The organism is Streptomyces sp. TRM68416 (assembly GCF_014596915.1).
Taxonomy (GTDB): domain Bacteria; phylum Actinomycetota; class Actinomycetes; order Streptomycetales; family Streptomycetaceae; genus Streptomyces.
Genome location: NZ_JACVWU010000010.1, coordinates 165708 through 223378 on the forward strand (window position 1 = coordinate 165708; position 57671 = coordinate 223378).

General features: G+C 73.3%; 44 protein-coding genes and 1 pseudogene (2 of these 45 cut by a window edge). 18 read left to right on the plus strand and 27 right to left on the minus strand.

The genetic code is table 11. The annotated features are described in order from the left end of the window. The 17 genes from ICC28_RS18205 to ICC28_RS18285 all read right to left on the minus strand — a co-directional run. On the minus strand, window positions 1–130 hold the start of the coding sequence (locus tag ICC28_RS18205; RefSeq protein WP_188289646.1) for a putative baseplate assembly protein. 2960 nt of this gene lie to the left of the window's left edge; 130 of the gene's 3090 nt are visible here — the first part of the coding sequence; it begins with the start codon at window positions 128–130; its stop codon lies off the left edge, out of view. After that, entirely contained in the window at window positions 127–501 is a 375-nt protein-coding gene (locus ICC28_RS18210; RefSeq protein WP_188289647.1) for a GPW/gp25 family protein, read from the minus strand. The genes ICC28_RS18205 and ICC28_RS18210 overlap by 4 nt, the downstream gene beginning before the upstream one ends. Further along, window positions 498–833, minus strand: coding sequence for a hypothetical protein (locus ICC28_RS18215; RefSeq protein ID WP_188289648.1), 336 nt, complete (start codon window positions 831–833; stop codon window positions 498–500). The genes ICC28_RS18210 and ICC28_RS18215 overlap by 4 nt, the downstream gene beginning before the upstream one ends. An 84-nt stretch (window positions 834–917) precedes the next feature. Then, the gene (locus ICC28_RS18220) at window positions 918–1454 is read right to left on the minus strand and encodes a phage baseplate assembly protein V (protein WP_188289649.1); all 537 of its coding nucleotides are present in this window, start codon (window positions 1452–1454) and stop codon (window positions 918–920) included. A gap of 34 nt (window positions 1455–1488) precedes the next feature. Beyond that, window positions 1489–2628: a hypothetical protein gene (locus ICC28_RS18225; protein WP_188289650.1), complete on the minus strand. Its 1140-nt coding sequence runs from the start codon at window positions 2626–2628 to the stop codon at window positions 1489–1491. Continuing rightward, the gene (locus tag ICC28_RS18230) at window positions 2621–2986 is read right to left on the minus strand and encodes a hypothetical protein (RefSeq protein WP_188289651.1); all 366 of its coding nucleotides are present in this window, start codon (window positions 2984–2986) and stop codon (window positions 2621–2623) included. Before ICC28_RS18230 ends, ICC28_RS18225 begins: the two co-directional genes overlap by 8 nt. A gap of 9 nt (window positions 2987–2995) precedes the next feature. Next, entirely contained in the window at window positions 2996–3682 is a 687-nt protein-coding gene (locus ICC28_RS18235; RefSeq protein WP_188289652.1) for a hypothetical protein, read from the minus strand. Beyond that, window positions 3679–4374: a hypothetical protein gene (locus ICC28_RS18240; RefSeq protein WP_188289653.1), complete on the minus strand. Its 696-nt coding sequence runs from the start codon at window positions 4372–4374 to the stop codon at window positions 3679–3681. Before ICC28_RS18240 ends, ICC28_RS18235 begins: the two co-directional genes overlap by 4 nt. Window positions 4375–4387: 13 nt before the next feature. Beyond that, entirely contained in the window at window positions 4388–11077 is a 6690-nt protein-coding gene (locus ICC28_RS18245; protein ID WP_188289654.1) for a DUF4157 domain-containing protein, read from the minus strand. Next, window positions 11074–11364 carry a hypothetical protein gene (locus ICC28_RS18250; RefSeq protein WP_188289655.1) on the minus strand — a complete coding sequence of 97 codons (291 nt, stop codon included), beginning with the start codon at window positions 11362–11364 and terminating at the stop codon, window positions 11074–11076. The genes ICC28_RS18245 and ICC28_RS18250 overlap by 4 nt, the downstream gene beginning before the upstream one ends. Then, window positions 11355–13301, minus strand: coding sequence for an ATP-binding protein (locus ICC28_RS18255; protein WP_188289656.1), 1947 nt, complete (start codon window positions 13299–13301; stop codon window positions 11355–11357). The genes ICC28_RS18250 and ICC28_RS18255 overlap by 10 nt, the downstream gene beginning before the upstream one ends. 34 nt (window positions 13302–13335) lie before the next feature. After that, window positions 13336–14166 (minus strand): DUF4255 domain-containing protein, encoded by an 831-nt coding sequence (locus ICC28_RS18260; protein WP_188289657.1) that lies wholly within the window; start codon window positions 14164–14166, stop codon window positions 13336–13338. 42 nt (window positions 14167–14208) lie between these two features. Next, on the minus strand, window positions 14209–14943 hold the full coding sequence (locus ICC28_RS18265) for a hypothetical protein (protein WP_188289658.1): 735 nt from the start codon (window positions 14941–14943) through the stop codon (window positions 14209–14211). Beyond that, the gene (locus ICC28_RS18270) at window positions 14936–15661 is read right to left on the minus strand and encodes a hypothetical protein (protein ID WP_188289659.1); all 726 of its coding nucleotides are present in this window, start codon (window positions 15659–15661) and stop codon (window positions 14936–14938) included. Before ICC28_RS18270 ends, ICC28_RS18265 begins: the two co-directional genes overlap by 8 nt. A gap of 20 nt (window positions 15662–15681) precedes the next feature. Continuing rightward, on the minus strand, window positions 15682–16206 hold the full coding sequence (locus ICC28_RS18275) for a phage tail protein (RefSeq protein WP_188289660.1): 525 nt from the start codon (window positions 16204–16206) through the stop codon (window positions 15682–15684). A 20-nt stretch (window positions 16207–16226) separates the two neighbouring features. Continuing rightward, complete coding sequence (locus ICC28_RS18280; RefSeq protein ID WP_188289661.1) at window positions 16227–18092, minus strand: phage tail sheath subtilisin-like domain-containing protein; 1866 nt, start codon at window positions 18090–18092, stop codon at window positions 16227–16229. A gap of 495 nt (window positions 18093–18587) precedes the next feature. Further along, window positions 18588–19043: an RpiB/LacA/LacB family sugar-phosphate isomerase gene (locus ICC28_RS18285; RefSeq protein WP_188289662.1), complete on the minus strand. Its 456-nt coding sequence runs from the start codon at window positions 19041–19043 to the stop codon at window positions 18588–18590. 80 nt (window positions 19044–19123) lie between these two features. Here ICC28_RS18285 and ICC28_RS18290 point away from each other — a divergent pair, with 80 nt between their 5' ends. Next, window positions 19124–20173 (plus strand): NAD-dependent epimerase/dehydratase family protein, encoded by a 1050-nt coding sequence (locus ICC28_RS18290; protein ID WP_188289663.1) that lies wholly within the window; start codon window positions 19124–19126, stop codon window positions 20171–20173. A 187-nt stretch (window positions 20174–20360) separates the two neighbouring features. On the opposite strand, the gene ICC28_RS18295 is transcribed toward ICC28_RS18290, so the two are convergent. The 4 genes from ICC28_RS18295 to ICC28_RS18310 form a co-directional block, all read right to left on the minus strand. Next, window positions 20361–20756 (minus strand): DUF6343 family protein, encoded by a 396-nt coding sequence (locus ICC28_RS18295; protein WP_411158605.1) that lies wholly within the window; start codon window positions 20754–20756, stop codon window positions 20361–20363. Window positions 20757–20769: 13 nt separating this feature from the next. Further along, window positions 20770–21195, minus strand: coding sequence for a CBS domain-containing protein (locus tag ICC28_RS18300; RefSeq protein WP_188289664.1), 426 nt, complete (start codon window positions 21193–21195; stop codon window positions 20770–20772). A 70-nt stretch (window positions 21196–21265) separates the two neighbouring features. Next, window positions 21266–21691 (minus strand): TIGR03668 family PPOX class F420-dependent oxidoreductase, encoded by a 426-nt coding sequence (locus tag ICC28_RS18305; RefSeq protein WP_188289665.1) that lies wholly within the window; start codon window positions 21689–21691, stop codon window positions 21266–21268. A 6-nt stretch (window positions 21692–21697) separates the two neighbouring features. After that, a complete protein-coding gene (locus ICC28_RS18310; RefSeq protein WP_188289666.1) occupies window positions 21698–22552 on the minus strand; it encodes a universal stress protein in 855 nt (284 codons plus the stop codon). Between the two features lie 234 nt (window positions 22553–22786). On the opposite strand from ICC28_RS18310, the gene ICC28_RS18315 reads away from it, so the two are divergent. The 6 genes from ICC28_RS18315 to ICC28_RS18340 all read left to right on the plus strand — a co-directional run bounded on the left by ICC28_RS18315 (window position 22787) and on the right by ICC28_RS18340 (window position 36345). Continuing rightward, window positions 22787–23239: a YbhB/YbcL family Raf kinase inhibitor-like protein gene (locus tag ICC28_RS18315; protein ID WP_188289667.1), complete on the plus strand. Its 453-nt coding sequence runs from the start codon at window positions 22787–22789 to the stop codon at window positions 23237–23239. A gap of 81 nt (window positions 23240–23320) precedes the next feature. Then, window positions 23321–24175 (plus strand): DUF4132 domain-containing protein, encoded by an 855-nt coding sequence (locus ICC28_RS18320; protein WP_188289668.1) that lies wholly within the window; start codon window positions 23321–23323, stop codon window positions 24173–24175. Beyond that, a complete protein-coding gene (locus ICC28_RS18325; protein WP_188289669.1) occupies window positions 24172–29199 on the plus strand; it encodes a hypothetical protein in 5028 nt (1675 codons plus the stop codon). The genes ICC28_RS18320 and ICC28_RS18325 overlap by 4 nt, the downstream gene beginning before the upstream one ends. A gap of 307 nt (window positions 29200–29506) precedes the next feature. Beyond that, window positions 29507–30676, plus strand: a complete 1170-nt coding sequence (locus tag ICC28_RS18330) for an ATP-binding protein (RefSeq protein ID WP_188289735.1) — start codon at window positions 29507–29509, stop codon at window positions 30674–30676. A gap of 6 nt (window positions 30677–30682) precedes the next feature. Continuing rightward, on the plus strand, window positions 30683–34297 hold the full coding sequence (locus tag ICC28_RS18335; protein ID WP_188289670.1) for a vWA domain-containing protein: 3615 nt from the start codon (window positions 30683–30685) through the stop codon (window positions 34295–34297). Beyond that, window positions 34294–36345 carry a hypothetical protein gene (locus tag ICC28_RS18340; RefSeq protein WP_188289671.1) on the plus strand — a complete coding sequence of 684 codons (2052 nt, stop codon included), beginning with the start codon at window positions 34294–34296 and terminating at the stop codon, window positions 36343–36345. The genes ICC28_RS18335 and ICC28_RS18340 overlap by 4 nt, the downstream gene beginning before the upstream one ends. A gap of 42 nt (window positions 36346–36387) precedes the next feature. Here ICC28_RS18340 and ICC28_RS18345 read toward each other — a convergent pair whose 3' ends face one another. Next, entirely contained in the window at window positions 36388–37938 is a 1551-nt protein-coding gene (locus ICC28_RS18345; RefSeq protein WP_188289672.1) for an MFS transporter, read from the minus strand. 372 nt (window positions 37939–38310) lie between these two features. On the opposite strand from ICC28_RS18345, the gene ICC28_RS18350 reads away from it, so the two are divergent. Continuing rightward, window positions 38311–39462, plus strand: coding sequence for a hypothetical protein (locus ICC28_RS18350; RefSeq protein WP_188289673.1), 1152 nt, complete (start codon window positions 38311–38313; stop codon window positions 39460–39462). A gap of 65 nt (window positions 39463–39527) precedes the next feature. Here the strand turns inward: ICC28_RS18350 and ICC28_RS18355 are convergent, their stop codons facing one another. The 4 genes from ICC28_RS18355 to ICC28_RS18370 all read right to left on the minus strand — a co-directional run bounded on the left by ICC28_RS18355 (window position 39528) and on the right by ICC28_RS18370 (window position 42995). After that, on the minus strand, window positions 39528–39818 hold the full coding sequence (locus tag ICC28_RS18355) for a DUF6355 family natural product biosynthesis protein (protein WP_223189033.1): 291 nt from the start codon (window positions 39816–39818) through the stop codon (window positions 39528–39530). Window positions 39819–39967: 149 nt separating this feature from the next. Further along, window positions 39968–40864: a methylenetetrahydrofolate reductase gene (locus ICC28_RS18360; RefSeq protein WP_188289674.1), complete on the minus strand. Its 897-nt coding sequence runs from the start codon at window positions 40862–40864 to the stop codon at window positions 39968–39970. A 154-nt stretch (window positions 40865–41018) separates the two neighbouring features. After that, on the minus strand, window positions 41019–42005 hold the full coding sequence (locus tag ICC28_RS18365) for an alpha/beta fold hydrolase (RefSeq protein ID WP_188289675.1): 987 nt from the start codon (window positions 42003–42005) through the stop codon (window positions 41019–41021). A 117-nt stretch (window positions 42006–42122) separates the two neighbouring features. Then, on the minus strand, window positions 42123–42995 hold the full coding sequence (locus tag ICC28_RS18370; protein ID WP_188289676.1) for a DUF3152 domain-containing protein: 873 nt from the start codon (window positions 42993–42995) through the stop codon (window positions 42123–42125). Window positions 42996–43134: 139 nt separating this feature from the next. Between ICC28_RS18370 and ICC28_RS18375 the strand changes: the two genes are divergently transcribed. The 10 genes and pseudogenes from ICC28_RS18375 (at window position 43135) to ICC28_RS18420 (ending at window position 57109) form a co-directional block, all read left to right on the plus strand. After that, window positions 43135–43824 carry a response regulator transcription factor gene (locus tag ICC28_RS18375; protein ID WP_188289677.1) on the plus strand — a complete coding sequence of 230 codons (690 nt, stop codon included), beginning with the start codon at window positions 43135–43137 and terminating at the stop codon, window positions 43822–43824. Further along, complete coding sequence (locus tag ICC28_RS18380; protein WP_317454042.1) at window positions 43821–45287, plus strand: HAMP domain-containing sensor histidine kinase; 1467 nt, start codon at window positions 43821–43823, stop codon at window positions 45285–45287. The genes ICC28_RS18375 and ICC28_RS18380 overlap by 4 nt, the downstream gene beginning before the upstream one ends. Further along, window positions 45284–45883, plus strand: coding sequence for a hypothetical protein (locus tag ICC28_RS18385; RefSeq protein ID WP_188289678.1), 600 nt, complete (start codon window positions 45284–45286; stop codon window positions 45881–45883). The genes ICC28_RS18380 and ICC28_RS18385 overlap by 4 nt, the downstream gene beginning before the upstream one ends. A 276-nt stretch (window positions 45884–46159) precedes the next feature. Continuing rightward, window positions 46160–46826: pseudogene (locus ICC28_RS18390) on the plus strand (sigma factor). A gap of 58 nt (window positions 46827–46884) precedes the next feature. Continuing rightward, window positions 46885–49482 carry a rifamycin-inactivating phosphotransferase gene (gene rph, locus ICC28_RS18395; protein ID WP_188289679.1) on the plus strand — a complete coding sequence of 866 codons (2598 nt, stop codon included), beginning with the start codon at window positions 46885–46887 and terminating at the stop codon, window positions 49480–49482. Window positions 49483–49803: 321 nt separating this feature from the next. Next, window positions 49804–51480, plus strand: a complete 1677-nt coding sequence (locus ICC28_RS18400) for a hypothetical protein (RefSeq protein ID WP_188289680.1) — start codon at window positions 49804–49806, stop codon at window positions 51478–51480. A 9-nt stretch (window positions 51481–51489) separates the two neighbouring features. Beyond that, entirely contained in the window at window positions 51490–54498 is a 3009-nt protein-coding gene (locus tag ICC28_RS18405) for a DEAD/DEAH box helicase (protein WP_188289681.1), read from the plus strand. Next, window positions 54495–55709 carry a hypothetical protein gene (locus tag ICC28_RS18410; RefSeq protein WP_188289682.1) on the plus strand — a complete coding sequence of 405 codons (1215 nt, stop codon included), beginning with the start codon at window positions 54495–54497 and terminating at the stop codon, window positions 55707–55709. Before ICC28_RS18405 ends, ICC28_RS18410 begins: the two co-directional genes overlap by 4 nt. A gap of 25 nt (window positions 55710–55734) precedes the next feature. Continuing rightward, the gene (locus tag ICC28_RS18415) at window positions 55735–55992 is read left to right on the plus strand and encodes a hypothetical protein (RefSeq protein WP_188289746.1); all 258 of its coding nucleotides are present in this window, start codon (window positions 55735–55737) and stop codon (window positions 55990–55992) included. A gap of 238 nt (window positions 55993–56230) precedes the next feature. Next, window positions 56231–57109: a MurR/RpiR family transcriptional regulator gene (locus tag ICC28_RS18420; RefSeq protein WP_188289683.1), complete on the plus strand. Its 879-nt coding sequence runs from the start codon at window positions 56231–56233 to the stop codon at window positions 57107–57109. 79 nt (window positions 57110–57188) lie between these two features. Here ICC28_RS18420 and ICC28_RS18425 read toward each other — a convergent pair whose 3' ends face one another. Continuing rightward, window positions 57189–57671, minus strand: the end of a protein-coding gene (locus ICC28_RS18425) for a cyanophycinase (protein ID WP_188289684.1). 807 nt of this gene lie beyond the right edge of the window; the window shows 483 of its 1290 coding nt (coding positions 808–1290); the start codon falls outside the window, past its right edge; its stop codon occupies window positions 57189–57191.

Sequence of the window (57671 nt, forward strand, 5' to 3'; positions counted from 1 at the left end):
CGGGGCCGAGGCCGTGCGGGGCCTTGCCGAGGAAGGTGACGGTGAGCAGCAGCCCGTCGTCGCCGACCTCGACGGCGTCGACGCCGTTGAGCTGGGCGGCGCGCACCTTGGTGCGCCGGGTGGTGGTCATGCCGTGGTCCTCCCTTCGAAGACGTCGTCGCGGCGGGCGCCGGTGGCGCGCAGCACGTAGGACAGGTGCACGCGGACGGTGTTGTCGTCGCCGACCACGTCGAGGGCCTCGACCTCGATGAGGTCGCCGAGCCAGCGCTGCAGGGAGGCCTGCACCGACAGTTCGAGGGTGCTGACGAGTTCGGGGCCGGCCGGGGCGAAGACCAGGTCGAGCAGTCCGCAGCCGAAGTCGGGGCGCATCACGCGCTCGCCGGGGCTGGTGAACAGCAGTTGCTCGATCAGGTCGTGGACGTGCTCGCCGTGCGTGGCGTGCGCGGTGCGTCCGCGGCGGTCCGCCCGGAAGGGGAAGGCGATGTCGGTGCGTGGGCTCATCGGACGGTGACCTTTCGCTGCGCGTCCTGGACGACGGGCGGCCCCTGCGGGACGAAGGCCGCGCTCAGGCACTGGGCCGCGGAGGTGTCGAGCAGCACGGGTGCGCCGTCGACGGTGACGCCGGTGCCGTCGGCGCTCCAGCGGACCGCGACGCACGGCGAGGGCACGCCGTCGACGGTGTGCGGGCAGCCGGTGACGACGTAACTGTGGGCGGCCGTGGCGGCGGCCCGGCCGTCGACGAGCACGGCCGCGGCGGGTGTGGTGGCGGTGCTGGCGCGACCGCCGTGCGGGCAGCCGATCAGGGCTCCCGCGTCGAGCAGACTCCCGGACAACTGGTTCGTCCCCCGTCTTCTTCTCTCGTCTTGCGTCTTGCGTCTTGCGTCTTCTGTCTTCTGTCTTGCGTCTTCTGTCGGCTTCTACCGCTTGGAGAGCACGGTCAACTGGCCCTCGTTGATGGTCACTTCACGGCCGCGCAGGATGATCTCGGCGCCAGCGCCGGTCGCGATGACCACCGCTTCCCGAGTGATGCGGAGGTAGGCGCCGCCCTGGGCCTGGAGCAGGATTCCCTGCTCGGCGCCGGGCGTGTCGTTCATGACGAGCTTGTGCGCCTGCGGGGTCTGCACGACGACCGGCTTGTGCGGTGAGCCCGCCGCGAGTTCGCGGCGCGCGTCGGGCGGCAGTTCCTCGGCGGCGCCGTACCAGCAGCCGGTCCACACCGGGAAGCTGGGGTCGCCCTGCTCGAACTCCACCCACACGCCGGTGCCGGGCGGCGGCACCACGAACTGGCCCGCCTCGGGCCCGGCGAACGGCAGACAGGGCAGCGCCCAGGTGGACGGCTCGTCGCCTAGGACGTCCGGGACCTCGACGGTGATCCGTCCGATCCGCAGTGGGTCGTCGTTGTCGACGACCCGGCCGCGGAACTTGCCGAGGTAGCGATTGCCGGTTGCCGCCATGCTGGTGTGCTCCTGGTGGGTGAAGAGGGGGTCGTCACGGCCGTACGTAGTCGCTGCGGGCCTCCAGGCCCTCGCGGGAGAGCGTGAAGTTCTGCTGGTACGAGCCCGGACGCAGGTTGTGGGTGACGGACTTGACGTAGTAGTCGCCGTCGTACGCCCGCCCCGAGCCGCGTACGCCGACGAGCTGGCGTGGCTGGAGGATGTAGCCGTGCCGGTTGACGTCGAGGGAGCCGGAGCCGGAGACGACGTCGGCGGAGACCGCGGCGCGGGCGAGCAGTTCGGCCTCGGCCTGCTCGCGCTGCTGCTTGGCGGTGCCGGAGAGCGTCCTGCGTTTGAGGGCGGGTGTGGGCCGCTTGCCGAGCGGCGGGCGCAGGGGGCTGATCGGCGGCTGGGGCAGCAGGGTGGACTGCCGGGTGCCCGGGTCCTGCCAGCGGGCCTGCGGTTCCTCGCGCGCGGTGCCGTCGTAGGCGAACGTCAGCTGGTCGACGGTGGACTGGGCGTCCATGTTGACGTTGAGGGCGTGCTGGCGGATGCCGAGGCGGACCTCGGGTCCCCAACGGGCGGAGGACTGCCCGGGGTTGGGGCCGGGCTCCAGGTAGAAGGTGTAGCCGTTGGCGCGGGCCAGGTCGGTGACGTATTGCAGGTCGGTGCCGGTCTGGTAATGGACGCGGAGGTCCTGGTGCGGGGGCTGGGCGATCTTCTCGGTGTAGACGTCGGGCCGGATGCCGTAGTCGGAGTAGCGGCGCAGGATGGCCAGGACGCGTTCGGAGGGCGGCAGGTTGGGGTAGCGGGCGGTGCGTTCCTCCAGGTCCATCAGGAGGGTGAGGTCCTCGCCGGTGACGGTGAGCGTGGAGTGGCCGGGGCGGTTGCTGGCGCCGACCTCGTGGCGGACGATCAGCCCGTCGAAGAGCACGTCGGGGGTGCCCCTGACGCTGACGGTGACGACGATCCGGGTCTTGGGGTCGAAGAAGCCCTCGGGCAGCAGCCGTCGGCTGATCAGGCCGTTCTTCGTGAGGTCGAAGGCGATCTGGAAGCCGCTGCGCTCCCCGGCGGTCGCGGTGATCTGGGCGGTGAGCAGGGCCTCGGTGACCTCCGCCGGGACGGGCCGGACGAGCTTGGGTCCCATGAGGAGGGCGATGTGGACGGGGCCCTGCCCCACGGGCAGGTCAAACACGCCGGTCTCCGCGAGGCAGGCCGCCGGCCGACGGGATCTCGATGACGCGCCCGGCCTCGTCCGTCAACTCCGCCGGATCGAGTACGGGGTTGGCGTCGGCGATCCGCCACCACTGGCCGGGGTCGCCGAAGCAGCGCTGCCCGAGCAGGTCGGGCCGCTCCCCGGCGCCGACGGTGTGCGGCTGCGTCCCCTGCTCGTCCAGAGGCGGCAGCAACCGGCGCTTGGTGTAGCGGACTTCGGTCCCGTCGGGCTGCCGGTGGACGCCGATCTCGGCATCGTGGTAGCGGCTGGTGCGCGGATAGGGGTGGGCGCCCGGTATCGCGTCGAGGGCGCTCTCGTACGGCTCTGTCCCGGCCATGATGTGCTGTCAGCCCCTTCCGGTGACGACGTTGGCTCCGGCGAGCCCGAGCCCGCCCGTGCTGCCGCCCCGCGCGGCGGCGGCGAGCCGCTCCTTCTGCGCGAGGTGGGCGAGGTAGAGGTCGGCGCCGCGGTGCCCGGCGGGCAGATCGCTGACGGTCAGGATCTTCATGCCGATGCTGAGCGTGGCCCGGATCGGATTGAGATTGACGTCGAACGCCGACTCGTTGACGGAGAGTTCGGTCAGCCGCACGGGCATCACCCGCTTGCTGCCCCAGGTGAACAGGGTCAGCGGCATCTCGATCGGGCTGATCTCGATGACGCCCTGCTGCGACAACCGGCTCGCCGCGCGCAGTTGAGCCGTGGTGGGCTGCACCAGCATTTCCAGCGCGGCCAGTTGGGGGTGGATGCCGTCGGGGGCGGCCACCTCGAACTGGTCGGTGGCGTCGATCTCGGCGCTGAACTTCCACGTCTCCTGCGCGGGCCCCTTCAGCCGCAGCGCCTCGTTGCGGTCCCCGCTGCCGGTGCCGCCGCCTCCGGCGTCCCCGCTGTCCCCGGCGGACTGCGGCGAGACACTGCGCTCCAGGGTGTCCGGGTTGAACTGCAGCACGATGATCCGCCGCGGGGTACCGGTGTCGGGGTCGACCACGACGATGCCGGAGCGGATGGGCTTGGGGATGTCGGCGTAGCGGGTCACAGGCGGTGCTCCAGTCGGGCCCGGAGGTCGGTGTAGTCGTGGGCGGGGAACAGGTCGGGGAAGACCTGGAGCATCTCGGTGAGATGGCGCGCCTGCCCCGTGAACGGGTCCTCCGCCAGGGAGACGTCCGCGTACAGGTACTGCCAGCCGAAGGTGCCCTTGGTGACCCGCAGCGCGTCCAGGTAGCCGCACAGGTCGAGATCCAGCCGGTGGATGCCGCGGGACCTGTCGCTGAACCAGATCTCCGGGTTGTGGACGATCCCGGGCCGGATGCGCAGCGAGGCGACCTGGCCCGTGCCGGACAAGCTGTGGACGTCGAAGTCCCGGAGCTCGGACAGGAACTGCCGGTCCTCCGGCGAGGGGTCGGGGTAGCGATCGAGGGGTGCGGTGTCACCGATCGCCCGCAGGAGCGGGATCACATCGAACTCCCCGGCGAACAGGGGGTCTTCGTCCTCGTCGCTCATCCCGGCGCCCCAGCTGGCGGCCAAGTCGGAGAAGCGCAGGTAGCACGGCTCCAGGGCTGGGTCGAGGAGGACTCCCTCCCGCTCGGCGAGCAGCGCGAAGGCGGCGTCGGCGTCCGCGGGTTCCCCGTCCTGGAATTCCAGGTTGTCCATGTCCAGTTCGACATCGGGACACTCCCGCAGCTCCTCGAAGACGTCGAGCCACGCGCGCTCGGCAGGTGTGGGTTCCATGGTTCTCCCGGACTCAGAATCTGATCTTGTTGTGTGCGGCACGCAGCTTGGCGAGGTCCTTGCGCAGTTGCTGCGAGGCCGGGCCGGCGAGGCCCGCACCGCCTGCTGCCAGATCCGCGATGAGGTCGTCGACGCTGGTGTACTTGCTGGGCGCGGCCTTGAGCAGGCGGGCGATCTCCGTCGCCCTGTCGTCGGAGACCCGCGTCACCATCCTGATCATCGCGGCCTTCGCCTTCTTGATCTCGAAGCCGGCGGTGATGTTCGGCGCCGGGAAGTTCTCCGCCCAGGTTCTTGTCGCCCCCTGCTCCCGCCACTGGTTCCCGGACGGCCTGTAGCCGCCCCAGCGCACGCCCACACGGCTCGGGAAGCCCGGATACTGACCTCGGTAGTTGATGGAGACCTGGTACCAGATCATCGTCTCCGGGGTGGGCGGAATCGTTCCGTGCTCCACGGCATGGCCGAGGGCGGCCTGCGCGGGATGCTCGATCCGTACCATCGCCCGGGTGTTGATGGCGCCCAGCGCGGGGACCAGGTTGGACGTGGAGGCGTGGCCACCGAGCTTCGCCGGCAGCATGTGCATACGCACCCAGAACCGGCCTCGTTCGATGCGGCCGCCCGGGAGCTGGTCCAGTTCCTTCCAGCCCACGGGCTGGGCGCTGCGCCGGTCCTCGGCCTCCGTGCCCGCGGGTGTCGTCTTCTGGATGAACCGGGCCTTGAAGTTGAACGCCACGGGGCCGTCGAGGAAAGGCGGCAGGACTGTGTCCGGCAAGGGGGGTTCCTTGTCGCCGGAGTTCCGTTGTTCGAGCAGTTCCGCCAGAGACTCCATCTCGTCCCTCAGCCGCTCGATGCGCCGCTGGAAGGCCACGTCGCCCGGCGTGCCGCGGCTGATTCCGTACCGGTTGCGCGGCTTGGGCAGGGACCTCTGCCGGGTCTCGACCTTCTGGTACTGCCGCCGTGCCGCGGCAAGGACGTCCGTCATGGCGTTCGCCAGATCCGTCTTGCCCTGGCGCTTGAGCTCCTCGATCTCGTTGTCCCAGTCGCCGAAGTAGGCCGTCATGGCCTGCTGCACACTGCGCACCGCGAGGTCGGCGGCCCTGCCCTTCCCGTCGAAGAGCAAGGTGTGGGCCTCGCCGTCCTTCGTACGGAACCGCACCTGGGGCAGGTCGAAGTCCGTGATGCCGTTGTTCTCGCGCTGCCGTTCGTCGTCCCGGCGCCGGTTCGGGCGTCGGTCCGGAGTACGGTCCCTGTCGCGCTCGTCGCGGCGCCGCCACTGGTCGCGTAGGCGGCGCAGCCGGTCGTCGAGCCGGCGGCCGAGCGTACGCCGGGCCTTTCCGTACAGCCGGTTCACCGCACGACGGGCCCTGGACACGGCTGACTTGACAGTCTGGCGCGCCCGTCCGCGACGGCGGCTGCCTTCCGAACGGCGGTCACGGTCCCCGTCGCGGCGCTTGTCGTCCCGGCGCCGGTCGTCGCGCGGACGCTCGTCGCGGCGACGGCCATCAGGGCGACGGGGGTCGGAGCGACGGTCACCGGGGCGGGACTCGGGGTCGCGATCGCGGTCGTTCCTGCGGTCCGCGCCCGGACGGCCGCGGTCGGGGCGGAGCGTGTCACGGGCCGCCCCCCGGCGGGCAGGTGTGCCGGTCCGGTCGTCCCGGTCACGGTCGGCGTCCCGCATCCGCCGCCTGGCCGCGTTCACCTCGCGGCCCTCCTCGCGGCGTTCGTCGTCGTCGCGGCGCTTCTTCGGGCGGGTGGTGTGGGAGGGGCGGGACTTCTTCTCCGGGGAGGAGCGCTTGCCGGGGCGGGGCCTGGACGGAGGCCGGGAGGTCTTGTCCGACGAGGGCTTGCGGGGAGCCGCGGGGGCGGAGTCCTTGTCCTTGGGGTCCTTGGCGTCGTCCTGCTTCGGCTTGTCGTCGTCCTTGGGCTTGTTCGGCGCGTCCGGCTGACCGGGCCCCGGCTTGTCCTTCTTCGTGCGGATCTTCTTCAGCATGTCGCCGAGCCGGTCGGCGACCTTGCCCATGAAGCGGCCGACGCCCTCGATCAGGAACGTGTAGACGAGCTCCAGGAGGGCCACGACGCCCGCGGCCACCGCCTTGGCGAAGGGCAGGGCGCCGTTGCCGCTCTTGACGGACTTCAGGAAGTCCATGAACAGGCCGAAGGCGGCAAGGATCTCGCTGAGCGCACCCCACGCGGTCTGCAGCGCGTCGATGATCGCCATGACCCAGCCGGCGCCGGGGATCAGCTTGGCGACGACCTTCTCCACGACCAGCACGCCGATGATGACGGGGAGTTGGGGCACCGCCTCGTCCCAGGCCATCTGGGCCATCTGATCGACCGTCACCCCGCCGTCGATCAGCGCCTGGAAGTCCTCCGCCGAGATGCCGACTATTTCCTGGACCTTCTGGTCGAACCACGCCTTGACCGCGGTCTTGACCTGGGCGAAGAGGTGTTCCTTGGCGCCGGTCTCGGCCGCCGCGCCCGCCTTGCCGATCCAGTCGCCGGGATCGGAGACGATGTCGTTGAAGATGGCGGCCCATTCGCCGAGGCCCTGGACGACGGCCGCGCCGAACTCCAGCGCGCCGACGGTGACGGTCTCCGCGATGTCGACGGCCGCGAGCAGCCCGGTCTCCAGCAGGTCGAGCCCGGCGAGCAGCGCCCCGCACAGGCCGTCGAGCAGCCGTCCCGCGACCTCCTTCAGCGCGTCCGCGAACTCGTTGACCTTCTGTACGGCCCAGTCGCGCGCGCCGTCGATGGCGCCCCGCCACTTGTCGCGCATCTCCGGGTAGTCGGCGAGGAGTTCGTCACCGAGGGCGATCAACGCGTCGGCGAAGGTATTGATCTGGTCGATCACCCAGTTGCGGGCGTCGTCGATGAGCTTGAAGACCTGCTGCTTGAACTTGTCGATGAGGTCGGTGACGGCCTGGCGGGCCTTCTCGAAGATGCTCTTGATGGCGTTCTTGATGCCCTCGAAGAACTCCTTGAGCTTCTCGATGGCCCCTTCGAGCCAGTTGTCGGCGTCGTCCTTGCCCTCGTCCTGCTTCTTCTCCGCGTCCCGCTCGGCGTTGGTCTGCTCGGTCTCGATCTTCTTGTTGTCGTCCTCGGTGCGCTTGTCGACGTCCTTGTCGGTGTCCTCCTCCTTCTGCTTGATGTCCTTGCGGACCTGGTCGTACTTCTTGCCCTTCTTGTCGTCGATCTCGCCGACCTTGTCGTCCTGCTCCTTGCGCCACCGGTCGCGGGAGTCGGCGATGTCGGTACGGCCCTTGTCGCGGGCGTCGGCCTGCTTCTTGCTGCTGGCGGAGACCTCGCGCCGGAGGTTCTCGTCGTAGTCCTTGCGGTCGTCGGCGGCCTTCTGGTCCTTGGCCTGCCGTTCCTGGCCCATCTTCTGCCGGCTCTCGGCGAAGCCGGCCTGGATCTGCGGGCCGCGGTCGTGCTCGGCGACGGCGGACGCGGACTCGATGGGCACGCCGCCGGACACCGAGCGGGGGCCGCCCGACTTCGCGGCGCCCTTTGCGCCGGGCACCTTGCCCTTCAGGGTCTCCTTGGGCACGTCCGGGTAGATCTGGTCCTCGCCCATGGGGCGGGCCGCGTCCTCACGGCCCGCGCGGTGCAGTTCGTTCTTCCGTTCGTCGAGCCTGTCGCTCTGCTCGTCGGTGCGCTGCGGGTCGGAGTCGTTCTCCAGGGGCAGCCGCGGGGCGTCGCCGACCTTCGCCTTCTGCAGGCCCTCGTCCTTGGTCGGCAGCCCGAGGATGGAGTCGATCAGGTCGTCGAGCGGCAGGATCTCCTTCAGCAGCTTGCCGAACAGCTGGGCGCCGATGGTGACGGCGATGTCCCACCAGCTGGGCTCCGGCACGTTGGCGCCGGGCACCTCGCCCTCCGGCCTCTGCTCGCCGGTGATCTCCGGTGTCCTCCCCGCGGCGGCCTCGGTGCGGGCCACCTTGGCGTTGGTGTAGGTGCCGGGGGCCGCGGCCTGCGGTCCGCCGGGCACCGTGCGCGGCGAGCCGGACGGCCGCTGTGTCCTCGGCGGCGCCTTGCGCAGGGCGGTGCGTTCCTTGGCGACGGAGCTGCCCACGGCGCCGTCCACGCCCTTCAGCGTCTCCAGCATCTGGTGCGGCTTGAGACCCGCCGCCGTCGCCAGGCCGGACTCGGGGGTGGCGTGGGAGACGTCCGGGGCGGGCGCCGCCTTTTTCGCCCTGGACCCGCCGGCCGGGGCGGTACGGCTGCCGCCGCGGCCGCCCGTTCGCACAGGCGTGGGCGCGGACGCCGTACGACCGCTGCCACCGGCGTTCCTGCTCACGGCCTTCGCGGCCTGTCGTGCCGCCTGTCGCTTGGCGCCCGTGGGCCGCGAGCCCTCAGCCGCCGGAGACTCCGCGGTCTTGGGCGCGTTGGTCCTGGCCTCCGCCCCGCCGGACACGGGGGGAGGGCCGTTGCCGGGTGCCAGTTTCGGGGCGTCGGCGGGGCCCGGGGCAGAGACCTTGTCTGGGCCGGTCCGGGGGCCGGGGGTGGTGGCTGGGCCACTGCCCTCGGTCACGTCGCCGCCGGAAGGGGATTCCGTAAGGCCCTCGCCCGGCCCGTCCTCGGCCCGGTCCGCGGCGGTGCCCGTACCGGACCCGGTGTCCTTGCTCGTGTCCGCGCCTTTGTCCACCGCGCGGTCGGCTCCCTGGCCGACCTGCCCGGCCGCTCCCGTCACCTCCTGCCGTTCCGTCCCCTTCTGCGTGCCGGCGGTCTTGGCTCCGGGCTCCGGCTCCGCCTGCTTCGAAGCACCTGCCGCGGACCCGGTGCCCGAGGCTGCCCCCTGGGCCCGCGCGTCCTCACCCGCCTTGTCCAACTGCCCCGCTGCGGCCGTCTCCCCAGCCTCGGGAGCCGCCCCAGTGCCTGCCGCGTCGGCGGCACGGGCCTCCGCGTCGCGTCGCTGCACCTCGGCGTCCTCGGTCAGGTTCTGCGCCAGCCGCGTCTCCGGCGATCCGCCGGGGGCAGCCGTGAGCGTCGGCGCAGCCTCACTGCCCTCCATCCCGTCGGTCACGGCATCCTGTTCGGCGGAAGCGCCGGCCAGCAGGTCCCGCACGGCGGCGGCCTCGGTGTCGTCCTCGGAGGAGGACTCGGACTCCTCGGCCGGTGAGGGACCGGGCTGTTCCTGCTCCGTGTCCGGCGCCGCCTCGCTCGCCGGGTCGGACAGGCTGGGCCTCGGAGCCGATCCCTTCCGCCGCGCCTCGGCGATGCTCGCGTTCCGCGAGGCCGCCGTGGCCCCGGCGAGGTCGGGGTCCGGAACCTGGACGCCGCTGTCCTCGTCCATCTCCGGTGTCTCGTCAGCGGTTTCCTCGGCGAAGTCCGCTTCGAGTCCCAGGGGTTCGTCGTCCGTGTCCTCCGCGTTGCCGGGGTCGCCCAGGGACCGAGTGGGCCGAGCGGCGGCCTCGGTCCGGTGCCGCTCGCCCGGCTCCGTCCCACTGCGGTCGACCGGCGACGGAACGACAGGTTGCTGTGCAGCGGGCTGCTGCGGTTCCCCCTCGGCTGCCTGCTTCTCCGGCTCCGGCGGAGCCTCCTCCTGGACCGTCTCCTCGCCCTCCCCGCGCTCCTCCCCGCCGGTGTCCTCCTGCTGCTCCCCTTCGGCCTCCGCCATGTCCCGGCCCGCTTCGGCGGCGCCCTGCTGGGTCTCCCGGCCGGATGCGTCCCTTGCCTCCTGCCGGACCTGCGCCCGCTCTTGCTGCCGGGCGCCCTGCTCCGCGCGGCGCTGAGCATCCGTCTGCTCGCCCGAGCCGTTCGGCTCCCCGGGCTCCTTGGACTTGTCGGGCTCCTTCGAGCCGTCCTCCTCGCGGTTCTGCTCCTTGTCGGAAACCTCGTCCTGTTCCGTCCGCTCCGCGACGGACTCGCGCTCCTCCTCGATCTCCTCCGCCGCCCCGGGTACGGCCAGGGGCGCCGCCGCTGGCTCCAGCGGCAGCGGCCCCGCCTCCTCCGTCTCCTCCACGGCCTCCAGCAGCCGGTCGAGGGCGGGTGCGGGCAGTCGTATCTCCAGTCGGTCGAGGACGATGTCCTGTACCTGGGGTGCCATCCGGGCGAGTTGCAGCCGGGCCCGGCCCGAGCGGTCCTCCGGGTCGCCGCGCAGGGAGCGCAGGATGCCGTTGGCGAGGCGGTCGACGAGGGTGGCGGGGTCGAGCTGTTCCGTGCGGCGGCGGTCGGCGTCGACGGTGGCGTAGCGCAGCCAGCCGGGGGTGGCCTGGCCCTCCGTGACCTCGGTCGGTGCCTCCGGCTGCCGTACCAGGTTCTGGGCCGCCGACTCCGCTTCGCGCTCGACGGTCTGCTGCGGCAGGCTCACCGCGCCGAGTTCGCGGCCGGCGCGCAGGGTGCCGAGGCCCTGCGGGTTCTGGACGGTGTGCAGGAGTTCGTGGGCGAGCAGGCGCAGGCCCTCGTCGGTGCCCGGCCGATAGGTGCCCTCGCCGAAGAACACGTCCTGGCCCACGGCGACCGCGTCCGCGCCGAGTAGCTCCGTCAGCTGACCGGCGTCGCGGCCGGTGTGCAGCCGTACGCGGCTGAGGTCGTGGCCGAGCCGCTCCTCCAACTCCCGGCGCACGCCGGGGTCGAGGGGCTGTCCGGCGCCACTCACGATGTCCTTGGGCTCGGGGGTACGGGACCTGGCGGCGCGTTCCTTGCGCTTACGGCGGCGCTGTTCGGCCGTCTGCGCGGAACGGGTCTCCTGGGACGGGGAGTTGCTCATCGGGTCACCTCCCCGTGACCGCTGAGGCCTTCGTGCACGGCACGGGCGAGTTCCTGGCCGAGCCGGCGTGCGGAGAGCCCGGCGGGCAGCGACGGCAGGCCGGACAGGGCGTCCAGGGTCAGCGGGCCGCCGGCGGCCAGGGGAACGCCGTGGATGCGGACGAGTCGGGCCAGTTCCCGCTCGAACGCGGCCGAGACCCGCTCCGGGTCCACCCGGAAGCCGTTCAGGGCCAACTCGCCCACCTCGACGCGTATCTCACGCGGTGTGTCACGTGGTGTCACACCCATCCGCGGACCTCCGTCGGCGTCAGGGACCGCTCCAGCTTCAGGTACTCCGTGCGGGCCGCGGCGAGCATGTGCCGCATCTGCAGCCGGTCGCCCTCCTCGGCGGCGAGGAAGGCGCCGGACAGGGCGATGTTGCGGATCGAGCCGCCCGCGACGGTGAGTTGGGCCAGCAGGTCCGGGTCGAGGTCCTTCACGGGTGCCTGCGCGGGGATCACCCGCCGCCAGATCTCGGCGCGTTCGTGTTCGGCGGGGAAGGGGAAGTCCACGACGAAGCGGATGCGGCGCAGGAAGGCCGTGTCGAGGGCCTTCTTCATGTTGGTGGTGAGGACGGCTAGGCCCCGGTACGCCTCCATGCGCATCAGCAGGTAGCTGACTTCGAGGTTGGCGTACCGGTCGTGGCTGTCCTTGACCTCGCTGCGCTTGCCGAACAGGGCGTCTGCCTCGTCGAAGAGCAGCAGCGCGCCGCCGCGTTCGGCGGCGTCGAAGACGCGGCGGAGGTTCTTCTCCGTCTCGCCGATGTACTTGCTGACCACCTGGGAGAGGTCGATGACGAATAGGTCGAGGCCGAGTTCCTTCGCCATCACTTCGGCAGCCAGGGTCTTGCCGGTGCCGGAGCCGCCCGCGAACATCGCGGTGACGCCGAGGCCGCGGCGCAGAGTGGCGGCGAATCCCCACTCCTGGTGGACGGTGGCCCGCTGCCGGACGTGGGCGACGATCTCGCGCAGCACACCGGTCTGGCGGTCGTGGAGGACCAGGTCGTCCCAGCCGGCCTGCGGCTCGATACGGCGGCCCAGCTCGTCCATGCCGATGCGGGCCTCCTCAAGCCCGGCCCGCCAGGCGAGCTGGGCGGCGTCGAGGCGGTCCTCGTGGGGCAGGCGGCGGCGCACGGTGGCGGCCGCGGTCCGTACGACGTGCGGGGGCAGCCGGAACTGGGAGATCAGGGAGCGCAGTTCGGTGTCGTCGAGGTCGGCGACGGGCTGGAACGCGTCGGCCCACAGGGCGAGTTGCTCCTCGTCGTCCAGGCGGGGCACGGACACGCGGGCGGCGTGCGGGCGGTCCGTGCGCAGCGGGTCCTCGCTGGACACCGCGACGGGTACGGCGGCCCCGGCCAGGAACGCCTCGGTGGCGGCCCGCTGGTCGCGGTCCAGGTCGCCCGCCTCCACGAGGAGCGCGGCGGGCAGCAGGATCGCCTCGCGTTGCCAGAGGCGGGCAAGCGCGTCGCGTTGGGCGGGGTCGGCCGGGATGTCCTCGGCGCCCGTGGTGTACATCCCGAGCCCGGCGCGGGCGGCGGCCGCGGCGGCGATGTCGGCCCGGCTGCGCGGGTCCCCGCCGGTCATCTCGACGACCGGCGGGGTGTCGGGTCCCGCCACCTGGGTCCAGCCCTCGGCCACCTGGCCGGCGGCCCGGTCGTAGGCGGGCGGCAGGCGGTCCGGGGCGGGGGTGCGGCGCAGCAGGCCGTGCAGCCGGGCGTCCAGGTAGGGGGAGCCCAGCAGGAAGTGCAGGATGCGTTCGTCGAGCCGTAGCCGGGAGGTGGTCAGGCGGGATTCGTCGTCGAGTTCGACGATCCGCCACCGGCGCAGCGGGGCTACGGGGGTGAGCGCGCTCCAGTGCGGTTCGGCGAGCGCGGCCAGGGCGAGGGAGAAGGTCGGGTACGCCCGCTCGGGGTCACCGCTGGCGGCGGCACACCGGGCGGCGGTCGTGGCCTCCAGCTCGTGGGCGGCGGTGAGCAGGACGAGGTCCCGTTCGAAGGCGGTGAGGCCGAAGCAGGTGACGAGCGCGTCGAGGGGGGCGGTGCCGGGGCCGGAGGCGGGCGCCCCGGCCGTGTCGGACGTACCGGATGCGTCGGCCGCGCCTGTCGCGTGGGCGTCGACGCGGGACAGCACACGTCGGATCTCCGTGGTCAGCGACGCGTGCTGCTGCGCTGCTGCGTCCGTTCCCATGTCCTCACCTGCCCCCGTTGCCATGTCCGTTGCCTCAGCTCTCCGTGCCCTTGCCGCTGTTGCCGCCGCTGCCGCTGTCCGGGCGGGGGGCGGTGGTCTTTCTGCGGCTGCGGGACGGGGTCTTCGCGGCCTTCTTGGCGGCGGGCCTGGACGGCGTGGCAGCGCCACTGCCCGACGGTTTGCCGGCCCCACTGCCCGACCGCGCCCCGGTCCCGGCCTCCGCCTTCGCCCCCGCCCCCGCCCCCGAAGGCACCGCCGCCCCGATCGGCGCCACCCGCACCACCGGCCGCTCCACGGGCTTGCCCGGCACCGGCGCCTCGCGGCCGTCGACGAAGACCAGGGACGCCTGGTAGACGACGGACAGGGAGTAGGGGGTCTGGTGGAGCATCCCCCACAGCTTCGACGCCTCGTCGATGTCCATCACCGTCGGCGTGAACCGCACCCGCTGCACCGCCTCGGCGAGGTCGCTGCCCGCCAAGTAGGGCCGCTCACCGGCCTGTTCGATGACGTCCTTCGGCAGCACGGGTATCTCGTGCAGGGCGCGCACCACGGCGCCGATCAGCCGCTGGCCGACCAGTTCCGTCTCCTCGCCGTAGGCGCTGATGAGGTAATGCAGGTCGAGGGCGGCGGCGGGCCGTCCGACCAGCGTGCCGTCGGCGGCGCGGGTCGGCAGGTCGTTGTTCCGCTGCGAGGTGTTGGGCGTGACCTGGTAGAGGAAGACGGAGACGGTGGGGTCGGCCGGCGGGTCGGCGGGCGGCTTGCGCGGCTCGACCTTGACGGCCGCGCCGAACTCCGGCCCCAGGTTGGACTCGATGAGCAGGGCGAGGGCCTGGGTGACATGCGCGATGACGAGTGCGTTGCTCATGACGTCCGTTCCTCGGTTCCCGTGGGTGTCTCGTGCCGCATGTCACTCCCGCCCGCGTGCCAGGTACTCCGCGAGGCTCAACGTCGCGCCCGCGCGGCTGTGTTCGGGCGTGCGCTGCCGGGTGCCGCCTCCGGGCGGCGGTCCGGCCGTCACCTCCAGCCGCCCGATCTGCACCTGCACGACCTGTTCCGGTGTGCGCCCCGGCCGTCGCGCGGCGGCCTGCCTCGCGGCGTCGCGGGCCGCCGCCGTGTCCGCGGCGCTGGGCCGGAGGGGGGAGGACACGGCGGCGGGGCGAACGGCGTCCGTGCCCGGGGGGACGGGCACGGGCGCCGCGTTCTGGGCGGATCCCCGCTCCGGCCGCCCTCGGCCCGGCTCGCGTCGTCCGGTCTCGGGCACGGTTCGAGGCGCCGCGGCGACCGGCGCGGCGGGCCGCAGCAGCGGCGCCCGGACCGGGGCCGGCGGTACGACCGTAGGCCCCAAGTCCCGCTCCTGCGGCGCGCGTTCGGTACGTACGACGGTCCGCTCGCGTTCCGTGTGCCGCAGCCGTACCTCGGACGGGCGCGGTGCGTCCCGGTGCGGTGCGGCGGGCGGCCACGGCGAGTCCGGGGCGTCGTCGGGCTCCGGTGCGGTGCCCCGTACCGCCTCCACGCGTTCGAAGGGGCCGGGGAGCCGGGGCCGTACCCGCACCACGTCGGGGCGGGGGACGGCGGCCGGGGTGTGCCGGGCGAGCAGCCGGTCGAGGAAGTCGGGGACCGGTGCCCCGTCTGCTTCAGACATCCGCACACAGCTCCAGGTAGTAGCGGCGGCGCAGCGGGCTGAGCGCCAGGATCTCCGGCTCGCTCCAGCCGTACGCGGTGGCCAGGAGGTGGACGTCGAGCAGCGTGTCGCGGGCCCAGGCGTCCAGTTCGGTCCACAGGTAGGAGGCGATGTCGAGTTCGGCCCGGGTGGCCTGCCCGCATTCCGGGCAGGCCACGTTGAGCGTCACGTCGGCGCCTGGGTCGGCGGCCTCGACCGCCTCGGCGATCCGGCGCTGTACGGGGGCGGGCAGGGCGTCGGCGGTGGCCGTCGCCCCGTCGCGCACGGCCGAGACGAGGCACCGTGCGAGCAGGGCCGCGCGCGGGTCCGCCGTCCGGGCGGCCGCCGTGAGGTCGGCGACGCCGGGCAGCCGGAACTCCACCTCCCAGCCGCCCTCCGTCACGCGCACCACGGAGTCGTCGGCTCCGGGCCGGTCGGCGAACGCCCCGGCGTCCAGGTCGAACTCCATGTCCGCGCCGCACTGCGCACAGTCCAGCCGCACCTGCATCCGGTCCCCGAACAGGGCCCGGCGCAGGGCGAACAGGTCCGCCTCGCGCGCGCCCACCGGCAGGGCCGGCAGGACGGCGCCGTCGAGGTCCGGCCGGGCCGTGCGGTGCAGCAGCAGCGCGCGTCCGGCCGGGGCCTGGGCGAGGCCCGTCTCCCACGCGGCCAGCAGCTCGGCCGCCCCCGTGATCGTCATGTCCCCCTGCTCCCCGTGGTTCAGGCCGGGTTGAGGAACGAGGGCTCCTCCGGCTCGGGCACCTCGTAGTCCCGCTCCCAGCCCTCGCACTCCAGCTTCAGCGTCTGGATGGCCACCGCGTTGGCGTTGGCGTCCAGTTCGCCCAGGACCTGGTACTCGCTCGGCCAGGTCCGGTAGAGCTTGTGCGAGACAGCGACCTGGCCGGCCTCGTTGAGGACCTGGATGACGATGTCCTTGCGGAAGTCGGCCAGCGACACCTCGGCGCCGAGGCCCGCGCCGACCTGCCAGACCTTGTTGGCCCAGCGGTCGAACTCGGGGTCGTGGGTGACCCCGCGCTCCAGGGTGATGCCCTCGAACTCGCTGCGCCCCGGCGACTTGCGCGGGGAGCTGGGGTCGCCGCCGTGGCGGTGCTTGACGACCTCGGTGGTCCGCTTCAGCGGAGAGACCTTGCTGATGCCCGCGACCGTCCGACCGTCCCACTGGACCAGGAACTTGAAGTTCTTGTAGGGGTCGAAGCGATGGGCGTTGACCGTGAACTCAGCCATCGAAAATGTCCTCGGGATCCTTAGAGCTCGAACTGCCCGGACGTCTGCTGGATCTTGACGATCACGAACTCGGCGGGCCTGACGGGCGCGATACCGACCAGGACGTTCACGACGCCGTTCGCGATGTCCTCGTCCGTGGTGGTGTCGCTGTCGCACTTGACGAAGTACGCCTCGCGCGGGGTGCCGCCCTTGAAGGCGCCCTGGCGGAAGAGGGTGTGCAGGTACGAGGAGGCGCTGAGGCGGATCTGCTGCCACAGGTTCTCGTCGTTGGGTTCGAACACCACCCATTGCAGGCCGCGTTGGAGGCTCTCCTCGACGTGCAGCGCGAGCCGCCGCACCGGGACGTACTTCCACTCGCTGTCGAGGGCGTCGGAGCCTTCGAGGGTGCGCGCGCCCCACACGATCGGGCCGGTGACCGGGAAGGTGCGCAGGCAGTTGACGCCGAGCGGGTTGAGCAGGCCGGTCTCGCGGTCGGTGAGGTCGACGGTGAGGGAGTGCACGCCGATCAGCCGCGCCTCGGTGCCGGCCGGTGCCTTCCACACGCCGCGCTCGGAGTCGGTGCGGGCGATGACGCCGGCGACCGCGCCGGACGGCGGGAAGGAGCGCAGCCGCCCGGTGAGCGGGTCGGTGAGCTGCAGGTGCGGGAAGTACAGGCCCGCGTGGCTGCCGCGGACGGCGTCGAAGGCGGCGAGTCCGGCGCGGGCGCTGTCCACGCTCACCCAGGTGCCGGGTGCGTCGACGAGGAGGAAGATGCGCCGCTCCGCGCACAGCCGCTGGGCGGCCGATACGACGGTCAGCGCGTCCTCGGTGTTCTCGTAGCCCGCGAGTTCGGGCAGGCACAGCAGGTTGACGTCGGCGACACCGCGCAGCGCCTGGATGCCGGTCTTGCCGGCCTCGCTGCCGATGAGGTCGCGCGGGCCGGGCGCCTCGCCGTCCTCGCCGCCCTCCAGCGGGAACACCGGCGGGTTGACGGACGCCTCCAGGCCCAGGTCGTTGGCGCACTCGCCGAGGAAGCGGACGACGTCCTCGGGGTCGGTGGAGCCCGCGACTACCTGCAACCGGCGCCCGAACGGGGTGACTTCGGCACCGGCGAAGGTGTGCTTGCCGGGCGCGTCGGGCAGCGAGCGGAGCTTGCGCTCCAGCAGCAGCGCCAACTCGGCGACGGAGCACGGGGCTTCGCCGTCGCAGTCGGGGTCGTAGAGCGTGAACTCGCGCTGCACCTCGCCGATCTTGACGGTCAGGTCGACGGCCAGGTCGGGCAGTTCGTGGCCGAAGGGCTTGGAGACCGTGCCGGAGGGGTCGGGCCGGCCCTCGCCGACGACCTCGACGCGGATCAGCCGGGAGGCGGCGTTGATCACGGTCGGTGCGTGGCGGCCGTCCGAGGGGTCCATGGACAGGCCGGTGAAGCTCTCGCGCGCCTCGCCCCGGGCGTCGTACACGCGCAGGTTGAAGGTGTCGTCGGGGCACGGGGTGTCGTGGTCGACGGCGACGCGCAGGCCGTTGCCCCAGACGCCGGGTTCCTTGGCGTGCACCTCCAGGACGGCGGTCTCGCTGTGCCCCTCGGTGGACTTCAGGGTCACGCAGGCGGCCTTGCCGCTGCCGGACTTGGCGACCCGGACGACGACGGCGACGGTGCCGCCGTTGCCGAAGAACTGGTGGACGGCGTAGCCGACGGCGCTGCGGGCGCTCAGCCCGCCGAAGCGGCGCTCGAACTCCGTGAAGCTCGTGACGCGCACGGGCTCGTTCAGCGGCCCCCGCCGGGTGTGGCCCACGAAGGCGGTCACGGACGTGGTCAGGGTCGAGATCGTGCGGGTACTGCTGGGAAGCTCTTCGACGTAGACGCCGGGATACGTCGGCTTGGCGGCGCTCACCGCGCTCATCGGCATTCCCCCTCCTATCCCTTGTCTTCGGGCACTGGGACGAAGACACCAAGAGACGGTGGAGGGAGACGTTCCGTTAACGGTGCGCGAGAGGGCCTCCCCCTGGCCGGGGCGGCCGTGCGCACCGCATCAAGTTCCCCCGTCGACACCCCGGGCGTATCGGTTTCGCCCGGGCCAAGCAGCTCGCTTGTGACTCCTGATGCTCAAGTGCTCAACCCACCCTGGTGCGTGGGAAGTTGACGCAACAAGGCACCTTCAGGCCACCCCGGGAGGGGGTTCGGTGAAGGCCGTCTCGCGGCATCCGCACATCCCGCCTGCGCGCCCCGGCCGGGTGGTTCACAGCTCCTTCACGGTGGGGGGTCGGGGCGGCCCCCGGCAGGCCGGGAAAGCCCTTACTCCGCTCGGGACCGCCGGCCGTACGCGCGTACGGCCTTCGCGAGTCGTACACAATCCGTGGTGGCCGGTTTCACGCGGCTGACGCGAATGCGCCCCTCGGCCGGACTACGACGCGCCCGCGCCGCCGTCCAGGCTCCCGACGTGCGCCACGTTCCGCCGGTCCTCGGCGTCCTGGCTGGTCTCGGCCGCGAACCAGGCGTCGAGGATCTCCTTCAGCAGCGGTGCGGAGGTCAGCCGCAGGCTGAGGGCGAGCACATTGGCGTCGTTCCAGCGTCGCGCGCCGTCCGCCGTGTAAGCGTCCGTGCACAGGGCCGCCCGCACCCCGGGCACCTTGTTGGCGGCGATCGAGGCGCCGGTCCCCGTCCAGCAGCACACCACCGCCTGGTCCGCCGTCCCGGCGGCGACCTCGCGGGCGGCGGCCTCCGAGCAGTACGCCCACTGCGGGTCGTCGCCGGGGCGCAGGGCGCCGTGGGCCACCACGTCGTGGCCGCGCCGCTCCAGCTCGGCGAGGAGGAGGCGGGCCACGGGTTCGTCCATGTCGGAAGAGACGGAGATGCGCATGTTCCGGAGCGTACTCAGCGGCGCTGTGGCGCGCAGGACCGCGCATGCCCGAGGCTGGGACGACGACCGAGGAGGGGGCCATGGACGCTGACATGCTCGTGACCGGCGGCAGCGGTTTCGTCGGGAGTCACCTGGTACGGCGGCTGCTGGAGCGGGACCACCGGGTCCGCGCCACCGTGCGCAGCACCGCGAACGCGGCGAAGGTGCGGCCACTGTGGGAGATGCAGGAGGCGTTCCCCGGCCGACTGGAGCTGTTCGAGGCGGATCTGCTGGCGCCCGGCTCCTTCGACAAGGCGATGAACGGCTGTCGGACGGTGTTCCATGTGGCGTCACCGTTCCTCACCCCGGAGAGGATCAAGGACGGGCAGCGGGACGTGGTCGACCCGGCCCTGCTCGGCACGCGCAACGTCCTGGCGAGCATGGCGCGCACGCCGTCGGTGGAGCGCCTGGTGTTCACCTCGACCGTCGGAGCGATCTTCGGCGACTACGCCGATGTGCACGCGATGGAGGGCCAGGTGCTGTCGGAGAAGTACGTCAACACCACGAGCACCGTGGAGAACAACCCGTACCACTACGCCAAGACGCTCGCCGAACGCACCGCGTGGGAGGCCGAGGCCGCCCAGGACCGCTGGCGCATGGTCTCGGTCAACCCCGGCCTGGTCCTGGGGCCCTCGCTCACCCCCGCCTCGCAGTCCGGCAGCCTCTTCCTCCTCGACGAACTCTTCAAGGGCTACTTCTTCTACGGCGCACCCGACTTCGCCTTCACCACGGCCGACGTCCGCGACGTGGCCGACGCGCACATCGCGGCGGCCCTGAACCCGGTCGCGAAGGGCCGCTACATCGTCGCCGCCGAGACGATGACGTCCTTCGGCGACATCGCCCGGATCGTCCGGACCCGCCACCCTCGCAACCTGCGCCTGCCGCGCACCGCGCTCCCCCACTGGCCGGTGCGGATGCTGGGGCCCGCCTTCGGTCTCACCCAGGACTACATCAGCAGACATCTCGGCATCCGCTTCCGGGTGGACAACAGCAGGAGCGTGCGCGAACTGGGCCTCACCTACCGGCCGATCGAGGAAACGATTCTGGACCACTACGAGGCCTGGCGGCACCGCCGCCGCATCCGACGCTGAGCGCTCCGCCGGGAGTGCCGTGATGTGTCGTCGTTCGGCTGCGGCTTCGTCGTGGTTGGTCGCTCCCCACGCTCGGCTTCGCTCGCGCGGGGGACCCCCATCGCGGCGGAGCCGCATATCGACACAGCCCCGCGCCTCTTCGGGGCGCTGCCGAACCGCAGTCGAATGCGCCAGGTCCGCTCAGCCGTCACCGCCGCTCCCGCCGCAGCCGGCGCCGTACGACCACCAGGTCCAGGGCCGCCAGCAGGACGAGGGCCGCGCAGGCGGCGGCGAGGCCGACCAGCGGGCCGCGCCCGGGGCTGTCGCCGGCGCCGGACCGGGCGGCCCACACGCCGAACAGCACGGCCCCGGCCGCGAAGATCGGCAGGTACACCGCGGAGAGCAGCAGGCGCAGACGCAGGGCGCTGCGGGCGGTGCGGGGTTCGGTGCCGGTACGCGGGAAGCGGCGGCCGATCATGCCGGAGCGGGCGCGGGAGACGGGCTCGTCCGGCTGGGGGGCCCGCGCGCGGGAGGCCGGCTCGTCCGGCCGCATGTTCCGTGACACCGGCGCGTCGTTCGCCCGCCGGTTTCGTTCGTCGCTCACGGCGCGCCCTCGCTCAGTGGTTCGGCGCGGCGCGGCTGATGTCCGCCAGCGCTGTCTGCGGGTCCTCGGTGACGGCCAGGTCGCCGAGGCTGATCACGCCGACCGGGCAGCCGCCGTGCTCCACGACCGGCAGGCGGCGCACGGCGTGCCGGCGCATCAGCTCGATCGCGTGGTCGGTGGTGTCGTCGGGGCTCACGGTGACGACCGGTGGCCGGCTGCACACGGTTCCGACGGCGGTGGTGTGCGGGTCGCGTCCCTCGGCGATCGCCCGGACCACGATGTCCCGGTCGGTGAGGACGCCGAAGAGATCGCAGTCGTAGGCCACGAGCACGTCACCGACGTTGCGCTCGCTCATCATGCGGGCCGCCTTCTCCACCGTGGTCATGGGCTCGATCGCCACCGCACCGGGCGACATCACGTCTCGTATCGAATGGGTCATGGGGCACCTCCCGGCAGCACGGACCGCTTCCCTGGGCGCCGCGTACCCGAACCTGCCGGGTCGAACCCGCTCAGGCGGCGCGCCAGCCCGTCCAGCGCAGCCCGGTGATCACCACGGCGGGCCCCTCCGGCGGCCGGTCCCGGTACTGGGGGTACTTCCGCCGCAGCAGGCCGATCGCCTCGGCGAACTCCTCCTGTGCCTCCGGCGGCACGGTACGGGCGTCGCCGTCGGCCCGCACCCACCACAGCCGGTCCCAGTCCTCGTCGTAGGCGTCGGCCAGCAGGCATACGGCGGGACAGGCGGCGATGTTGCGCAGCCGGCTCAGCCGCCGCGAGCGCTTGGGCTTGTGGTCGACGGCCGTGACGATCCGCTCCTCGTGCAGGGCGAACACCACCGGTACGAGGTGCGGGCGCCCACCGGGGTCGACCGTCGCCAGCCGCGCCACGCGCGCGTGGGCGAAGCGTTGCCGGGCCTCGGCCGGATCCATCCCGGGCACGGCGTTTCAGCCGTCGCCGCCGGTGGGCACCACGGCCACCGGGCACTCGGCATGGTGCAGGACCGCGTGCACCACGGATCCCAGCCGCGTCCCGAAGCGGCCGGCCGGATGGCGGGGCACCACCACCAGGCCCGCCCCGTTCGACGCCGCCACCAGCGCACCGGCGGCCGACCCGACGGCGAGTTCGGTCTCCACGTGCACCCGGGGGAACTCGGCGACCGGACGGGCGGCATGGTTCAGCAGCGCCGCGTGCGCGTCCCGCTCGTCGTCCATCCGGCTCACCTCCGGCACCATCGGACCCGCTCCGCCGGTCGGCCGCCAGGCATGCAGCAGGCGTACGGGGGCGGCGCGGCGTTCCGCCTCGGCGAGGGCGAACCGTACGGCCGGCTCGTCCCGCTCGTCCCGGACGCCGACCACGACGGCGCCGGACACGTCGGGGTCCGGGTGCCCGCGGACGACGATCACCGGGCACGCGGCGTGTGCGGCCACCTTCTGGCTCACCGACCCCAGCAGCAGCCCGGCGAAGCCGCCGCGCCCGCGGGTGCCGACGACCAGCAGGGCGGCGTCCGGTACGGCGGCCAGGAGCGCCTCGGCCGGTTCGTCACGGGCGAGGACGGTGTCGACGCACAGGCCGGGGTGAGCGGCCGTGATCCGGCGCCGGACGTCGTCGAGCACCTGCGCGGCCGCCTCGGTCACCCGCTCCTCGGTCTCCTTGTCGTCCTCCGCCTCGACCGCGTGCACGACCCTCAGTCCCGCCTCCCACCGCTGCGCCTGGGCGGCCGCCCAGGCGGCGGCGAGATGGGTGTGCGAGGTGTCGTCGACCCCGACGAGTACGGTCGCGGCACGGCTGCTCGCCGTCATCGCGTCCACTCCTTTCCTTCCGCTGTGCTGTCCCGGAACGGACCGGAACGGTCCGGTCCGGTCCGGTCCGGTCCGGGACGCAAGGTGCAGCAAGGTGCAGCAAGGTGCAGGGTGGCTACCTCTCCAGGGTAGGCAGGCGGCCCGGGTTCAATCCTCCGCGGCGGCCCCTGATGTCAGCGGCCGGCCCGAGCCCGGTGCCCGCATGCCGGGCCGCGGCGCGGGAACCCGGGGCGCATGGCCGGTATCGAACTCAGCAGCAGCGCATTCAACGACCACTCCTTCCTCACCCGCCGCTACGCGTACGAGGGGGAGAACGTCTCGCCCCCGCTGCAGTGGCGCGGGACACCGCAGGACGCGGCCGAACTGGTCCTGCTGTGCGAGGACCCCGACGCCCCGTCGGGCACCTTCCCGCACTGGATCGTGGTCGGCATCGACCCGCACAGCGAAGGCGTCGCAGCGGGCCACTGCCCGCCGGGCGGCACCGAGCTGGTCAACGGCTTCGGCGAGCGGGGCTGGGGCGGGCCGCATCCCCCGCCGGGCGACGACGCCCACCACTACTTCTTCCGGCTCTACGCCCTCGACGAGCCGTGCGTCCTGCCCGAGGCCCCCAGCTCGGAGCAGGTGCACCGGGCCGTGGAGGGCCATGAACTGGCCGACGCCACCCTCGTGGGGCTGTACCAGCGCTGAGCACGACGGTCCCGTCCGGCGTTGTCAGTGGCTTGCCCTAGAGTTCCCGTCACTTGATCACTGAAGTGCGGGGAGGCACGTGTGGGGTGGGTGACGGCCGGCGACTACGAAGTCGCTCTGGACGCCGGGAAAGTGGTGTGCCGCAATGCGGCGGGGCGGCGGCTGAAGTCCGTGCCGGCCAAACTCGCGGACGAGCCGGCGGTGGTGGAGCTGAAGCAGCTCGCCGAGTGGCTGGAGCGGCACGAACGGCAGTGTCTGGCCGACGTGGAGCGGTGGATGGTGCGCTCGCTGCCGGTACCGCTCGCCGTCCTCGCCCGGGTGTGGCCCGACCCGTCCTGGCAGAGCGCGCTGCGCGACCTCGTCGTCACCGGCCCCGACGGTGAGGTCGCCGGCTTCCTCCGGGACGCCGACCCCGAGCGCGGGCTCGGCCTCGTCGACCTCGACGGCGACACCGTGCGCATCAGCCCCGAACTGGTCCGCCTGCCGCACCCGGTGCTCCTCGACGACCTGGAGGAGCTGCGGGAATTCGCCGTCGAACTCGGCGTCGAGCAGCGCGCCCAGCAGCTCTTCCGCGAGGTGTGGCACCGCCCCGCCGACATCGACACCGAGGCCACGACGGTCGAGGACTACGCGGGCGGCACGTTCAAGGAGCTGCGCTTCCTGCACGGCAGGACCACCCAGCTCGGCTACCGCGTCCGCGGCGGCGACGCCGTCTGCTCCCTGCGCGAGGACGGCCGCGCGATCGAGGCCAGGGTCTGGATCGGTGACTACGACAGCTACATGGACACCGAGACCGGTCCGCTGACCTGGACGGACGGCGCGGGCCGGGTCGTGAGGCTCGGTCAGGTCGGGCCGGTGGCCTGGTCGGAGGGCATGCGCATGGCGGCCGCGCTGTACGCCGGGCGCGACATCGAGGACGAGGAGCGGGCCGCATGAGCCATTACGACGAGACCACCGCGGCCGCTCTGCTGGAGGCCGGCGCCGTCCTGCCGCCGGGCAGCACCACGCGCGAGGACGCCGACACCCTCACCGTCCGCTCCTACACCCACCCCGCCCTGGGAGACCGGCGTGTGGTCCGGCTGGTGCCTGGCACCCTCGGCGAGGCCGAGGACCTGGCCCTGGAGTTCCTCGGCCTGACGCGTGAGCCGGAGGCGCCCGAGGTGGGCCAGGTGCGCCGGGAGACGCTCGGCTTCCCCGCCTGGGCGCTGGTCAACGACCCCGCCAACGGCCATCACGCGCTGGCCCTGGTCAAGGACGTCGAACGGCTCGCCCGCCAGGCCAAGTCCCGTCCGGGCACCGCCAAGGAGGGCTTCGAGGCCCTCGGCGAGCGGCTCGGCCGGGCGGTCCCGCACTTCCTGCCCACGTTCTACGAGCAGGCGGCGCGGATCTTCCTCCAGCACGAGAACACGACGTACGCGGCGGCGTTCTTCGGCAAGGCGCGCGAGGCCGAGCGGGTGCACGCGCTCACCGTGGACGAGGACCGGCAGCGGGCGGTGTTCCTGGAGTTCGCCTTCGCGGGCGCGCTGACCGTCAAGGCGCTCAAGGAGCATGTGAAGGACCTCGCGCGCCGGCTCGACCCGGCCGAGGCGTGGGCGCAGTACCGGCAGCTGACCGTGGAGCGCTGCGCGGCCGGCATGCCGCCGTACGCCTCACTGCCGCAGGACGCCCGGAGCCTGATCAAGGCGGCCGGTCTGGACCGGGTGACCGAGGAGTGCGCGCTGGTCGCCGATCTGATCGCCTCCCCCGCCGCGGTCCGCGCGCCCGCCTCCTTCTGGAACGCCTACCGGGCGACGCTAGCCGTTCTCGCCGAACGGCAGCCGTCCACGCGGGCCCGGCTGCTGGAGATCATGCCGGCCGGCCTCGGCCGGTCCGTCGCGGACGACGCGTTCTGGCTGGCGCTGCTGGCGGAGTGCGGCGCCGACCGGCTGCTGACCGGCGAGGACGGCGCGGCGGACGGGGTGACGGACGAGGTCGCGGACGAGGTGGCGGACGGGGTGGCGGACGGGGTGGACGCGGCCGACTGGCTCGGCCGTTGGGCCACTCACCGCAAGCACGGCGGCACGCTCTGCGACCGCTCCCCCGAAACTCTCGCGCTCGTGGCGCGCATGGCACCGCGTCTGCGCGCCGGGGGCCGGGCGGTCGACCTGTTCACCGGCCGCTGGCACGCGGGTGCCGACCTGGACCTGCTGGACCTGTGCGTGGCGGAGGGCATCCCGCTGTCGCTGCCCGACCCGGGAACCCCCGTCCACCTGGGCCTCGACCGGTGGCAGCGCGACGACCGCCCCGGCCGCCGCGACCTGAAGGCCACCGCCGCCGACCCACGGCTGCGGCACCTGCTGTACGAGGCGATCGCCGGCCTCGGCGGCAACCGGATCACCGGCGAGCTGCTGGAGGGGCTCGCCGCGCACCCGGTGCTCGGCGAGGTGCTGCGCGAGTGGCTCTCCGACACGGCCGGGAAGTTCACCGCGGCGACCGCACTGCCCGGCGCCCGCGCGGCGCTGGACCGGCTGCGGCCGTTCCGTCCGGTCGCCGCCCGGGTCGCCGCCGACGCCGTCGCCCGGGTCGCCGCCCGCGAGATCGCGCCGCTGCTCGGCCGCACCCTGCGCGCGGGCATCATGGACGAGCTGGGCTGGCCCGCCCTGGACGAGGCACTGCGGCTCCTGGACGCCGAGACCCGCCCCAAGGACCCCCACCGCGACCTGTCGGTCACCGAGGCCTGGCCCGCGCTGATCGTCTCCCGGGGGCACAAGGCGTTCGTCGTCGGCCCGGACAAGGTGCTGCTCGAACACGATCTGCGTTTGCCCGCGGAGCTTGACCGCTGGAGCCGCCCGCAGTTCCGCTACACCGACGGCGAACTGCTCGTGATGTGGCGGCACAACGGCAATCAGTCCGGCTACTGGTCCGCCCGGCCCTCGGAGGTCTTCACCCTGGGCGGCGACCAACTCTCCTACTGGTACGGCCATGTCGGCGCCCCCTCCATCCCGCTGCCCGGCGGCGGCCGGGCCACCGGCGGCCGCACTCTGCACGCCGGCGACACCGTCCTGCCCCCCAGCCGCCCGGTGATCGGCGACGGCACCACGCTGTGGCGCCAGGGCAGGCAGGGCCGCGAGCAGGTGTGGCTTGAGTACGACCCGGCGACCGGCACACACGGGCGGGCTTCGCTGCCCGCCCTCCTGCGGGCCGGCGTCCGCGAGGACGCTTCGCTGCACCACGCCGTGTGCGAGGTGCTGCCCGTGCAACCCGGCCTGGAGCACAGCCCGTTCGGCACCGACGGCACGGTCCTCGGGCGCTGGGTGCGCACCGAGAAGGACGGCGACGAGACGGTCAGGACCGCCGGCACGCCGGACGGCCGCACCGCCACCCTGCGCGGCACCCGTGCCGTTCCGCTCGGCACGCTGCGGCTGCCCGGCGGCGCCGATCCCGTCGCCGCGCTCCTCGACAGCCACGTCGTCCTGTTCGCGGCCGACGACACCTCCGAGGACGGCCTGCTCGGCCGGGTGACACTGGGCGACCGGGGCAGCGACTTCGCCGCCGGCACCCGGTACGTGCCGCCCGTCCCCTTCTGGCACGCCCTGCGCCCGCGCGACGAGCGGGGGTCGGCCGTGCTGCGCACGCTGAGCGACGAGCGGGCCGCCGGTCTCCTGGACGCGGCGGCCGGGGCCCTGGCGGAGTACCGGGCGCGGTTCGCCGCGGCAGGGGACGACGCCGACGCCCGCGGCCGGGTGCCCGCCGCCGACGAGTTCGTCCGCCGTGCGGTGGCGTCGGCGCTGCCCGAACTCACCGACGAGCGGCTGCTCGTCGGAGTCTCCGCCGTGGTCCGCACGGCCCTGCGGCTCACCGAGTCGGCCACCGCCCTCGCGGCACCTCCCGTCGAGCGGGCGCGGCCGGACAGGCGGCGCACCGAGGAGATGTTCGCCGACTACAGCCCCGAGCACGGCGACGACCGGACACTGCGCGAGGCCACCGCCGGCCTCGCACACCTGTGGGGCGGCTGGGGCAGCGAGCACCGGTGGACCGTGCTGCGCCAGATCCGCGCGGTCAACCACGTCCTGTCGGGACACCCCGCCCAGGGCAAGCCGCTGCCCGCCGACCGCGGACGCCCGGCCCCGCTCGGTGACGGCTGGAGCAGTGACGAGCTGACGGTGCCGGGCATCGGCACGATCTGGCCGGAGCTGCTGGGCGTGCTGCGGCCGCTCGCCTACCGCGCCGCCCTGCCGACCGTGCCCGACGCCCAACGGGAGGCGCTGCTCCTGCTGTTCGAGGCGCTGGCCGAGGGGCCGCTCGCCGCGCCCGGGTCCGCGCTGCGCGAGATCGTCCTGGCCGAGCCGGCCGAGAACCAGCAGCGGGTGGGCCAGGTGCTGCGCCGGGACGGCCGTACCGTCGTCGTCCTCGGCTGCCAGCGCGTCGACACCGCGCGCGGCCAGGTGTACTGGCTGGCCCTGGACCATGATCCTTCCGGTGTGTTCGGCGCGATCGCCCACTTCACGCTGGAGAAGGAGACCCGCTGCGGGTCGGCGTTCGCCGCCGACGGGCTCGCCGCCGTCGCCCGGCTGATCCGGGACAAGGGAGCGGCGCCCTGGCGGGCCGAGGCGATCGAGGCGCTCGTCACGGCGACGCGCGGAGGGCTCGGACCGCTCCAGGCCACCGTGCTGCTCGCCGCCGGGCCGGGCGACCGCGATGCCGGGGCACTTGCCCCGGTGGGGCTGAAGCCGCGTCAGGTGGAGTTCGCCAACGGCCAGTTGGGCTCGCTGGACGCCGATGACCGCGTCGAGCTGATCGGCGCTCTGCTGCCCGAGGACCCCGCGGACCTGTGGACGACGGGGCCGGACGTCACCGCCGTCGGCCGGGTGTGGGCCGAACGGCTCGGTTCTCTCGTCCGGGTGCCCGAGGACATCGCCCTCGGCCTGACGGGGCTGCCCTGGGGCCACGCCTCCGACGTCCTCAACCCGGACCGCACCCCGTGGATCGCCCGGACCACGGTCCTGCGGCTCGACAAGGACGGCAACCTCGTCCCGGCCGACCCCCACGCGGTCCCCGGCCCCCGCGACCTGCCGGCCGCGGTCGCCGCCCTGGCCTCACTGGCCTACGGCCTCCCCTACGGGCACCCGCTGCGGGCCGCCCTGCCCGGAAGCCTCGCCGCGCTGCGCCGCAGGCTCACCGACCCGGAACTGCTGCTCGCCGCCGACGTCGAGTGGACGGAGAAGGGCAGCTCGACCGCCGTCGAGGTGCGCAAGGCCTACGGGCTCGATGCCACCGGGGGCGCCGACGCGCACGGGCTGACCCGCGTCGGTGAGGCGCTGGTGCTGCGCCCGTGGCACGGCGACGGAGAGGCCACACTGATCCGCCCGGCCGGCCTCACCGGTCCGGACGACACCGTCCTCGGGCTGCTGGAGGGGCTGGTCGGTCCCGCGCGGGGCGCCGGAATGCGGGCGCTGCGGACGATCCTGGCCGACGACCTGGCCCGGGCCCTCGCGGCCGGCACCGACCCGGACGGGCCCGTCGGCCACGCCCAGAACCCCCTGCTCTCCGCACCGGAGCTGGTCACGGAGGTCGCCGCGGCCCACGGCCTGAGCGAGGACGCGGCGGCGCTCTACCTCCAGTTGCTGGCCCTGCCCGACCCCACGGACCGCAACTGCGCCCGCTGGACCGGCTGGAAGCCCGCCCGCCTGAAGAAGGCCCGCACCGAGCTGGCCACGACCGACCTGGTCGTCGAGGCCAAGCGGACGCGCGCCGGGCGCGGTCTCTTCCTGCCCGGCGGCTGGCGCGACCTGAAGGGCGCCGCGCTGCCGGTGGAGACCTGGAAGGAAGGCTTCTACCCCCTCCGCGACCACGTGCGCGCCGTCCCCCTGCTCCCGGTGCCGGAACTGTTCGCCCGCGCCTGGGAACGCGTACGGAACGGCGACGCGCCCGCCTACGAGGAATTCACGACGCGCGCCACCCGCAAGGGACGCCGCCGATGACGACCGCCCCGGCCGACCTCCGGACACGCCCTGACAGGGCCACCGCAGGTGACGACCACCTGCACCTGCCCCCGGACACACCCGGCCCGGCAGGGACGGCATCGATGGCCACCACCCCCGGCTGCCTCCGGGGCACCGCCGATGACCACCGCCCCCGCCTGCCCCCGGACGCACCCGTACCGGAAGGGCAACCGCCGATGGCCACCGCCCTTGCCCGCCCCCGGACACACCCACCCCGGAAGAGCCCTCGCCGATGACCGCCACCTCCGCCCTCCCCCAGCCCGACCGACCGGAAGACCCGCCCGCCATGACCACCGCCCTCTCCTCCGCCCCGGTTCGTCAGATCGTCCCGCCCGAGGAACTGCACGCCACCGAGCTGGCCTTCCTCGCCGCGTACGACGACGGGCCGCGCCCGCCGGCGTGGCGGCTCACGCCGCGTGCCGTCGTCACGTTCGTGATGGGCAGCGGCGGCCAGGCGCTGCGGCTGCCCGACGCGGCCGAGGTGCCGGACGGCGTCCCGCGGCGGCTGGTGGTGTCGGGCAAGTTCGTCGGCGACCGGGCGCTGGTGGAGCGGTGCGTGGTCACTCTCGCCGGTGAACGGGGTCTGCTGCTGGTCGGTGAGCCCGGCACCGCCAAGTCCATGCTGTCCGAGCTGCTGTCGGCCGCGGTGTGCGGCACCAGCGGTCTGGTGGTGCAGGGCACCGCGGGCACCACCGAGGACCAGCTGAAGTACGGCTGGAACTACGCCCTGTTGCTGGCCCAGGGCCCCAGTCGGCAGGCGCTCGTGCCCTCGCCCGTGCTCACGGCCATGGGCCGGGGTGCCATCGCCCGGGTCGAGGAGGTCACCCGCTGTCTGCCCGAGGTACAGGACGCCCTGGTCTCGCTGCTGTCCGAGCGGCGCATCGCGGTGCCGGAACTGGCGGGCGGAGCGGACGCGTTGGCGCACGCCGCGCCCGGATTCAACCTGATCGCCACGGCCAACCTGCGGGACAGGGGCGTGTCGGAGATGTCCGCCGCCCTCAAGCGGCGTTTCAACTTCGAGACGGTGGGCCCCATCGCGGACCTCGACGCCGAGACGGCGCTCGTGCGCAGCCAGGCGCGGGCCTCGGTGGCGCGCGCCGGGGCGCCCTTCCAGGTGGACGACGGTGTGCTGGAGGCCCTGGTGACGGCGTTCCGCGATCTGCGCGAGGGCCGGTCGGCGGAGGGCTGGGAGGTGGAGCGGCCGTCCACCGTGATGAGCACCGCGGAAGCCGTGTCCGTCGCGGGCGCGCTGGGGCTCGCCGCGGCGTACTTCCCGGGCGACCGGGACGTGCTCGGGCTGCTGCCGGGGCACCTGCTCGGCGTGGTCCGCAAGGACGACCCCGCGGACGCGGCCCGGCTGCGCGGTTACTGGGACGGCCCGGTCCGGCGCCGCGCCGAGCAGGGTTCCGCCACCTGGCGCACCCTGTGGGACCTGCGCACGGTTCTGGAGGGCTGAAGCACCGTGTCCCTCTCCCCCGACGCGGCGGTGGCGGCCCTGACCGGCCCGGCGGCGCCCTGTCTGATCGGCGTACGGCACCATGCGCCGTCCCTGGCCGCCGCCGTGCCCGCGCTGCTGGACGAGGCGAAGCCGGACGTCCTGCTCGTCGAACTCCCCGGCGAGATGCAGGAGTGGCTGCCGTGGCTCGGCCACGAGGAGACGCGGGCCCCGGTCGCCCTCGCGGCCGCACCGGGCGACGGGAGCGGTTCGGCCGGCGGACCGGTCTTCTATCCGTTCGCCGACTTCTCGCCAGAGCTCGCCGCCGTGCGCTGGGCGGCACGGCGGGGGGTGCCGGTCGTGGCCTGCGACCTGCCGCTCGCCGACCGGGCGTGGGGCGAGGACCGGCACACCGCGGGTGCGTCCGCACCCGGTCCCGGCCTCGCCGACGCCCTGCGGGCCCGGCTCACCGGCCGCCCCGGCGACGACCTGTGGGACCGCCTCGTGGAAGCCACCGCCCCCGGCTCCCCGCCCGAGGCGCTGCGCCGGGCCGCCCTGCTGACGGGCTGGGCGCTGCGCGAGGACGCGGTGGCGGCCGGCGGAGTCCCCGAGCTGGACCTGCGGCGTGAGCGATGGATGCGGGCATGCCTGGCGGCGGCCACCGCGAACGGGGAGCGGGCCGCCGTGGTCGTCGGCGCCTTCCACGCACCGGCGTTGGTGGCACCGGCTTCGAAGGACGCGGCAGAAAACGGTGAGCCGACCGCCGCGGCCGACGCTCCGGCGCCGGTGTCACCGAAAGCCCGGCCACCCGCGCCGAAGGGCACGGACGCAGCGGACCCGCCCCACGCCCCGACGCCGGCCTCGGGGTCGCTCGACAGACCCCCGAGGCACGGCAGTTGGGCAACGTCACTCATCCCGTACACGTACGCGCTCCTGGACGAGCGGTCCGGCTATCCGGCGGGGATCCGGGACCCGGAGTGGCAGCACATGGTGCTGTGCGCGGCGGGGGATCCGACCGCGCTGGAGGCGGCGCTGACGCGGGCGGCCGTGCGGGTGTGTGCGGAGCTGCGGTCCCTCGGGCATCCGTCGGGGCCCGCCGACGCCCGGGAGATCACCCGGCTGGCCGGGGACCTGGCCCGGTTGCGCGGGCTGCCCGCGGCCGGCCGCGGCGAGTTGGTCGAGGCGGTGCAGACGGTGCTCGCGCAGGGCGAACCGTACGGGCGGGGCCGGGCCGTGGCCCGCGCGATGGAACGCGTGCTCGTCGGTGCGCGCACCGGCCGTCCTGCTCCCGGCGCGCCGCGCAGCGGTCTCGCCCCGGCGGTGGAGACGGAGTTGGCGGCCCTGGGGCTGCCCGGCCCGGACGACGGTGGCACCACCCGCGAGCTGCGGCTGGACCCCCTCCGCTCCGACCTGGACCGCCGCCGTGAACTGCTGCTGCGCCGGCTGACGGTGTGCGCGGTGCCGTACGCGGAGGCCAGGGCGGTCGCCGGCGCGGGCGGGGCGGAGGCGCTCACCTCCCGCTGGGAGGTCCGCTGGACCCCGGCGACGGAGGCCCGGCTCACCGCGGCCGGGGTGCGCGGAGTCACCGCGGCGCAGGCCGCCGAGGGCGTGCTGCGCGAGCGTCGGCGGGCGGAGCTGGACGAGGGCGGGTCCACCGCCGCCCAGGTTCTGCACGGTTTGCGGGAGGCGGCGGAGTGCGGTCTGCCGGTGCTCGTGGACGAGCGGCTCGCCGACCTCGCCGAGGTCCTGCCGCAGGCCGGCACCCTGCCCGAACTCCTCGCCGGACTCGCCCTGTTGGACCGGCTGCGCGCCGGTCACGTCGCCGGGCTCGACGCCGACGAGGACCGTACGGGCCGGGCGGCCGCCGTGGCCGAGCTGCTCACCGGTGCCGCGGTGCGCCAGGTGGACGGCCTCACCGGTTCCGAGGATCCCGCCGACGCGCACGGTCTGCTCGAACTCGCCCAACGTGCTGACGAGTTGGGCGGTATCCGGCTCACCGACGCGCTGGCCCGGCTGGCCGCCGACGGCTCCCCGCTGATGCGCGGCGCCGCCGGTGCCGTACAAGTGCTGCTGGGGCACGAGGATCCCGGGGCGTTCGGTGGGCGGGTCGCCTCCTGGATCGACTCGGCCACCGGTCCCGGGGCCCGTTCCGCGCTCACCGCCCGCCTGTCCGGGGTGCTGACGGCCGCCGGACCGCTCTTGGAGGCGGCGCCCGCCGCGCTGGAACCTCTCCTGGACCGGGTGTCGAGCCTGCCCGACCGGGGCTTCCTCGACCGGCTGCCCGCGCTGCGGGGCGGCTTCGACACCCTCAGCCCGGCGGCCCGCGACCGCCTCCTCACCACCGTGGAGGAGCGCCTGGCGCTCACGCACCTGGCCGACACCGGCGACGTCGACCCCGTCGCCCTCGCCGCCTGGACCCGCGCGGACCTCACGGCCCGCGCCTCGTTGCAGGCACTCGGGCTGCTGCCCCCGGCCACGACGCCCAAGTCCCCGGAGGCTGTGGACTCCCCCGCCGTCGCCGTCCCCGAGGACCGCCGCCTCGCCCCCGCCGACCGTTGGCGGCTGGTGCTGGGCCGGCGTACGGACCGGCTGCCGCCGCACGCCTCCGGGTTGGCCACCGCGCTGGACGAGCTGTACGGCAGCGGGCGCGGCGAGGGAAGCCGGGGCGGTATGCCGGGCGCCGGGGCGGGCGGCGGCCGGGAGGCACCGTATCCGGGGGTGCGGGAGTGGTCCGAGGAGCTGGCGGCCCTGTTCGGGCCCGGTATCCGGGAGGAGGTCCTCGCGGCGGCGGCCGCGGCGGGCCGTACCGATGTGTTCGCCGAACTCGATCCGGACAGCGTACGGCCGTCGGTGGACCTGTTGCGCACGGTGCTGCGGCATGCCGGAGGGCTGCCCGAGGCGCGGCTGGCCGCGCTGCGTCCGCTCGTCCGGCGGCTGGTCGAGGCGCTGACCCGGGAGCTGGCCACCCGCCTGCGTCCGGCCCTGCACGGCACGGCGCTGCCCCGCCCCAGCAGACGGCCGGGCGGCGGCCTCGACCTGCCCCGCACGCTGCGCGCCAACCTCGCGACCGCCCGGCGCGGCCCGGACGGCACGGTCCGGGTGGTTCCGGAGCACCCGGTCTTCCGCACCCGTGCCAAGCGCGCCGCCGAGTGGCGGCTGATCCTGGTCACCGACGTGTCCGGGTCGATGGAGGCGTCCACGGTCTGGGCCGCGCTCACGGCGTCGGTGCTGGCCGGCGTGCCGACGCTGTCGACGCACTTCCTGGCGTTCTCCACGGAGGTCATCGACCTGACCGGCCATGTCGACGATCCGCTGTCGCTGCTGCTGGAGGTCAGCGTGGGCGGCGGCACGCACATCGCCGCGGGGCTGCGGCACGCGCGCGGACTCGTCACCGTGCCGTCGCGCACGCTCGTCGTGGTCGTCAGCGACTTCGAGGAGGGCTACCCGCTCGGCGGGCTGCTCGCCGAGGTGCGCGCCCTGGTCGGGGCCGGCTGCCAGGTGCTGGGGTGCGCCAGTCTCGACGACGCGGGCCGCCCCCGGTACTCCACCGGTGTCGCGGGGCAGCTCGTCGCGGCGGGCATGCCGGTCGCCGCCCTCAGTCCGCTCGAACTCGCCCGCTGGGTAGGAGAGAAGATCGCATGACTCCGGGCCTTCCCCCGGTCGCCCCGTCCGTGACCGCCGCACTCGTCGAGGCCCTGTCGCCGCGGCTGCGCAAGCGGCTGGACGCCGGCATCGCCAAGCTCGCGGACCGCCCCGTGGTCGTGGACGGCGACACCGTACGCCTCGCCGTCGACGACGACACCGACCTCGAACTGCACGCCCCCGACGGGGTCGTCACCACCCCGGCCGCCATCCGCTGCGGCTGCCTGCTCGCCCCGGCCTGCCTGCACCGCGCCGCGGCTGCCTCGGCAGCACCGATCGCGGACCCGGGCGAGGACCCGGGCGAGGACCCGGACCAGGACCCGGGCGAGGACCCGGACCAGGACCCGGGCGGGCGGCCGACGGAGGGGCAGGACGCCAGGGCGGCTACGGCCGAGGAGGCCGCCCCCACGGACCATCCGACGGACGCACCGGCATCCGCCCGCACGCCCGCCCCCGAGGCCGGCACCACCGGAGCGCCCATCGCCGCCGCCCCACTCGCCACGCCCGGAACCACGCCGGACGGCACGTCGGCCGACGCAGCCACGGCAACGCCCACGCCCGCCAACACGTCAACGACCCGCCGCGTCCCCGCCCCGGGGCCCCACCACCCCGTCGGAACGCCCACCGCCACCACCCCGGTCGCCACGCCCGGGACCCCAGCCCCCACGTCAGCCACCCCCGCCCAACTCGCCGCCGCCCAGGCCCTCCGCACCGCCGCGGCAGCCGTCCTCGACGCCGGTACGGACGGCGCGGGTGCCGTGCGCCAGGCGGAGTTGCTGCGGGCGGCACACACCGCGCGGCTCGCCGGGCTGGCCAGGGCCGCCGCCTCGGCGGTCTCGGTGGTCAACGGACTGCGTGCGGCCCGCGGCGCCGATCCGTCGTACCGGTCGGCGGATCTCGTCGCCGCACTGCACGACGTCCTGGCCTGCGCGCACCGCGTTCCGCGCGCGAGCGGCGCGGAGCTGACCGCGCTGCGCGGCAGCGTACGGCAGCCGTACACCCCGGACGGCTCGCTGCGCTTGTACGGCCTCTTCTCCGAGCCCGTCCTGACGGCGACCGGGTACGCGGGCGCGGTGACCTGGACCGCCGATGCCGACGGCCGCCTGTACACGGTCTCCGACGTCGCGCCGGGCGGGCCGGGCCGGGCGGTGGGGGCGGCCGACCGGGCGGTGCGCATCGGGGACACGGCCCTGTCCCACCGGGAGCTGTCGCGCGCGGGGCTCGCCGTGTCCGGGGCGACCGTCTCGCCGACGGGGCGTCTGGGCGCGGGGGCGGGGGTACGGGCGGTGCGGGCGTCCGGGGTCTCCTGGCACGCCGACCCGCTGGACCGGCTGTGGGCGGTTCCGGCCGCCGAGCAGGCCGTACGCGCGCTCGCCGAGGACAGGAGGCACGACCTGCTCTTCCTCGACGTCACGCTCGTCGGCACGGCCCGTGAGGCGGCGGGCGACTGTCTGCTGGCCGACTGCGGTGGTGTGACGGTCCGGCTCGTCGCCGCCCACGACCATCCGGGGCTTCCGCACCGGGACAATCTACGTCTGCTGGCCGCCGCCCGGGGCAGCCGACTGCGGGTCGTCGCGCGCCTCGCCCCGGCCGCCCACCCCCGCGCGCTGCTGCTGGCCGTCAGCCGCCCCACCGACCCCGAGGCCCGGCTCGACCTGGGGCTCGACCGTCTCCAGCAGGCGGACCTGCCGACCGAACAGCCCACAGCTCCCGCCGGTGTGCCGCCCGCCCCCGACGAAGCTCCCCTGCACCTTCTGCGCCGCCGCGTCCACCAGGCTGCCTCCGGCGGCCGTCGGGTGCTGGCCTTCCCCGGCGACGGCGCCGCCGACGGCCGACGCCTGCGCGGTGCCGGGCTCGGCACGGCGGCCGACCTGCTCGACGAGCTGCACTCGGCCGCCGCCGACCGCACCCGTGACGTCTTCGGTCGTCTCGTCCCGGCGGACCTCAGCCGTTTCGCGCGCGCCTGGCTCGCGGCCGCCCACTACACCGCCGAGGTGGACCGGGCCCTGTGCACGGCGGCGTGGGGAGCGGTGCCGGACGGCTCGTGAAGCGACGGTGGCCCACCCGCGATGCGCATCCCGGCCCCAACCTCAGCCCGGCCCCGGAATCCCGCCTCCCTTGAGCCGCTCCAGATCGGACGGCCGTACCTGAATGACCAGCACGGCGATCAGTGCGGCGACGAGGGTGAAGATCGCCGCCGTCACGAACGCGGCCGAGGCCCCGGCCGTGAGCACCTCGTCCGCCCAGCGCGCCGGCAACTCCCCGGTCTGTTCGAAGCGTCGGCGTTCGACGAGGGTCGCCTGGGCCAGGAAGCGGGGGATCTGCTTCTCCGCCTCGTTCGTGCTGGCCGTGCCGAACATCGTGACCAGGATGGACAGGCCGAGCGAACCGCCCACCTGCTGGGTGGCGTTGAGGAGGCCGGAGGCCGCGCCGGTCTCCTCGACCCGCACGTTGGACAGGGCCATCAGCGTGAGCGAGACGAACTCCATGCCCATGCCGAGGCTGAAGACGAGCATCGGGCCGAGGATGCTGCCCGCGTAGGTGGAGTCGACGTCGGTCAGGGTCAGCCACGCCAGCCCGGCCGCCGCCAGCACCGCGCCCACCACCATGAACGGCTTGGGCCCGTACACGGGCAGGAAGCGCGAGGCCAGACCGGCGCCGATCGCGATGACGGCGCTGACCGGCAGGAAGGCGAGGCCGGCCTGGAGCGGGCTGAAGTCCAGCACGTTCTGCACGAAGAGGGTGAGGAAGAAGAACATGCCGAAGATCGCGGCGGAGAGACTCAGCATCATGCCGTAGGTGCCCGCGCGGTTGCGGTCGCCGAACATGTGCAGCGGGGTGATGGGTTGGCGCGAACCCCGTTCGACGAGGACGAAGACCGCGAGGACGACGGCGGCGCCGACGAACGAGGCCAGCGTGAGGGCGTCGCGCCAGCCGTGCTGCGCGGCCCTGATGAAGCCGTACACCAGCAGCACCATGCCGGCGGTGGAGGTCAGCGCGCCGGTGATGTCGAAACGGCCGGGGTGGCGTTCGGACTCCTTGATCCAGCGCGGGGTGGCGAGGACGATGAGCAGTCCGATCGGGACGTTGACGAAGAGCACCCATCGCCAGTTGAGCCACTCGACGAGCATCCCGCCCGCGAGCAGTCCGATCGCACCGCCGCCCGCCGAGACCGCGGCGAACACCCCGAACGCCCGGTTGCGCTCCGGCCCTTCGCGGAACGTGGTGCTGATCAGGGCGAGCGAGGTCGGGGAGGCGATGGCCCCGCCGACACCCTGGAGGGCGCGTGCGGCGAGGAGTTGGCCGGAGTTCTGGGCGAACCCGCCGAGCAGCGAGGCGCATACGAAGAGCAGGACGCCGAAGACGAAGACGCGCCGGCGGCCGAGGATGTCGCCGGCCCGGCCGCCGAGCAGCAGCAGTCCGCCGAAGGTGAGGGTGTACGCGTTGACCACCCAGGCCAGGCTGGTGGTGGAGAACTCCAGGGAGCGCTGGATGTGCGGCAGCGCGATGTTCACGATGGTGATGTCCAGGACCACCATCAGCTGGCAGGAGGCGATGACCAGCAGGGCCATCGCGCTTCCGCCACCGCCGTTGTCCGCGGTGGCGGCCTGTGACGAAGTCGGCTGCGGGCTGCTGCTCATGGTGGTTCCCACTCCCGAGGGCCGCGCCCTCGCGAGAAGTCGGTGAACGATCCCGTCCACCGATGGTTCACCGTTAGAAGGTACGCCCGCGTTCCGGCCGTCACCACTCGATCAACGCCGGGCCGACGGGACCTCTTGACGGCCCGGGAGGCCGTTGGCACACTCACGGGCCGCTGTAGAAAACGCTTGCCGGGCCACCCCCGTACGCTCTGCCGCACCCTTCGGCCACATCACCCCAGGTCACCACCCGAGGGTCCCGTAGTGAATCGATTCAATCCGGATCGGATCAGACAGGGCCGGGCGGGCCAGGACCACACCCGCCCGAACCGGCGCCCCACACCACCCCCCACACCACCCCCCATAGGAGCCGACATGAAGCACAGAAGTAGGGCCGTCGTGACCGCCGCCTGCGCCACCGCGCTGCTCACCGGCGCGGCCCTGCTGTCGAAACCCGCGGACGCGGCGCAGACGGCGGCCTGCGGCGACGGCGCCTACCAGGCCGAGGCGGTGCTCAGCGGCGGCACCTGGACCGCCCGGCGCGGCAGCGGTGTCGTCTACACCGGCACGGACATGCGGGCCGCGATGCAGGCGGCCGTCAACAGCCTGACGGCGGGCCGGACTTCGAAGGAGCGGGTCGTCGTGCGCGGCTCGGGCTCGATCGGCGCCGGGTCCCGCGTCTCCCTGCCGAGCTACACCGTGCTCGACGTCTGCGGCACGATCAACGTCACCGGATCCGGCTCCGGCGACCAGGCCCCCGTCTACGCCCGCGGCGTCCGCGACATCGAGGTCCAGCACCTCAACGTCACCGGCACCCCGCTCTACGGCGTCTTCCTGCGCAACGTCCAGAACGTGGTGCTCGGCCGGCTCGACATGCGCCTGTCGGCCGGGCTCGGCGTGCGCATCGACAACCGCGGCGACACCAGCCAGTGGACGCGGAACGTCAGGATCGACAACGTGTACGTGTCCGGCGCGAGCAGTCACGCGGTGGAGACCTACGGGGTCGACGGCCTCACCGTCGGCACCGTCACCGCCCGCAACGTGGGCCATTCGGGCCTGCTGCTGAATCAGACGATCAACGCGTCGGTCGCCAAGGTCGACGCCGACGGGGCGGGCACCGGCACGGGCTACGCGGCCTTCCGCATGGCCAACCGCAACGGCCGGGTGGGCAGTTCGTACCCGACCAACATCCGGGTGGGCGAGGTGATCGCGCGCGGCGGCGGCCGGGGTGTCTTCTGCGTCTCCGAGAGCGGTGGCGCGGTCATCGACCGGGTGAACCTCTCCCACACCGGCAACAACGCGATCCTGGTGGAGAACTGCTCCAACGTCACCGTCGCCGCCCAGAGCGGCAGCGTCACCGGCGGCGGCGAGATCCGGCTCGCGGCCCGTTCGGAGTTCCCCAACAACTCCGGCATCACGATCCAGAACCTCACGGTGACCAACTCGGCGATCACCGAGCGGCCCTGCGGGACGAACATCACCTTCCGCAACAACACGCTCGTCAACAGCCGGCAGAGCATCTGCTAGCCGGGACACGAGGGACACGAGGGAGGGGACACCGCATCGGTGTCCCCTCCTCTCCTACGGACACATCAGCAGGTGCGTCCGACGTAGTACGCGCCCTGGATCTTGCTCGCGGAGCCCAGCCAGGTCGTGCCCGGCGACACGCACCGCTCGTAGTCGGGCGCCAGGGCCACCTCGACCTTGATGACGACCCGTGAGCCGTCGGAGGTGCAGTGGTTGTAGTAGGCGTCGGAGCTGGTCTCGAAGAAGCCGCACGGGTTGGCGGCGGCCGGGCCGGCGGCCGCGGTGACCGCGCCGAAGGAGGTGAGGACGAGGGCGGCGGCACCGAGGGCGCCGGTCACGGCACGACGAATACGCAAGGGAACTCCTGAGCGGTGGACGGACCGGCCGAACTACGGTTTCCTGCCGGTCCTTTGATCAGTTCCGCCCCAGGATCCGCGGCCGCGCGCGGACGTGACGACCAACCCGCGGCTCGTTCACCCGGCGGATCGATTTGCCGCTCCGCCGATCAGTTGATCTTCGACGGACCGGCGGCGCGTCGCGCGTCCCGCCCGTACCGGGCGGCCCACTCCGCGGTCGCCCCGATCCCGCCGAACGTGTAGAAGTGCAGTTTCAGCTCGCCGTGCCGCTCCGGGTCGTACCGCGCGGCGAGTTCCCGGACGAACCGGTCGGGGCCGGCCGTACCGATGAGGTTGGTCAGGGAGAAGCCGTACTTCCTGGCTATGGAGGCGCTGGTGCCGACGCCGAAGCGGGCCGCGTAGCCCAGCAGGCGGCGCACCCCGGCGGGCCCGGGGACCCCGACGCGGACCGGCAGGTCGATGCCGCGTTCGCGCAGGTCCTGGACCCAGGCGAGGACGGGGTCGACGTCGAAGCCGAACTGGGTGATGACGCCGCCGGTCAGACCGCCGCGCTGCAGGGCGGTGTGCTTGTCCCGGAGCGCCGACCACAGGGTGGCGTCGGGGATGGCCGGGTGCCCTTCCGGGTAGCCGCAGACACCGGCGTGGCGGACCCCGTACCGCTGGAGGAGTCCGGTGTCGATGACGGAGAGGGCGTCCGGGAAGGGGCCCTGCGGGGTGGCGGGGTCGCCGCCGACGACGAACACGTGCTCCGCGGTGCCGTCGGCGTGCAGGGCGTCGAGGAAGCGTTCGAGGTCGGCCCGAGAGGCGAGGCGCCGGGCGGAGAGGTGCGGCACGGGCACGAAGCCGAGCCGCTTCACCGCCCGTGCGGCCTCCCGGCGCATCGCGAGGTCCTCGTTGCCCAGGAAGGTCACGTTGACCCGGGTGCCGGCCGGGATGACGTCACTGGCCTCCTCCAGGTGTGCGACGTCCTTGCCGGTCATTTCGAGGGAGTAGTCCTCCAGCAGCGGGGTGTCTGCCGCCGTCGGGGCCGGGCAGGCGGGGTTCATCGTGCTCCAGGGGTCGGCTCGGGCGTCGCGGCGGTAGCTCGCGGCCGTAGAGCGTACGCGGTCCGGGCCGCGGCACCCTCGAGGCCCCCGCCGGGCGTCGCGGCCGTAGAGCGTACGCGGTCCGCGCCGCGTTCCCCTCGGGACCCCCGCCGCTTCAGGAGGCCGACACCGCGTCCAGCCATTCCACGAGGATCCGGTTCACGGCCTCGGGGCGCTCCTGCTGCACCCAGTGGCCGCAGCCGTCGAGGAGGTGGGAGGAGACCAGGCCGGGCAGTGTGCGCGGGTACGCCTCGATCGCGTCGGCCAGCCAGGTGGTGGAGGCGTCGAGGGTTCCGCCGACGAACAGCGACGGCTGCGCGATCGGCGCGCCCGCGTGGCCGGCCAGGTCCGCCCAGTCCCGGTCCATGTTCCGGTAGCGCGCCAGCGCCCCCGTCAGGCCGGTCCGCTCGAATTCGGCGGCGTAGACGTCGAGGTCGTCCTCGCTCAGCCAGGAGGGCGTGCGGCCGGCCGGGAACCGGTCCCGCAGGGTTCCGCCGCGGCCGACGAAGTGCGGGTCCGGCGCGTCCGGGCCGGGCATGGTGTCGGCGGACAGCGCGGCGTAGAACCCGGCGAGCCAGCCGCGCACGTCCGGCTCGATCTCGGCCTCGGCCCGCCCCGGCTGCTGGAAGTAGGACACGTAGAACTCCTCGTCCCCGCCCAGTTGCGCGAAGACCTCGCTGGGCTTCGGCCCGCCGGGCGGGGTGTACGGCACGCTGAGCAGCCCGACCGCCCGGAACACCCCGGGCCGGAGCAGGGCCGAGGTGGCGGCGATGTTCGCGCCCCAGTCGTGGCCGACGAGCACCGCGGACTCCTCGCCCAGGGCGTGCACGACGGCGACGCAGTCCGCCACCAGGTCGAGCATCCGGTAGGCGTCGGTGGCCGCGGGCCGCGAGGAGCGCCCGTAGCCGCGTACGTCCACGGCCGCCGCCCGGTAGCCCGCGGCGGCCAGCGCGGGCAGTTGGTGCCGCCAGGAGTACCAGGACTCCGGGAACCCGTGGACGAGCACGACCAGCGGTCCGCGGCCCTGCTCCACCAGGTGGATCCGGCCGGCGGGCGAGGGGACGAGGCGGTGGGTGGGTTCGGTGGCGGTCGTCACTGGCACGGGTTCCTCCCGGGTGCGGTGCGGGGTGACCTCGATCGTGCCGGGGCGGGCGGGGCGGGTGCGAGGCGTGTTGCCGGTTCGGCAAAAAGCCGACGGCTGTGGGGATATGACGCTCCGTCAGGGGACGGCCGGTCCTGTCACGTACCGGCCCTGGTCGTCGTAGGGCCAGACGTTGGGCACGCAGCCGTCCATGCCCTTGATCTGCTGCATCATCGCGGGAGCGGGCCGGCCCGGGCCCGGGCAGCCGACGTGGCCGTGGCCGAGGAAGTGGCCGACCTCGTGGTTGATGATCAGGGCACGGTAGGCGCTGACGTCGTCGGCGTAGACGGGGGTCGCGAGCTGCCAGCGCTTCAGGTTCACCATCACGTTCTGCGCCACGTTGCAGTTGTACTCGCCGCCGGTGTCCAGCCCGTACTGTCCGCAGATCCGGTCGACGGTGCCGGGGGTCGCGACCCGCACGACGAAGTCGGCCGGGCCGCCGGGCACCCGCTGGAAGGCCGAGCGACCGTCCGCGGTCCAGCCGCGCCGGTCGGCCAGGATGCGCTCCACCTGCCGGGCGACGTCCGCGGCGGAGAGGTCGAGGCCGTCCTCGATCTCGACCCGGTAGCGCAGGGCCGTTCCGGTGCCCGCCTTGGCGCTGCCGCCGGCGGCGACGGTGAACGTGCCCGGCCCGGTGGACGGAATCGCGCGCGGCGACGGGGACTTGGGTGACGAGGAGGACGAGGAGGTTGAGGAGGCAGAGGGCTCGCCGGGCGGCGGGGCCGGCCGGGAGGCGCGCGTCGGACCGGTGGAGCCGGATGCCGTGGGCTCGACGACGTGCTCCCCTCCCGCATCCGCCGATCGCACACCGTCGAAGGCCGCGAACCCGGCGGCCCCCAGGACGGCCAGGGCAGCCAGGGCGGCCCACGCCTTCCCCTGCCGCCCGCGCGGCGAGGCATGCGTACGACGGCTCCGGCGGCCACGGACGGGAGGTGATGGGTACGTGGTCATGGACGACAGAGTGTGATCGCCATGTGATGGGACCTGGCCCGCACGGTAACGGAACGATAACGAGTGGTTCGCCGCCGCTTTTGTGATCGTCCGGTAACAAAACCCGTGAGCGGCCACCCGGCCTGCGGATACTGGCCCCATGCCACGCGTTCTGCTGATCGAAGACGACCGTGCCGTGCGGGAGGGCGTCGCGCTCGCGCTCCGCCGCCAGGGCCACGAGGTCACCGCCGTCGAGACCGGTGAGGACGGGCTGGAGCGGGTGCCGTCGTTCCGGCCGGACGTCGTGGTGCTGGACCTGATGCTGCCCGGCATGCCCGGTCTCGACGTGTGCCGTGCGATGCGCGCCCTCGACCAGACCCTGCCGATCATCATGGCGACCGCGCGGGGCGACGACGAGGACATCGTCGTAGGGCTGGAGGCGGGAGCCGACGACTACGTCGTCAAGCCCGTGCAGGCCCGGGTGCTCCAGGCCCGCATCCGTGCCGTCCTGCGCCGGTCGGCCGGCGCCGCCGAGGGCGGCATACCGAAGCTCGACACGTACGGAGACCTCACCGTCGACCGGGCCGGGCTCTCCGTCTCCCGGAACGGTACGCCGGTCTCGCTCGCCCCGTCCGAACTGCGGCTGCTGCTGACGCTGTCCGCCTCCCCCGGCCAGGTGTTCAGTCGGCAGCAGCTCCTGGAGGCCGTCTGGGAGCACAGCTACCACGGGGACGCGCGGCTGGTGGACGCCTGCGTCAAACGGCTGCGCGCCAAGCTGGGCGAACCGCCGCGCGACCCCCGCCACATCCAGACCGTGCGCGGGTTCGGCTACCGGTTCGCGGCGCGGTGAACCGCCCCCGTCTGCCCCAACTGCGCGGCCTGCGCACCCGGTTGGTCGTCGCCTTCGCGCTGGTGGCCGCGCTCACCGCCGCGACCACCGGCGCCCTGTCCTTCCGCGAGGCGCGCACCGGCATACTCCAGCAGAGCCAGGACACGGTCATCCGGCAACTGCGCACCCAGGTCAACCAGTTCGCCCCGCAGCTCGCCTTCCCGCCGAGCGAGGCCGACCTGGAGCAGTTCGCGGCGGACCTCGCGCTCAGCGAGTCCTCCGGAACCTGGCGCGTCCAGGCCACCTACGGCGAGCTGAGTGCCACCTCCGTCCCCGGCGACCCCTTCGCGGAACTGAGCCCCGCCGTGCGGGAGGCGGTCGACTCCCGGCTGGCCACCGTCTTCCAGCGGGTCACCCGCGGCGACCGCACCTCACTCGTCGTCGGCATGTCGGTCACCTACGCCGAGGCCCCGCAGGAGGGCTCCTACGACTCCGGCGTCCAGGTCTTCCTGACCGTGCCGCAGACCGCCGAACGCGCCTACGTCGACGCCCTGGTCTCCGCCGTCGAACGCGCCACCGTGGTCGCCCTGGTCCTCGCCGTGCTGCTGGCGCTGCTGGCCGCGCGCGGGGTGCTGCGGCCGGTACGGGCGCTGCGCAGCGCCACCCGCAGCATCGCCGAGGGCCGCCTGGACACCCGGCTCACCGTTCACGGATCCGACGAACTCGCCGATCTCTCGCACACGTTCAACGAGACGGCCGCCGCGCTGGAGGAGTCGGTGGCCGAACTGCGCGGCATGGAGGCCCGGGCCCGCCGGTTCGCCGCCGACGTCTCCCACGAACTGCGCACCCCGCTGGCGGCCATGTCGGCGGTCACCGACGTCCTCGACGAGGACGCCGCCCGCCTGGACCCGGACACGGCCACCGCGGTCCGCCTGATCAGCGCGGAGACCGTGAAACTCGCCCGCCTGGTGGACGACCTCATGGAGATCTCCCGCTTCGACGCGGGCGCGGCGACACTGCACCTCGACGACATCGACCTCGCCGAGTCACTGCGGCGCACCCTCGCCGCCCGCGCCTGGACCGACGTCGTGGACACCGACCTGCCCCCGCCCGGCACCCTGCGCGGACGCGTCGACCCGCGCCGCCTCGACGTCGTCGTCGCCAACCTCGTCGGCAACGCCCTGCGGCACGGCGCCCGCCCCGTCGTGCTCCGCCTGTACGGCGACGGGGAGCGGACGGCCGTCATCGAGGTGCTGGACAGCGGGCCGGGCATCGCCGAGGACGTCCTGCCGCACGTCTTCGAGCGCTTCTACAAGTCGGACGCCGCCCGCACCCGTACCGAGGGCAGCGGGCTGGGCCTCGCGATCACCGCGGAGAACGTGCGCGTGCACGGCGGCACCGTCCACGCGGCGAACCGCCCGGGCGCGGGCGCCGCCTTCACCGTGCGCCTCCCCCTGCCCGACCCCGAGGAGACCCGCCCGTGACTCCCCCGCGCCGACGCGCGCTCCTGCTCCTCTTCGTGCCCCTGCCCGCGCTGTGCGCCCTCACCTCCTGCGGCATCCCGGCCACCGGCGTGGTCGAGGCGGGCGGCCCCGCCGGCGGCATCGCGCCGACGACCCGGGTGTACTTCGTGGCGGACGGCGCCCTGGTCGCCGTACCCCGCGCGACCGACTCCCCCGGCAGCGTCGAGGCGGCCGTACAGCTGCTCCTCCAGGGCCCGACCGACGCGGAAGCCCGCAAACGGATCACCACCCGACTCCCCCTGCCCGCGGCGGTTCCCACCCGGCCCGCCACCGACCCCACCGACCTGCCGCAGGCGCTTCCCGCCACCGACACCATGACGGTGACAGCGGGCAACGTACGCTTCTCCGTCGAACTCCCCCCGTCCCCCGCCGAATGGAACGACCTCGCGGCCACCCAGATCATCTGCACCGCCCGCGCAGCCCAACACGTGGCCGACCCGGGCGCCGATCCGCCCCCGGTGACCATCACCACCCCGGACGGCCGCCGCGTGGAGGGAACGGGGGTGCGGTGCCCCGAGTCGGCGGTAGCCGTCCGCAGCCCCGCGCCCCTGCGGTGACCGCAGGGGCCAGGCCCAACGCCTGCTGCACGCCTCGTCGTTCGGCGCGGCGGCGGTCGCCTACGACGAACCCCGCCCGGACCACGCGACGCCGCCGTGGCCCCCGCGCCCGGCAGTACCAGTACGACGGCGCGCGGGCCGCCGGAAGGTCGAGCGGGCCGTCGGTCTCACCTTCCGGTGGGCTGTCCCGTCGATACGGGCGAGAGCGGATCCGGCCGACGCAGGGGCAAGGGGAGAAGTGTGAGCACCGTGGACGATCAGAGCCCGGACGCGGTCATGAGTGAGCGGCGGCGGCTGTTGCGTCTCGCCCATCGGCTGCTGGGTTCCCTCGCCGAGGCGGAGGATGCCGTTCAGGAGCCGTACGCACGCTGGTACGCGCTGTCGCGCGAGCGGCAGGAGGCCATCGACGTCCCCGGGGCCCGGCTGACGTAGGTCGCGGGCCGTATCTGCCTGGACCTGTTCGGATCCGAGATCGTCGGCCGCACCCCCGCGGCCTGCCGTCAGCCGGCCTCCTCCGCCCGGCGCCGCATCCGGGCGGCCGGGCGGAGGCCCGCGCCCCCGACCGCCCGGCAGGCCGGCCGCCCGGCAGGCCGGCATCGTCAGGGACTTCGAGCAGGCGTGGCAGGCCCAGGGCATCGGTGCCCTCATCGGCCTCCTCGACCCCGACGCCACGGTGACCGCCGACGGTGGCGGCCGCACGCAGGCCTCACCGCGTCCCGTCGAGGGCGGCGAGCGGATCGCGCACCACCCGAGCGACCTCTTCGCCCGGGCGTCCGGCGCCCTCACCGTCGTGGAGCGCACGGTCAACGGCAGGCCCGGCCTGGTCGCGCTCCAGGACGGCCGTACGGTGGCGGTGTACGCGTTCGACATCGCGGGTGATCGGATCACCCGCATCCGGGCCGTGCTCAACACCGAGAAACTCCGGCCCTGGACCAGGGGCTGAAAGCAGGCAGAATCGTCGGCCGAGGCCATCGCCTACCGAACGGGGACGGGACACCGCCATGACCGACCAGCACGTGCGGGATCTTCAGGACATCGACGAGACGCAGATCGCGACCGTAGGGGGCAAGGCGGCGCACTTGGCCGCGCTGTGCCGGATCGACGGCGTGCACGTGCCGGAGGGCTTCTGTGTGACGACGGACGCCTTCCGTCGGATCATGGCGCAGGCGCCGGACGCCGAGCGTCTGCTGGACCGACTGTCGTCCGTGGGTCCGGACGACCGGGAGGGCATCCGCACGCTCAGCGCGCAGATGCGCCGGACCATCGAAGGGATCCCCGTCCCCGACGACCTCGCGACGGCGATCACCCGCGCGCTCGCGCGGCTCGGTGACCGGGCCGCCTACGCCGTCCGGTCCAGCGCGACGGCGGAGGATCTGCCGACGGCCTCCTTCGCGGGCCAGCAGGACACATACCTGAACGTCATGGGACCGGAGGCGATCCTCCGGCACGTCAGGCTGTGCTGGGCCTCGCTGTTCACCGAGCGGGCGGTGACCTACCGTCAGCGCAACGGCATCGGCCACCGTACGGTCCGCATGGCCGTGGTCGTGCAGCGGATGGTCGTACCGCGGGCGTCCGGCGTGCTGTTCACCGCCGACCCCGTCTCGGGCAACCGGAAGGTCGCCACCGTGGACGCCGGCTTCGGCCTCGGCGAGGCCCTGGTCGCCGGTCTGGTGAACCCGGACGTCTTCAAGGTGCGGGACGGCGAGATCGTCACCCGGACGATCGCCGCCAAGCAGCGCGCCGTCGAGGCCCTGCCGACGGGCGGCACGCGCGAGGTGGCGATCGACGCGGAGCGGCAGGAGCAGCCGGCGCTGACGGATGCTCAGGTCGTGGAGCTCGTGCGGCTGGGCCGGCGGATCGAGGCGCGCTTCGGCCGGCCGCAGGACATCGAGTGGTGCCTGGCCGAGGACGGGTTCCGGATCGTGCAGAGCAGGCCGATCACGACACTGTTCCCCGTCCCCGAGACCGGCGACCAGGACAATCACGTCTACGTCTCCGTCGGCCACCAGCAGATGATGACCGACCCCATGAAGCCCCTGGGCCTCTCCCTGTGGCGGCTGACGGCCATGGCGCCGATGCACGAGGCGGGCGGCAGGCTGTTCGTCGACGTCACCCAGCGCCTGGCCTCGCCCGCGAGCCGCGCCGCCCTCCTGGAGCTCATGGGGCGAGGCGATCCGCTGGTCAGGGACGCGCTGGAGACCGTGCTCGACCGTGACGGCTTCGTCCCGACGCTCCCGGGCACGGCCCCCGCCGGGCCACCGGCCGGGAGCCCGCCCGCCCCGGTCGAGGCCGATCCGGCCGTCGTCACCGAGCTGATCGAGCGCAGCCGCGCCTCCCTCGCCGCCCTGGAACGCGACATCCGCGCGCAGAGCGGACCGGCGCTGTTCGACTTCCTCTCCCAGGCCTTCGAGGAGCACAAGCGGATCCTCGGCGACCCGCTGAGCATGCAGGCGATCATGGCGGGGATGGAGGCCACCTGGTGGCTCAACGACAAGCTGCGGGAGTGGCTGGGCGAGAAGAACGCCGCCGACACGCTCACGCTGTCCGCCCCCGGCAATGTGACCTCGGAGATGGGTCTTGCCCTCCTCGACGTCGCGGACGTGATCCGCCCGTGGCCGGAGGTGGTGGCGTTCCTGCAGGACGTGACGGACGACGGCTTCCTGGAGGAGCTGCCGAAGCTGCCGGGCGGGGCCGAGGCGCGTGACGCCATCGAGGCCTACCTGGACCGGTACGGCATGCGCTGCGTCGGCGAGATCGACATCACGCGGCCGCGCTGGCGCGAGCGCCCCAGCACGCTCGTGCCCGTGATCCTCGACAACGTCAGGAACTTCGAACCGGGCGCCGCACAGCGGCGCTTCGAGGAAGGCCGGCAGAAGGCGCGGCAGAAGGAACAGGACGTACTCGCCCGCTTGCGGGCCCTGCCGGACGGGGAGCGCAAGGCTGACGAGACCAAGCGGATGATCGACCGGGTCAGGACCTTCATCGGGTACCGGGAGTACCCGAAGTACGGCATCGTCAGCCGCTCCTTCGTGTACAAGCAGGCCCTGCTGGCGGAGGCCGAACGCCTCGTGCGGGCCGGCGTTCTCGCCGAAGCGGAGGACATCTACTACCTGACGTTCCAGGAACTCCGCGACGTCGCCCGCACGCACCGGGCGGACCACCGCCTCATCCAGCGGCGCAAGGACGCCTTCCGCACGTACCACGCCCTCACCCCGCCCCGGGTCCTCACCTCGGACGGCGAGGCGCTCACCGGCGCGTACCGGCGCGACGACGTGCCGGCCGGCGCCCTGACCGGTGTCCCCGTCTCCGCGGGGACCGTCGAGGGGAGGGCCCGCGTCATCCTGGACATGGCGGACGCCGAGCTCGAAGCGGGCGACATCCTGGTCACCCCCTTCACCGACCCCAGCTGGTCACCCCTGTTCGTCGGCATCGCGGGCCTGGTGACAGAGGTCGGCGGCCTCATGACCCACGGCGCGGTGATCGCCCGCGAGTACGGCCTGCCGGCCGTCGTGGGCGTGGCCCGGGCCACCCGCCTCATCCGGGACGGCCAGCGCATCCGCGTGCACGGAACCGAGGGCTACGTCGAACTCCTGCCCTGACCGACGAGGAACTCCTGCCCTGACCGACGATCAGCAACCGGCGAGAAAGCACAGTCGCACTTTTCGCTGTTCCCGCAGGAGAAGGACGTCGAAGTCGAGGAGGGGGGCCGGAGCGGGACCGTGGCTTGACGCCGATGTGCGTTGACGGAATCGATCAGCCATTGGATCATCGCTCCGAGGCGGCCGGGCTGGAGTGGCCCTTTCATCCTCATCGGGCGCCGGGCGAAATCGCCGGTGGGAGCTGTGGGGGCGAATCGCAGGTCCCGTGGGAGTGAGGGGGGTTCGTTGGCGGGCGCGAGCAGTCGGCGGCACACCGTGGTCGTGCTCACTGCGTTACAGCTGGAGTACGAGGCGGTGCGCCACCACCTGAAGGGCGTCCGCGAGGTCGAGTTGCCACGAGGCACCCTCCTCGACGTCGGCCGGGTTCCCGGCCTCGACTGGCAAGTGGCCCTGGCGGAGACGGGGCCCACCAACACCCGTGCCGCACTCGTCGCGCAGACCGCAATCGAGCACTTCGACGCGGAGGCGGTGCTCTTCGTCGGCGTAGCCGGTGCGCTCAAGGACGATGTTCACCTCGGGGACGTCGTCGTCGCCAGAAAGATCTACGGCTATCACGGCGGCCGCGAGAGCGTGGACGGGTTCAGCTCCCGGCCCGACGCCTGGGAATCGGCGTTCGACATCGACCAGTTGGTCCGCTCCGCTCGCCGCAACGAGCCCTGGATCTTTCTGCCCCCGGAACAACGGCCTGTCGCGCCGCCCCGGGTTCACTTCGAACCGATCGCCTCGGGCGATGTGCTGATCGGCTCCCGCGACTCCGAGACCGCCCGCCGGATCCGCAGCCACTACAACGACGCGGTGGCCGTCGACATGGAGAGCCACGGAGTCGCCCACGCAGCCAGGATGCACCGCACAGTGCGGATGCTCGCTGTGCGCGGCATCAGCGACTTCGCCGACTCGGGCAAGGCGGCATCCGACGCCTCGGGCTCCCAGCAGACGGCGTCACGGCACGCCGCCGCCTTCGCGCTGCGGGTGCTGCGCGACCTACGGCCCACCGGGCGACCGCGCAGGGAGCAGCCCGAACGGCCCGCGGTCGTGGTGGTGTCCGGACCCGATCGCGACTCCGGCTCCGCGGCCTGGACCGGCCGGCCCGTCGTCAAGGTCGAGGAACAGGAGTACCTGCTGTACGAAGGTCCTGGGGATCTCCTCCACGAGTCGCGCGACGGCGAGGTGGTGCGGCGTCAGGCGGTGGCACGTGTGGCGTCCGACCGGACGTCCCGCGGCTCCTACGTCTGGCTGCGCCAGGTCGACCGGGAACGGCCCCTGCCCGGCTCGGCCTTCGACCCGTTGGCCGCGCTCGAACAGGAGGCCAGGTTGTGCCGCGACCTCCGCGGCCCCGACGTCGTACAACTGACCCGCCACGGGAACACCGCCACCCTTGCCCTGACCTGGCCGGCCGACCCGAAGCTCGGCCATCCCCGGGGAACCCTCCACGATGTGCTGCCCGAACCCCCCTCGCGGCTCGACCTGCTGCGACTGCGGTCGGTCGTGAAGGGGGTCGCCGAAGTGGCCGAAGTCCTCGAACGGCTGCACGGCAACGGGTTCTCGCACCGGGCGCTCCGGCCGACCGCGATCGTCATGCACCGGCCGCGCATGGTGCTGCGCGACTTGGGCCTCGCCACCGTGCCGCCACGCCAGGGCGAGAACGCCGGGCCCTATCAGGCCCCCGAGCAGCGGCACGGCTCCGCGGACCGCCCCGGACCCGCCACCGACGTCTACCAGGTGGGCGCTCTGCTGCATCGTTCGCTGACCGGCCGACCACCCGTTCCCGGACTGCCCGCCTACCGCGCTTCCGCCCCCGTTCCGGCCGGTCTGGCCCACGCGGTCGCCGGTGCACTGCGGCAGGACCCGGCCGAGCGTCCAGGCGTCCGTGCCCTCCGCCTCGCCCTGCTCGCCGCTGTCCGCGAACTGTCGGTCGTCCCGGCACCGTCCCAGCGCTGAGGATCATCGATGCCTGTCACCACCGTCGACCTGCGCGCTCCGCTGGTGCTCGTCCCGGGAATCGCGCTGGACGAGCAGCTCCGCACCAAGATCGAGTCCAGCGCCGGGCTGCCGTCCGACGTCTCACAGATCGTCCACGATCTGAACCAGCTCAAGGGCGGCGCCGCCGTACGCCTCGACCCTGGCAACAGCCGATTCAAACCGTCCTTGCTGGTGCACACCCATACCTACCGGCTGCGCCTGGAGACGACGAATCGAGGCACGGGCTACTTCGTCAAGCACATCGACCCGCTGCGCTTCGCCGACCGCGCGCGCCTCGCTCGGTCCTGTCTCCTTCTGCGCCCACCCGCCTGGCGGATGGTGCTCGAACTGAGGGCGGTGCCCGAGGGCTCGGACGCCCAGTGGCAGAGCATCGAACAGGCCTGGGAGAGCCTCGGTCAAGCGCAGACGCAGCAGCGAGGGACCCCCTCCGTCAGCGAAGCGCAATCGGAGTTCCTCGACACCGTGGACCGGCTGATCGACGCGACCGAGGAGATCACCACCAGGGAGGACCGCAGTGCCGCGCCCTTCCCCTATCAGCGCCTGACGGCCACCGGCGGCAAGCGCCGGAGCAGCACTCCGCAGGCCGCGTACGAATTCCAGGTCGTCGGCCCCGAGTTGCCGCCGATGGGTGCCTTCGTCCGGATTCAGGGTGGCATGGAGACGCGCGGCAAGGTGAAGCGTGTCTCGGGGCAAGGCGTCACGGTGCACTTCGACGAACCCGTGTCGTGGGATCGGCTGCCCGCGCGCGGCGCCCTGGAACTCGTACCCGGCTCGGTGGTCTTCAACAAACAGCGGCAGGCGGTGGCGAGTCTGCGCGCGCAGGACACGCCGAGCCCGGGCCTGCTGTCGGCGCTGGTCGAGCATCGGGTGCGTACGATCCCGGCCACGGAGGTGCGGCCGCACGAGGAGCTCGATCCCGAACAACTCGCCGCGTTCCGCAAGGCGTTGGCCACTGAGGATCTCCTTGTGGTGCTCGGGCCGCCCGGCACCGGCAAGACCCGGACCATCACCGAGATCGCCCACACCACCGCGATCACGGCGGCCGCCAACGGCGGCCGGGTCCTCGTCACCTCCCACACCAATCGCGCCGTGGACAACGTGCTCGCCCGCCTGCCACGGGATCTCGTGGTGATTCGGGTCGGAGACGAGAGCAAGGTCCACGCCGACGTGAAGCCGCTGCTCCTGGAGGAACAGTCGGAGAACCTCAGCGAGGGAATCCGACACACCATGGTCGCGCGCGAGCAGGCCTACCGGGACGCCGCGGCCGCCGCACCGTGGACGGCGGAACTCGCCGCCCTGCTCGGCCAGGTCGACGACCTCGTCCAGAGCGAGAAGGCCGCGGCCCTGCGCCTCGAAAACGCGATCCGAGCGGCCGGCGCGGCGGCCCGGGAGTGGCTGGCGGAGCTTCGACGCGAGGAGAACGAGCGGGAGTCAGCGCGGCTGCGGCTCACCGAGCAGGCGGCTCAGCTCCAGTCGAAGGTGCAATCCGAACGGCAGCGTTCCCACGCTTGGTTGACCGGACGGATGCACCGTTCCAGGGCCCGCCGCGGGGAAGAGGAACTCACCACGGTGCGGCACGAGATCCAGCGGCTTGAGGCACTGGGTCCCGAGCTGCGCCGCCAAGCGGAGGCGGCCGGCGCCGAGGTGGACCGCGCGGTCCGGGAGGACCCTGCCGTCAACGCGTCCCTGGCTGCCCGTCAGGCCGCGGAGGGGCAGCTCGGCAAGGCCCTTCAGTCCGCCTACGAGACCGCCGACATGGCTGTCAGCGCGCTCAGCGCGGTCCTGCCGGGTGTGTCCGGGCCCGCACGGCTGTCGGACCCGGCCGATGCCACGCATGCCCTGCACGCTCTGCACCGGCAGTTGGAGGCATGGCTGCCGCTCGTCTCCGAACGCCAGAAGCTCACCCAGCAATGGCGGGCGGCCATCGCCCAGGACCCGGGACAGCTGGTGCCCGAACTCGTCCGCTACGCCCAGGTGGTCGGTGCCACGTGCATCGGGGCCGCTTCCCGTGCCGAACTGTCCGACGTCGACTTCGACTTGGGGATCCTCGACGAGGCCGGCCAGGTCGGCGTCCCGGACGCGTTGGTGCCGTTGACCCGGGTCCGCCGCGGTGTCCTCGTCGGCGACGACCGGCAACTGCCGCCCTTCAGCGACTCCGAGGTGGCCGACTGGGCCCAGGGCCAGGGCGACCCTGAACTGCTCCGCCTGACGTCACAGAGCGCCTTGGAGCTGCTGCGGGCCGGGCTGCCCTCCTCCCACATCGTCCAGCTGGCCCGGCAGCGCCGGATGCCGGCCGAGATCGCCGACTTCATCTCGGCCTCCTTCTACCGGGGAGAACTGCTCACCGAGAAGGAGCACCGGCACACCGACCCGTTGTTCGCCAGCCCGATGGCCTTTGTCGACACCGCGGCGCTGCCCGGCGGCCAACGTCGCGAGACGGCCGGACGGCGGGCTGAGCGCCGAGGCCGCAAGGGCGTCCTCAACACGTGCGAGGCGCGCCTCCTGGCCCGCCTCGCCGCCTTCTACCACCGGCGGGGTTCCGAGTGGGTGGTGATCGTCCCCTACCTCGCGCAGCGCCTGGAGGTCGTGCGGCACCTCACCCCCTTGATCGGCGACTCACAGCTCGCCGACGCCTCGGTCGGCAGCGTCGACTCCTACCAGGGCGGAGAGCGCGAGGTCGTCCTGTACGGCTTCACGCGCAGCAACCCCGAGGGCCGGATCGGCTTCCTCAAGGAGCTGCGGCGCGCCAACGTCGCCTTCACCCGCGCCAAGAGCCAGTTGGTGATGACGGGTGATCTGAGCACCCTGCTCCGCGCGGACGACCCCGGGTTCCGCGCTCTGGCCGACGATCTTCACCGGCATCTGCTCGACCGCGGCGACCTGGTGGACTACCAGGACGTCATGGCGGCGCTCGACGAAGCCGCCCCGAGCTCGGACGAAGATGCCGGCCTGCCCCCGACGGGAGGCCGACCGTGACAACAGCACCCCGCCTGATGCCGTTCCCCGAGGAACGGGTCCTGGAGGACGCCGCCTTCGGCCAGGGCATCGTGCCCACCCGGCTCCATGCCCTGCTCCTGCCCGTGTGGCAGGTGGAGATCCGCGCCGACATCACCGAGGGCGAGGACTTCTTCCTCATCGACCGTTTCCTGGGCCGCGGTCTGCGCCACGGCGCCTTGCACACCGTCGACGAACTCGCCACGTTCTTCGCCCTGGACCGTGCCCTGGTCGCTCAGGCCGTTCGCGTCCTGATGGCGATCGGCCATCTGCAGGAGTCCGCGGGGCGTCTCTCTCTGACGCCCCTGGGGGAGCGCTCGGTGGACGACGACATCCGCTACGTGATCACCCGCCAGGATCGCCGCAAGCTGTACTTCGAGGCCCTGAGCTGCACCCCGCTGACCCGGGTCCACTACGACGAAGAGGTCGTGACCCTGCTGTCCGGCGACGAACTGGACAGGGCACTGCGGATCGACCGATACCCACGCTTCACCCCGATCATCGCGGACTCCGGCTTCGACCGCGCGACCCTCGACCGCCTCACGAGCCGCACCGACCGGGCCCGGTTCAATCTGCCCGTCGCCCTCAACTCCGTGGAGAGCCTCAACGAAGAGCTCGTCTTCCTGCCCGTCTATCTGGTACGCGGCCGAACGGGGCTCCTGGTCTACGGCCAGGCAGGCGCGGGCACGGCACACGACCCGGAGCTCAGCGAGCTCTGCACCCGTACGCCAGGCTTGATCAGCACCCTCGACGACGAGATCACGGCCGAGGAGGCGGACGAGCGCGTCGTGCGGGCCGCCCGGAAGTGGCTCCGCGAGCAGGGCCTCGACTCGGTCGCTCCGGAGCAGGACGACGACGGCACCTGGTCGGTTTCCCTGCCCGCCACGGCCTTCGGCGAGAACGGTCTCCCGGTGTCCCGCGTAGGCACCTACCGCATGGCGGGCAGCGGCTTCTTCCGCTTGTGGTGCCCGGACGACAACCTGCGCAAGTACGCCCTGCTGGACCGCCTGGACCAGCGCCTCGGCTCTCGACGGCACGTCACGCGACAGGAGGCGGAGGACCACATCGCTCGCCTGGCCCGTCAACTGCGCCTGGAGGTCCCCGCCCTGTCCCGGCTCCGCGGCGGCGCCGAAAAGACCGGCCGCAGCGGCCTCGAGGCCCACTTGGCCCGACTGGAGAACGCACAACAGTGATCACCGCTCATGGGGGAAGAACACGATGAACACCGCACTGCTGTCACCGGCCGGATGGCTCGTGCTGGCGCTGCCCTGGCCGGCCGAGACACGCGACGGATGGGGAGAGTGCGCAGCCGTCATCGCTCCGTCGATGATTCCCCGCTCCCTCGTCAGCCAGGAGGCCACCACCGTGCTCGATCTCGCCACCGCCCTGGCCGGCGATACGGACGAGGGCCTACGCCACCCGGGGCATCGGCAGGCGAGGGGCGCTCAGTACCGCATGAACAGCGCGCACGGTTAGGGCCTCATCCTGGACGGACAGTACGGGCCGGGCTCCGACGCGGCCTGCCGCAGCTTCCAGCTGAGCAGGGGCCTGACGCTGGACACCGTCGCGTCGGCTCCGGGGGACTGGGCAGATTCCGTAATGGGCGGTACATTCGATCCCTGAAACTCGCTGATCTGAAACGTGGCAAGCCGGAGGACGCGGCCTCGACGGCTGCCGTGCTCCTCGGTGGTCCCACGCCGCAGAAGGGAACGCCATGAGCCCCACGCTGGCCGACGAGATCCGCAGTCGGCTCGGACAGCTGAGTCCCGCGGAGCGCAAGGTCGCGCGGGTGCTGCTGGCGGGGTATCCGGCCGCGGTCTTCGAGACGGTCGCCACGATCGCGGAGCGGGCGGGCGTGTCGGCACCCACGGTGCTGCGGTGCGCCTCCCGGCTGGGCTACCGGGGCTTCCCCGACCTCCAGGCCGCTCTCCGCTCCGAACTCGACGCGCGCAACGCCTCGCCGATCACGCTCTACACGGCCGCGGAGACGTCGAAGCACGATCGGACGGAGGCTCCGCAGGACGCCGCCGCCACCCAGCTCGGCGCGCGCTCCTCACTCGTGCGGCAGGCCGTCGCCCAGACCTTCAACGAGGTGTCCGCCCACGAGTTCGAGGACGCCGTCGGCCTCCTCTCCGACCCGCGCCGTCGCGTGCACGTGGCGGGCGGACGCTTCACGCACCTGATGGCCGAGTACCTGGGCCTGCACCTGATGCAGTTCCGCGACCAGGTGGGCTTCCTGCCGCACAAGGACGTGGAGCGGACCTCCTTCCTCACGCAGCTCACCCGACGCGACGTCACCGTCCTCTTCGACTACCGGCGTTACGAGGCCGACAAGACGCTGATCGCCGAACTGGCCCGAGAGCGGGGCGGCAAGGTCATCGTGTTCACCGACCCGTGGCTCTCCCCCGCCGCCGCCCACGCGGACGTCGTGCTCATCACCCAGGTCTCCTCGGACTCCCCCTACGACAGCCTGGTACCGGCCCTGGCGGTCGTCGAGGCCCTCGTCGCCGCCGTCCTCGACCGGATCGGCGGCAGCGGCCACGAACGCATGAAGGAAGCGGAGCGGGTCGCCCGGCGCACCGGCCTGCTCTGAGCGGACCGCGCGTCGCGGTCCGTTCGACGACGCGAAAGGAGCCGGCCCCCGTCCGGAGGCCGGCTCCGTGTCGTGCCGGTCAGCGCGGCGCGATGTCGATGCGCAGGGAGAGAAGCGTGCGGGCGTCCGTGCCGTCGCCGGTGAAGGCGGCGAAGCCGCGCGCCTTGGTGAACGTCACCGTGAACCGCGGCCCGCTCTCGAACGTGGTCGCGGTCGCCCTGTTCTGCGCCCGCGTCGAGGCGAGCGCCCGCGCGGTGGTGCGGAAGCCGTACGGCACGCCGTGGGGGTTGGCCGCGGAGGAGAAGACGTCGGTGTTGGCGGGCACGGGCGCCGTTCCGACGGAGTTCAGGGGCTGCTTGGACGGGTGGACGCGCGGCGTCCAGGTGCGCGCGTCGTACTGGTCCCCGTCCGTGAGGTAGCTGTAACGGGCCCGGCGCAGGGACCAGCCGTCCTCGGATTCGTGGGCGCGGGCGTCGCGCAGGTCCAGGACGGCGACGCCGTTCGGACCGAGGACGCTGAGGTGCTCGCGGGCGCTGCCCGGCCGGTCGACGACGAGGGCGGT

Excerpts from the sequence above, each read along its gene's own strand:
- ICC28_RS18265 (WP_188289658.1), bottom strand. The coding sequence starts at position 14,943 with ATGTCTGAAGCAGACGGGGCACCGGTCCCCGACTTCCTCGACCGGCTG.
- ICC28_RS18345 (WP_188289672.1), bottom strand. The coding sequence starts at position 37,938 with ATGAGCAGCAGCCCGCAGCCGACTTCGTCACAGGCCGCCACCGCGGAC.
- ICC28_RS18245 (WP_188289654.1), bottom strand. The coding sequence starts at position 11,077 with ATGAGCAACTCCCCGTCCCAGGAGACCCGTTCCGCGCAGACGGCCGAA.
- ICC28_RS18360 (WP_188289674.1), bottom strand. The coding sequence starts at position 40,864 with ATGAACCCCGCCTGCCCGGCCCCGACGGCGGCAGACACCCCGCTGCTG.
- ICC28_RS18420 (WP_188289683.1), top strand. The coding sequence starts at position 56,231 with ATGAGCCCCACGCTGGCCGACGAGATCCGCAGTCGGCTCGGACAGCTG.
- ICC28_RS18220 (WP_188289649.1), bottom strand. The coding sequence starts at position 1,454 with ATGGCGGCAACCGGCAATCGCTACCTCGGCAAGTTCCGCGGCCGGGTC.
- ICC28_RS18240 (WP_188289653.1), bottom strand. The coding sequence starts at position 4,374 with ATGGAACCCACACCTGCCGAGCGCGCGTGGCTCGACGTCTTCGAGGAG.
- ICC28_RS18350 (WP_188289673.1), top strand. The coding sequence starts at position 38,311 with ATGAAGCACAGAAGTAGGGCCGTCGTGACCGCCGCCTGCGCCACCGCG.
- ICC28_RS18300 (WP_188289664.1), bottom strand. The coding sequence starts at position 21,195 with ATGACCCATTCGATACGAGACGTGATGTCGCCCGGTGCGGTGGCGATC.
- ICC28_RS18285 (WP_188289662.1), bottom strand. The coding sequence starts at position 19,043 with ATGCGCATCTCCGTCTCTTCCGACATGGACGAACCCGTGGCCCGCCTC.
- ICC28_RS18260 (WP_188289657.1), bottom strand. The coding sequence starts at position 14,166 with ATGAGCAACGCACTCGTCATCGCGCATGTCACCCAGGCCCTCGCCCTG.
- ICC28_RS18330 (WP_188289735.1), top strand. The coding sequence starts at position 29,507 with ATGACCACCGCCCTCTCCTCCGCCCCGGTTCGTCAGATCGTCCCGCCC.
- ICC28_RS18340 (WP_188289671.1), top strand. The coding sequence starts at position 34,294 with ATGACTCCGGGCCTTCCCCCGGTCGCCCCGTCCGTGACCGCCGCACTC.
- ICC28_RS18315 (WP_188289667.1), top strand. The coding sequence starts at position 22,787 with ATGGCCGGTATCGAACTCAGCAGCAGCGCATTCAACGACCACTCCTTC.
- ICC28_RS18290 (WP_188289663.1), top strand. The coding sequence starts at position 19,124 with ATGGACGCTGACATGCTCGTGACCGGCGGCAGCGGTTTCGTCGGGAGT.
- ICC28_RS18310 (WP_188289666.1), bottom strand. The coding sequence starts at position 22,552 with ATGACGGCGAGCAGCCGTGCCGCGACCGTACTCGTCGGGGTCGACGAC.
- ICC28_RS18270 (WP_188289659.1), bottom strand. The coding sequence starts at position 15,661 with ATGACGATCACGGGGGCGGCCGAGCTGCTGGCCGCGTGGGAGACGGGC.
- ICC28_RS18280 (WP_188289661.1), bottom strand. The coding sequence starts at position 18,092 with ATGCCGATGAGCGCGGTGAGCGCCGCCAAGCCGACGTATCCCGGCGTC.
- ICC28_RS18370 (WP_188289676.1), bottom strand. The coding sequence starts at position 42,995 with ATGACCACGTACCCATCACCTCCCGTCCGTGGCCGCCGGAGCCGTCGT.
- ICC28_RS18255 (WP_188289656.1), bottom strand. The coding sequence starts at position 13,301 with ATGGGAACGGACGCAGCAGCGCAGCAGCACGCGTCGCTGACCACGGAG.
- ICC28_RS18405 (WP_188289681.1), top strand. The coding sequence starts at position 51,490 with ATGCCTGTCACCACCGTCGACCTGCGCGCTCCGCTGGTGCTCGTCCCG.
- ICC28_RS18210 (WP_188289647.1), bottom strand. The coding sequence starts at position 501 with ATGAGCCCACGCACCGACATCGCCTTCCCCTTCCGGGCGGACCGCCGC.
- ICC28_RS18415 (WP_188289746.1), top strand. The coding sequence starts at position 55,735 with ATGAACACCGCACTGCTGTCACCGGCCGGATGGCTCGTGCTGGCGCTG.
- rph (WP_188289679.1), top strand. The coding sequence starts at position 46,885 with ATGACCGACCAGCACGTGCGGGATCTTCAGGACATCGACGAGACGCAG.
- ICC28_RS18375 (WP_188289677.1), top strand. The coding sequence starts at position 43,135 with ATGCCACGCGTTCTGCTGATCGAAGACGACCGTGCCGTGCGGGAGGGC.
- ICC28_RS18250 (WP_188289655.1), bottom strand. The coding sequence starts at position 11,364 with ATGGGTGTGACACCACGTGACACACCGCGTGAGATACGCGTCGAGGTG.
- ICC28_RS18275 (WP_188289660.1), bottom strand. The coding sequence starts at position 16,206 with ATGGCTGAGTTCACGGTCAACGCCCATCGCTTCGACCCCTACAAGAAC.
- ICC28_RS18230 (WP_188289651.1), bottom strand. The coding sequence starts at position 2,986 with ATGGCCGGGACAGAGCCGTACGAGAGCGCCCTCGACGCGATACCGGGC.
- ICC28_RS18325 (WP_188289669.1), top strand. The coding sequence starts at position 24,172 with ATGAGCCATTACGACGAGACCACCGCGGCCGCTCTGCTGGAGGCCGGC.